Source organism: Metallosphaera sedula DSM 5348 (assembly GCF_000016605.1).
Lineage (GTDB): Archaea > Thermoproteota > Thermoprotei_A > Sulfolobales > Sulfolobaceae > Metallosphaera > Metallosphaera sedula.
In genome coordinates, this window is the sequence record NC_009440.1 from 1,586,003 (window position 1) to 1,642,423 (window position 56,421).

59 protein-coding genes, 3 tRNA genes and 1 pseudogene (2 of these 63 only partly in view) are annotated in these 56,421 nt (G+C 46.9%); 27 read left to right on the forward strand and 36 right to left on the reverse strand.

All coding sequences use genetic code 11. From position 1 onward, the window contains the following. From MSED_RS08355 to glyA, 8 genes and pseudogenes are all read left to right on the forward strand, one after another. A protein-coding gene (locus MSED_RS08355) for a hypothetical protein (RefSeq protein ID WP_012021585.1) crosses the window boundary here: on the forward strand, positions 1-653 show its 3' end. 853 nt of this gene lie to the left of the window's left edge; only the last 653 of its 1,506 coding nucleotides appear in the window; its start codon lies beyond the left edge, outside the window; its stop codon occupies positions 651-653. A 10-nt stretch (positions 654-663) separates the two neighbouring features. Further along, positions 664-1,091, forward strand: a pseudogene (locus tag MSED_RS08360) (hypothetical protein). Positions 1,092-1,191: 100 nt separating this feature from the next. Then, positions 1,192-1,578 carry an adenosylmethionine decarboxylase gene (speD, locus tag MSED_RS08365; RefSeq protein WP_012021587.1) on the forward strand — a complete coding sequence of 129 codons (387 nt, stop codon included), beginning with the start codon at positions 1,192-1,194 and terminating at the stop codon, positions 1,576-1,578. 77 nt (positions 1,579-1,655) lie between these two features. After that, positions 1,656-2,702: a hydroxymethylglutaryl-CoA synthase gene (locus MSED_RS08370; RefSeq protein ID WP_012021588.1), complete on the forward strand. Its 1,047-nt coding sequence runs from the start codon at positions 1,656-1,658 to the stop codon at positions 2,700-2,702. Positions 2,703-2,712: 10 nt separating this feature from the next. Next, a complete protein-coding gene (locus MSED_RS08375) occupies positions 2,713-3,795 on the forward strand; it encodes a thiolase family protein (RefSeq protein ID WP_012021589.1) in 1,083 nt (360 codons plus the stop codon). 4 nt (positions 3,796-3,799) lie between these two features. Further along, on the forward strand, positions 3,800-4,207 hold the full coding sequence (locus MSED_RS08380) for a Zn-ribbon domain-containing OB-fold protein (RefSeq protein WP_012021590.1): 408 nt from the start codon (positions 3,800-3,802) through the stop codon (positions 4,205-4,207). After that, positions 4,194-5,426, forward strand: a complete 1,233-nt coding sequence (gene hmgA / locus MSED_RS08385) for a hydroxymethylglutaryl-CoA reductase (NADPH) (RefSeq protein ID WP_012021591.1) — start codon at positions 4,194-4,196, stop codon at positions 5,424-5,426. The genes MSED_RS08380 and hmgA overlap by 14 nt, the downstream gene beginning before the upstream one ends. 24 nt (positions 5,427-5,450) lie before the next feature. Further along, complete coding sequence (gene glyA / locus MSED_RS08390) at positions 5,451-6,746, forward strand: serine hydroxymethyltransferase (protein ID WP_012021592.1); 1,296 nt, start codon at positions 5,451-5,453, stop codon at positions 6,744-6,746. Between the two features lie 481 nt (positions 6,747-7,227). On the opposite strand, the gene MSED_RS08395 is transcribed toward glyA, so the two are convergent. From MSED_RS08395 to MSED_RS08410, 4 genes are read right to left on the reverse strand one after another with little or no spacing between them, the layout of a single operon-like run. Continuing rightward, complete coding sequence (locus MSED_RS08395; protein WP_012021593.1) at positions 7,228-7,635, reverse strand: universal stress protein; 408 nt, start codon at positions 7,633-7,635, stop codon at positions 7,228-7,230. A 4-nt stretch (positions 7,636-7,639) separates the two neighbouring features. Further along, complete coding sequence (locus MSED_RS08400; RefSeq protein ID WP_012021594.1) at positions 7,640-8,662, reverse strand: phosphorylating glyceraldehyde-3-phosphate dehydrogenase; 1,023 nt, start codon at positions 8,660-8,662, stop codon at positions 7,640-7,642. Continuing rightward, positions 8,659-9,900 carry a phosphoglycerate kinase gene (locus tag MSED_RS08405; protein ID WP_187146797.1) on the reverse strand — a complete coding sequence of 414 codons (1,242 nt, stop codon included), beginning with the start codon at positions 9,898-9,900 and terminating at the stop codon, positions 8,659-8,661. The genes MSED_RS08400 and MSED_RS08405 overlap by 4 nt, the downstream gene beginning before the upstream one ends. 41 nt (positions 9,901-9,941) lie before the next feature. After that, positions 9,942-10,685, reverse strand: a complete 744-nt coding sequence (locus MSED_RS08410; RefSeq protein WP_012021596.1) for a hypothetical protein — start codon at positions 10,683-10,685, stop codon at positions 9,942-9,944. A gap of 140 nt (positions 10,686-10,825) precedes the next feature. On the opposite strand from MSED_RS08410, the gene MSED_RS08415 reads away from it, so the two are divergent. The 4 genes from MSED_RS08415 (at position 10,826) to MSED_RS08430 (ending at position 12,711) form a co-directional block, all read left to right on the forward strand. Next, positions 10,826-10,898, forward strand: a tRNA-Gln gene (locus tag MSED_RS08415). Between the two features lie 271 nt (positions 10,899-11,169). Beyond that, entirely contained in the window at positions 11,170-12,033 is an 864-nt protein-coding gene (locus MSED_RS08420) for a metal-dependent hydrolase (protein WP_012021597.1), read from the forward strand. Positions 12,034-12,315: 282 nt separating this feature from the next. Next, positions 12,316-12,406 (forward strand) — tRNA-Met (locus tag MSED_RS08425). Positions 12,407-12,622: 216 nt separating this feature from the next. Further along, positions 12,623-12,711 (forward strand) — tRNA-Thr (locus MSED_RS08430). Here MSED_RS08430 and MSED_RS08435 read toward each other — a convergent pair. The 9 genes from MSED_RS08435 to gcvT all read right to left on the reverse strand — a co-directional run bounded on the left by MSED_RS08435 (position 12,693) and on the right by gcvT (position 20,114). Then, positions 12,693-12,830 (reverse strand): ribbon-helix-helix protein, CopG family, encoded by a 138-nt coding sequence (locus MSED_RS08435; RefSeq protein ID WP_048060339.1) that lies wholly within the window; start codon positions 12,828-12,830, stop codon positions 12,693-12,695. The two genes, MSED_RS08430 and MSED_RS08435, sit on opposite strands and share 19 nt — an antisense overlap. Positions 12,831-12,912: 82 nt before the next feature. Continuing rightward, positions 12,913-14,049: a SufB/SufD family protein gene (locus tag MSED_RS08440; RefSeq protein WP_012021598.1), complete on the reverse strand. Its 1,137-nt coding sequence runs from the start codon at positions 14,047-14,049 to the stop codon at positions 12,913-12,915. Beyond that, positions 14,050-15,489 (reverse strand): Fe-S cluster assembly protein SufB, encoded by a 1,440-nt coding sequence (sufB, locus tag MSED_RS08445; protein WP_048060340.1) that lies wholly within the window; start codon positions 15,487-15,489, stop codon positions 14,050-14,052. Positions 15,490-15,587: 98 nt separating this feature from the next. Continuing rightward, positions 15,588-16,334, reverse strand: coding sequence for a Fe-S cluster assembly ATPase SufC (sufC, locus tag MSED_RS08450; protein WP_012021600.1), 747 nt, complete (start codon positions 16,332-16,334; stop codon positions 15,588-15,590). 31 nt (positions 16,335-16,365) lie between these two features. Then, positions 16,366-17,346 (reverse strand): AbrB/MazE/SpoVT family DNA-binding domain-containing protein, encoded by a 981-nt coding sequence (locus MSED_RS08455; RefSeq protein ID WP_012021601.1) that lies wholly within the window; start codon positions 17,344-17,346, stop codon positions 16,366-16,368. A 169-nt stretch (positions 17,347-17,515) separates the two neighbouring features. Then, positions 17,516-17,893, reverse strand: a complete 378-nt coding sequence (locus MSED_RS08460) for a CS domain-containing protein (protein ID WP_012021602.1) — start codon at positions 17,891-17,893, stop codon at positions 17,516-17,518. Between the two features lie 5 nt (positions 17,894-17,898). After that, positions 17,899-18,660, reverse strand: a complete 762-nt coding sequence (locus tag MSED_RS08465) for a proteasome assembly chaperone family protein (protein ID WP_012021603.1) — start codon at positions 18,658-18,660, stop codon at positions 17,899-17,901. Beyond that, positions 18,653-19,060: a glycine cleavage system protein GcvH gene (gene gcvH, locus MSED_RS08470; protein WP_012021604.1), complete on the reverse strand. Its 408-nt coding sequence runs from the start codon at positions 19,058-19,060 to the stop codon at positions 18,653-18,655. The genes MSED_RS08465 and gcvH overlap by 8 nt, the downstream gene beginning before the upstream one ends. Positions 19,061-19,070: 10 nt before the next feature. Then, on the reverse strand, positions 19,071-20,114 hold the full coding sequence (gene gcvT, locus MSED_RS08475) for a glycine cleavage system aminomethyltransferase GcvT (protein ID WP_012021605.1): 1,044 nt from the start codon (positions 20,112-20,114) through the stop codon (positions 19,071-19,073). A gap of 44 nt (positions 20,115-20,158) precedes the next feature. Between gcvT and gcvPA the strand changes: the two genes are divergently transcribed. Together gcvPA and gcvPB are read left to right on the forward strand one after the other, a co-directional pair. Continuing rightward, the gene (gcvPA, locus tag MSED_RS08480) at positions 20,159-21,502 is read left to right on the forward strand and encodes an aminomethyl-transferring glycine dehydrogenase subunit GcvPA (RefSeq protein WP_012021606.1); all 1,344 of its coding nucleotides are present in this window, start codon (positions 20,159-20,161) and stop codon (positions 21,500-21,502) included. Next, a complete protein-coding gene (gene gcvPB / locus MSED_RS08485) occupies positions 21,503-22,993 on the forward strand; it encodes an aminomethyl-transferring glycine dehydrogenase subunit GcvPB (RefSeq protein WP_012021607.1) in 1,491 nt (496 codons plus the stop codon). It abuts the gene before it with no gap. On the opposite strand, the gene MSED_RS08490 is transcribed toward gcvPB, so the two are convergent. Both MSED_RS08490 and MSED_RS08495 read right to left on the reverse strand, forming a co-directional pair. Further along, the gene (locus MSED_RS08490; RefSeq protein WP_048060124.1) at positions 22,970-23,398 is read right to left on the reverse strand and encodes a signal peptidase I; all 429 of its coding nucleotides are present in this window, start codon (positions 23,396-23,398) and stop codon (positions 22,970-22,972) included. The genes gcvPB and MSED_RS08490 overlap by 24 nt on opposite strands. After that, positions 23,379-23,702, reverse strand: a complete 324-nt coding sequence (locus tag MSED_RS08495; protein ID WP_012021609.1) for a hypothetical protein — start codon at positions 23,700-23,702, stop codon at positions 23,379-23,381. Before MSED_RS08495 ends, MSED_RS08490 begins: the two co-directional genes overlap by 20 nt. Positions 23,703-24,049: 347 nt before the next feature. Between MSED_RS08495 and eno the strand changes: the two genes are divergently transcribed. After that, the gene (eno, locus tag MSED_RS08505; RefSeq protein ID WP_012021610.1) at positions 24,050-25,300 is read left to right on the forward strand and encodes a phosphopyruvate hydratase; all 1,251 of its coding nucleotides are present in this window, start codon (positions 24,050-24,052) and stop codon (positions 25,298-25,300) included. Here eno and MSED_RS12520 read toward each other — a convergent pair whose 3' ends face one another. Next, entirely contained in the window at positions 25,301-25,459 is a 159-nt protein-coding gene (locus MSED_RS12520) for a hypothetical protein (RefSeq protein ID WP_225938841.1), read from the reverse strand. 261 nt (positions 25,460-25,720) lie between these two features. Here MSED_RS12520 and cdvA point away from each other — a divergent pair, with 261 nt between their 5' ends. From cdvA to cdvC, 3 genes are read left to right on the forward strand one after another with little or no spacing between them, the layout of a single operon-like run. Continuing rightward, positions 25,721-26,440, forward strand: a complete 720-nt coding sequence (gene cdvA, locus MSED_RS08515; protein ID WP_012021612.1) for a cell division protein CdvA — start codon at positions 25,721-25,723, stop codon at positions 26,438-26,440. Positions 26,441-26,458: 18 nt separating this feature from the next. Continuing rightward, complete coding sequence (gene cdvB, locus MSED_RS08520; RefSeq protein ID WP_012021613.1) at positions 26,459-27,271, forward strand: cell division protein CdvB; 813 nt, start codon at positions 26,459-26,461, stop codon at positions 27,269-27,271. A 5-nt stretch (positions 27,272-27,276) separates the two neighbouring features. After that, entirely contained in the window at positions 27,277-28,386 is a 1,110-nt protein-coding gene (gene cdvC, locus MSED_RS08525) for a cell division protein CdvC (RefSeq protein WP_012021614.1), read from the forward strand. Between the two features lie 81 nt (positions 28,387-28,467). Here cdvC and MSED_RS08530 read toward each other — a convergent pair whose 3' ends face one another. The 5 genes from MSED_RS08530 to MSED_RS08550 all read right to left on the reverse strand — a co-directional run bounded on the left by MSED_RS08530 (position 28,468) and on the right by MSED_RS08550 (position 32,198). Beyond that, entirely contained in the window at positions 28,468-28,800 is a 333-nt protein-coding gene (locus MSED_RS08530; protein ID WP_012021615.1) for a DNA-directed RNA polymerase subunit K, read from the reverse strand. Positions 28,801-28,830: 30 nt separating this feature from the next. Continuing rightward, positions 28,831-29,952: a pyridoxal-phosphate-dependent aminotransferase family protein gene (locus tag MSED_RS08535; RefSeq protein WP_048060126.1), complete on the reverse strand. Its 1,122-nt coding sequence runs from the start codon at positions 29,950-29,952 to the stop codon at positions 28,831-28,833. Continuing rightward, positions 29,949-30,920 (reverse strand): NAD(P)-dependent oxidoreductase, encoded by a 972-nt coding sequence (locus MSED_RS08540; RefSeq protein WP_012021617.1) that lies wholly within the window; start codon positions 30,918-30,920, stop codon positions 29,949-29,951. The genes MSED_RS08535 and MSED_RS08540 overlap by 4 nt, the downstream gene beginning before the upstream one ends. 212 nt (positions 30,921-31,132) lie before the next feature. Continuing rightward, the gene (locus MSED_RS08545; protein WP_012021618.1) at positions 31,133-31,738 is read right to left on the reverse strand and encodes an N-glycosylase/DNA lyase; all 606 of its coding nucleotides are present in this window, start codon (positions 31,736-31,738) and stop codon (positions 31,133-31,135) included. Beyond that, positions 31,671-32,198: a hypothetical protein gene (locus tag MSED_RS08550; protein ID WP_012021619.1), complete on the reverse strand. Its 528-nt coding sequence runs from the start codon at positions 32,196-32,198 to the stop codon at positions 31,671-31,673. Before MSED_RS08550 ends, MSED_RS08545 begins: the two co-directional genes overlap by 68 nt. Before the next feature lie 255 nt (positions 32,199-32,453). Here MSED_RS08550 and MSED_RS08555 point away from each other — a divergent pair, with 255 nt between their 5' ends. After that, on the forward strand, positions 32,454-32,672 hold the full coding sequence (locus MSED_RS08555; RefSeq protein ID WP_012021620.1) for a hypothetical protein: 219 nt from the start codon (positions 32,454-32,456) through the stop codon (positions 32,670-32,672). A gap of 244 nt (positions 32,673-32,916) precedes the next feature. Here MSED_RS08555 and MSED_RS08565 read toward each other — a convergent pair whose 3' ends face one another. Genes MSED_RS08565 through MSED_RS08575 form a run of 3 tightly spaced genes read right to left on the reverse strand, consistent with a single transcriptional unit; the run spans position 32,917 to position 34,574 of the window. Continuing rightward, positions 32,917-33,228: a hypothetical protein gene (locus tag MSED_RS08565; RefSeq protein ID WP_012021622.1), complete on the reverse strand. Its 312-nt coding sequence runs from the start codon at positions 33,226-33,228 to the stop codon at positions 32,917-32,919. A gap of 10 nt (positions 33,229-33,238) precedes the next feature. After that, a complete protein-coding gene (locus MSED_RS08570) occupies positions 33,239-33,616 on the reverse strand; it encodes a hypothetical protein (protein WP_012021623.1) in 378 nt (125 codons plus the stop codon). Next, a complete protein-coding gene (locus tag MSED_RS08575) occupies positions 33,597-34,574 on the reverse strand; it encodes a geranylgeranyl reductase family protein (RefSeq protein WP_012021624.1) in 978 nt (325 codons plus the stop codon). The genes MSED_RS08570 and MSED_RS08575 overlap by 20 nt, the downstream gene beginning before the upstream one ends. A 106-nt stretch (positions 34,575-34,680) precedes the next feature. On the opposite strand from MSED_RS08575, the gene MSED_RS08580 reads away from it, so the two are divergent. Further along, on the forward strand, positions 34,681-37,077 hold the full coding sequence (locus MSED_RS08580; RefSeq protein WP_080512795.1) for a valine--tRNA ligase: 2,397 nt from the start codon (positions 34,681-34,683) through the stop codon (positions 37,075-37,077). Positions 37,078-37,123: 46 nt separating this feature from the next. On the opposite strand, the gene MSED_RS08585 is transcribed toward MSED_RS08580, so the two are convergent. The 9 genes from MSED_RS08585 to MSED_RS08625 all read right to left on the reverse strand — a co-directional run bounded on the left by MSED_RS08585 (position 37,124) and on the right by MSED_RS08625 (position 44,866). After that, positions 37,124-38,314, reverse strand: a complete 1,191-nt coding sequence (locus MSED_RS08585) for a pyridoxal phosphate-dependent aminotransferase (protein ID WP_012021626.1) — start codon at positions 38,312-38,314, stop codon at positions 37,124-37,126. Between the two features lie 13 nt (positions 38,315-38,327). Beyond that, positions 38,328-39,080 (reverse strand): indole-3-glycerol phosphate synthase TrpC, encoded by a 753-nt coding sequence (gene trpC / locus MSED_RS08590; RefSeq protein WP_012021627.1) that lies wholly within the window; start codon positions 39,078-39,080, stop codon positions 38,328-38,330. Between the two features lie 2 nt (positions 39,081-39,082). Further along, on the reverse strand, positions 39,083-39,664 hold the full coding sequence (locus tag MSED_RS08595; RefSeq protein ID WP_012021628.1) for an aminodeoxychorismate/anthranilate synthase component II: 582 nt from the start codon (positions 39,662-39,664) through the stop codon (positions 39,083-39,085). Beyond that, positions 39,664-40,926 (reverse strand): anthranilate synthase component I, encoded by a 1,263-nt coding sequence (locus MSED_RS08600; protein WP_012021629.1) that lies wholly within the window; start codon positions 40,924-40,926, stop codon positions 39,664-39,666. The genes MSED_RS08595 and MSED_RS08600 overlap by 1 nt, the downstream gene beginning before the upstream one ends. Next, positions 40,923-41,507 (reverse strand): phosphoribosylanthranilate isomerase, encoded by a 585-nt coding sequence (locus MSED_RS08605; protein WP_012021630.1) that lies wholly within the window; start codon positions 41,505-41,507, stop codon positions 40,923-40,925. The genes MSED_RS08600 and MSED_RS08605 overlap by 4 nt, the downstream gene beginning before the upstream one ends. Further along, complete coding sequence (gene trpD, locus MSED_RS08610; protein WP_012021631.1) at positions 41,504-42,535, reverse strand: anthranilate phosphoribosyltransferase; 1,032 nt, start codon at positions 42,533-42,535, stop codon at positions 41,504-41,506. The genes MSED_RS08605 and trpD overlap by 4 nt, the downstream gene beginning before the upstream one ends. Further along, positions 42,525-43,250: a tryptophan synthase subunit alpha gene (gene trpA / locus MSED_RS08615; RefSeq protein ID WP_048060342.1), complete on the reverse strand. Its 726-nt coding sequence runs from the start codon at positions 43,248-43,250 to the stop codon at positions 42,525-42,527. The genes trpD and trpA overlap by 11 nt, the downstream gene beginning before the upstream one ends. Before the next feature lie 2 nt (positions 43,251-43,252). Beyond that, positions 43,253-44,527 (reverse strand): TrpB-like pyridoxal phosphate-dependent enzyme, encoded by a 1,275-nt coding sequence (locus MSED_RS08620; protein WP_012021633.1) that lies wholly within the window; start codon positions 44,525-44,527, stop codon positions 43,253-43,255. Between the two features lie 63 nt (positions 44,528-44,590). Next, on the reverse strand, positions 44,591-44,866 hold the full coding sequence (locus tag MSED_RS08625) for an acylphosphatase (RefSeq protein WP_012021634.1): 276 nt from the start codon (positions 44,864-44,866) through the stop codon (positions 44,591-44,593). A 92-nt stretch (positions 44,867-44,958) separates the two neighbouring features. Here MSED_RS08625 and MSED_RS08630 point away from each other — a divergent pair, with 92 nt between their 5' ends. Further along, positions 44,959-46,038, forward strand: a complete 1,080-nt coding sequence (locus MSED_RS08630) for an inositol-3-phosphate synthase (protein ID WP_012021635.1) — start codon at positions 44,959-44,961, stop codon at positions 46,036-46,038. Positions 46,039-46,264: 226 nt separating this feature from the next. Here MSED_RS08630 and ppsA read toward each other — a convergent pair whose 3' ends face one another. Together ppsA and cdvB1/B2 are read right to left on the reverse strand one after the other, a co-directional pair. Beyond that, positions 46,265-48,604, reverse strand: coding sequence for a pyruvate, water dikinase (gene ppsA, locus MSED_RS08635; protein ID WP_012021636.1), 2,340 nt, complete (start codon positions 48,602-48,604; stop codon positions 46,265-46,267). Positions 48,605-48,714: 110 nt separating this feature from the next. After that, positions 48,715-49,380: a cell division protein CdvB1/B2 gene (gene cdvB1/B2 / locus MSED_RS08640; RefSeq protein ID WP_012021637.1), complete on the reverse strand. Its 666-nt coding sequence runs from the start codon at positions 49,378-49,380 to the stop codon at positions 48,715-48,717. A gap of 81 nt (positions 49,381-49,461) precedes the next feature. Here cdvB1/B2 and MSED_RS08645 point away from each other — a divergent pair, with 81 nt between their 5' ends. After that, a complete protein-coding gene (locus MSED_RS08645; protein ID WP_012021638.1) occupies positions 49,462-49,734 on the forward strand; it encodes a hypothetical protein in 273 nt (90 codons plus the stop codon). Here the strand turns inward: MSED_RS08645 and MSED_RS08650 are convergent. After that, positions 49,706-51,160, reverse strand: a complete 1,455-nt coding sequence (locus MSED_RS08650) for a UbiD family decarboxylase (protein WP_012021639.1) — start codon at positions 51,158-51,160, stop codon at positions 49,706-49,708. The genes MSED_RS08645 and MSED_RS08650 overlap by 29 nt on opposite strands. Before the next feature lie 90 nt (positions 51,161-51,250). Between MSED_RS08650 and thrC the strand changes: the two genes are divergently transcribed. The 5 genes in view from thrC to MSED_RS08675 are tightly spaced (each overlapping or abutting the next) and all read left to right on the forward strand, a layout consistent with a single transcriptional unit that may run on beyond the window. Next, positions 51,251-52,435 (forward strand): threonine synthase, encoded by a 1,185-nt coding sequence (gene thrC, locus MSED_RS08655; protein ID WP_012021640.1) that lies wholly within the window; start codon positions 51,251-51,253, stop codon positions 52,433-52,435. Then, positions 52,422-53,753 (forward strand): aspartate kinase, encoded by a 1,332-nt coding sequence (locus MSED_RS08660; RefSeq protein ID WP_012021641.1) that lies wholly within the window; start codon positions 52,422-52,424, stop codon positions 53,751-53,753. Before thrC ends, MSED_RS08660 begins: the two co-directional genes overlap by 14 nt. After that, positions 53,741-54,787, forward strand: coding sequence for an aspartate-semialdehyde dehydrogenase (gene asd, locus MSED_RS08665; protein WP_012021642.1), 1,047 nt, complete (start codon positions 53,741-53,743; stop codon positions 54,785-54,787). Before MSED_RS08660 ends, asd begins: the two co-directional genes overlap by 13 nt. Continuing rightward, the gene (locus tag MSED_RS08670; RefSeq protein ID WP_012021643.1) at positions 54,784-55,446 is read left to right on the forward strand and encodes a PHP-associated domain-containing protein; all 663 of its coding nucleotides are present in this window, start codon (positions 54,784-54,786) and stop codon (positions 55,444-55,446) included. The genes asd and MSED_RS08670 overlap by 4 nt, the downstream gene beginning before the upstream one ends. After that, positions 55,400-56,421 carry the 5' portion of an Nre family DNA repair protein gene (locus tag MSED_RS08675; protein WP_048060129.1) on the forward strand. The gene runs 205 nt beyond the window's last position, so only the first 1,022 of its 1,227 coding nucleotides appear in the window; it begins with the start codon at positions 55,400-55,402; its stop codon lies beyond the right edge, outside the window. Before MSED_RS08670 ends, MSED_RS08675 begins: the two co-directional genes overlap by 47 nt.

The window sequence follows — 56,421 nt, forward strand, 5'->3', positions numbered from 1 at the left end:
ACACAGTAACTGGTACCCAAAATATCAATGTATTAGCCGGTTACGTAAATATCACTATTTTGACCAATCAGTTCTATATTAATTCTACTAACATACATAAACACTATATGCTGGTTAAAAGCGTATATAATGGTAAATCATACACAGCAGATAGCTACATTATCTTTGTTAACCCATTTAGTTCTTCTTCAAATATCTTAGATTTGGTATTCGAAAATGATTATTCTCTTTATAAAGTAAATATATACTATGGTGTATATACCAATAAATATGGAGTAGCAGCTCCGCCAAATGTGACTAAAATTACTCCTTACCTTGGTAACCCTGGCTCAAATAGCGGCTTATTCGAATTGAATTCTACAGAATATACCTATAATAATCCTTATTGGATAAGAAACGGTACCTATGTGATTGGCTATGTAGGAACTGTCTATACAAACGGCACCTATGTGATTGACAATTTCCCGATTGTTATCAATTGTTTCTATGTTAGTTTTAATGATAGCCCCCCTCAAAGCTATAGTGCCTTAGATTGGTTGCAATATGTTACCTATGTTAATGGAACCCCATATACTCAGCCAAATATAACGATAGACAGTCCGCTCACTATTGAGGTTTACTATGCCTGGACGACTGGTTACACATCACTCTAGGGGTATTAAAATGAAAGCTCAATCCGAATTCATTGCATTCATCATCGCAATAATCCTAATCGTCGTCATCCTAGTACCTCTGGCCTTCCTAGTTCTCGACTTCTCGAAACCCTCAGCTCAACAGGTAGACGAAATCTCCGTCCTTAGAAGACAAATAGATGGAGGATCTATCCTCCTCTTCTTCAACTCCACGCCCTCTAAATCGACCTTGCTCACGATAAGAGGAGGGAGCAACTACACTCTAGAAGGCGTATTCTATGACTATCACGGTCAATGGATAAACATCTCCAACAAGATCACACCTTCTGTCCCAGCCCCCTCATCTACAACTTCACCCTCCCCTCTTACGTATGGAACAGAACTCTTCTCCTCGAGATCTCAGGTTACAACGTCTCAGTTTTCGCCACTGTTCTCCCCAACGAGACTGCCTTCGCATAGTAATTCCCTTTCTCCTCATCCCTTCTTTCTACCTCAAAACCTCTAGTTACATTTATTAATCCTAGATCCCTCTTCATCACGGAGGGTACAAGAACAGGAGATGTCTGAACAGGTCACGTTCCAATCCCACGAAGACAGAATAGTAGGGAAACATGTTTTCGGAAACCTATACGACATTGACCCGGAAGACCTGAACAACGAGCAACTCCTCAAGGATCTAGTTCTGAAGGCAGTTGAGATCGCTCACATGAACCTGGTCGAGGCTAAGTCCTGGAGCTTCGGTGGAAAGAAGGGCGGAGTCTCGGTCATAGCCCTAATTGAGGAGAGCCACATCGCACTTCATACATGGAACGAATATAACTACGCTACCCTAGACGTTTACACCTGCGGAGAGGACAGCGACCCCCAGGCTGCTTTCAAGTTCATCGTTGAGGCCCTAAAGCCTAGGCGGTACCAAGTCTTCTTCGCAGATAGAAGCTCCAGTTAATCTTTTTTCGACTCTTGTCTATAACCCTATAGACAATTACCGAAAACCTTTATAATCATGATGAATTAAGGGACAGGATGCATACAGGTATCATTGGATGGGGCTCTTACGTTCCGAAGTATAGAATTAAGGTAAGCGATATTGCCTCTGTTTGGGGCAAGGAGGAGGGAGTTGTTAAGGCACTAGGTCTCACGGAGAAGTCAGTTCCAGCAGCTGATGAGGACTCAACGACGATGGCAATTGAGGCCTCTAGGGATGCCCTAACGAGGGCAATGATTGACCCTAGGGAAGTTGAGATGGCACTCTTTGGTTCTGAGTCAAAGGTTTACGCAGTGAAGTCAACCTCAGCGATCCTGATAGACGCGCTTGGTCTGTCCAAGTTCTCCTTAACGGCAGACCTAGAGTTCGCCTGCAGGGCTGCTTCGGCAGGACTCAGGATGGCTTTCTCCATGGTCGAGAGCGGTCAGGTTTCCTACTCCCTAGTGGTTGGATCTGATACGGCCCAATCCAACCCAGGTGACGTCCTCGAGTTAAGCTCTGCCGCAGCTGCAGTTGCCTTCGTTGTCGGAAGAGCGGAGGAGGCCTCAGCTGTGGTCGAGGCGAGTACATCCTACGTTACCGATACCCCGGATTTCTGGAGGAGGGATGGAATGCCTTACCCGCTTCACGGGGAGGCCTTCACAGGAGAACCAGCTTACTTTGCCCACATTTATGAGGCCGTGAATAGGTTGCTTCAGGACACCGGGCTCAAGGTTTCTGACTTTGACTACTTTGTGTTTCACCAACCCAACGGAAAGTTCCCGTTCCAGATGGCCAAGAAACTTGGGGTACCACTTGAAAAGGTGAAACAGGGGATGGTCTCAACCCTGATTGGGAATCCCTACAATGCCTCGGCTCTCCTCGGGTTCGCGAGGGTACTAGATGTGGCCAAGCCTGGCCAGAGGGTTCTCGTTGCTCCCTTCGGGAGCGGTGCTGGAAGTGACGCATACAGCTTCGTGATAACTGATAAGATCCTTGAAAGACAGAAGTTAGCCCACACCACGGACTACTACATCCAAAGAAAGAAGCTCGTGGATTACGCGAGTTACGCAAAGACAACCCACAAGTTCAAGGTTTACGACTAGGTGAAACCCCATGAACGTTTTCGTTGCCACAGGATCTACCCTGAGGGTTGATAGGTATTATGAGAATAGCCTCCTGGACCTCGCCATAGCTGCGGTCTCGGAGCTCGAGGAGGAGCTTAGCGAGCACAAACCCGACGTTCTCCTACTGGCCAACGCCTATGGTGAAAGTACCGAGGAGCAGGTTCAGCTCGCGGGGAAACTTGCAAGAGCCCTAGGTTACAGAATCCCAGCTATCCGTGTCGAGAACGGAGACGCAAGCGGAGGATCTGCAATCTACTCCGCTTACTCCCTAGTGAAGTCGGGCACGGCTAAGTCAGTGTTGGTGGTTGGAGCCGAGAAACTCGGCGATTTCCCCGCATCTCACCTGAACGACATACTGGCTGAGAACCTAGATGAGGAGTTCTCCTACAGGGCCGGGGTAATCCCTCAGGCCTTCGCTGCAATCCAGATGAAGCTCTACATGAGGAGGTACAACGTTCCCAGGGAGTACTTCGCTGAGTGGCCCTATCTCATGCACAAGTATGCCTCTGAGAATCATTACGCTTACCTGAAATTCCCCGTGGATAAGGAGACGATCCTTTCCTCACAGGTTGTGTCTGACCCGCTCAGGCTCTTCGACACGGCTGCGAGGGCAGACGGAGCCTCAGCAGTCCTGATCACGAACGAAGAGGTCGCGAGGAAGGTTAGCGAGGCACCTGTGAAGATAGAAGGGGTTAGCTTCTCAACTGCTGGGGTTAACCTGAGGGAATTGCTCTCCGTTAGGGATGCCGTATCCCCATGGAGGGAGTTTAAGCCTGACTTCTACGAAATCCACGATTCCTACAGTGTTACCGCGGCCATGATCCTAGACGAGCTAGGTCTTGAGAGGGGAAAATCCCTTCTTCACCTTGATCAAGTTCAGGTTAACTACTCCGGAGGCCTAAAGGCAAGAGGTTACCCGGGAGGCGCCACGGGAGTTTACCAGGTTGCTGAGGGATATGCCCAGCTCACGGGGACATTCAAGGGGAGAAGGGTTAAGGACGCAAGGAGGGGGCTCGTTGTATCCATGGACGACCTGGGTTCAGTTGCGGTTACCGTAGCTCTTTCGAGGTGAGAATATGAGGATTCTACCACCTAAGATCTGGAGAAACAAGGATACCCACTACTCTCTCGTGGCCTCAGTCTGCGAGAAGTGCGGTCATGTGAACTTTCCAGCCAGGACTGTATGCAGTAACTGCGGTTCCTTCAGGGTAACCACCAAGAGACTCTCAGGGAAGGGGGTACTTGTGTCCTACACGGTTTCCCACCAGGTCAGGACTGGCCACGAGAAGGAATCCCCAGTCTATTACGGTCTCATAAGGCTCGACGAGGGGGTTGAGCTAGTAGCTCCCCTGGTAGACGTAGACGAGGAACCTAGGGAGGGACAGAGGGTAGAGGCCACAATAAGGAGGTTAAGGGTTGACTCTAGCAATGGGCTTATAGAGTACGGCACGAAATTTAGGTTGGTAAGTGATGGACAAAATTGATGAAGTTGTGGAGAAGGTAGTTAAGGGAGAGATAGAGCTTCACAAGGTTGATGAGCACCTCGATGGAAACGCTGCCGTAGTAGCCAGGAGGATGGCAATAGAGAAGCTCACGGGAAAGAGTTTTCCTTCGATTGGGGCAACGATCATAGACTACCTCGATGTTAAGGGAAGGAACGCCGAGAACGTGATAGGGGCTGCCCAGGTACCTCTAGGGGTCGCCGGTCCCATCATGGTTGAGGGAGATTATGCTAAGGGCTCATTTTTCGTTCCCCTTGCCACGACGGAAGGGGCGTTGATTGCCAGCGTTAATAGGGGAATGAAGGTCCTGAGACATGCTGGCCCCGTTAGGACAAAGGTCCTGAGAGATGGGATGACAAGGGCTCCAGTGTTTACCTTTGAGTCAGCGCTGGACGCCTTCAAGTTCACGGAATGGGTCAAGAGCAACTTTCAGGAGATAAAGAGGGTTGCCGAGTCTACCTCGTCTCACGCTAGACTTATCAAGATAGATCCACTACAGCTCGGAAATAACGTCTGGCTGAGGTTTGAGTATGAGACCGGTGATGCCATGGGAATGAACATGGTTACCGTGGCAACCGAGGCCGCATGCTCCTACCTAGAGGAGAAGTTCCCCAGGGCGAGGTGCGTTGCAGTTAGCGGAAATGCCTGCAGTGACAAGAAACAGTCGATGACCAACGAACTCCTGGGAAGGGGTAAGAGCGTGGTCGCTGAGGCATTGATACCCTCAAGGATTCTCGAGACTCACCTGAGAACTACTGCAGACAGGATTCAGGAGGTCAACCTGAGAAAGAACTGGTTGGGTGGAGCTAGGGCTGGCACAATCTTCCAGTTCAATGCCCACTTTGCAAACATCATTGCTGCTATCTTCATCGCCACAGGACAGGACGTTGCGCAGGTGGTTGAGAGCAGTACGGGTTATACCTGGGTAGAGAACAGGAACGGTGATCTATACATCTCCGTCACCCTTCCCTCCCTCGAGGTAGGTACTGTTGGAGGAGGGACGAGGTTACCCACGCAAAGGGAGGCCCTCTCTATGATGGGAGTAGACGGAGGTGGCAATCCACCTGGGAGTAATGCCAGAAAACTTGCAGAGATAATCTCCGCCGCCGTCTTGGCTGGCGAGCTGAACCTTCTGTCTGCTCTCTCCACAAGGGAGCTAGGGAAAGCACACCTGCGCTTAGGTAGGGGCATGAAGACTTAATTTTTTGGAATTAATCTAAGACTCATGGACGTTCAAAAGGAACTCGAAAAAGTGATTGAGCTCACCAGAAGTCAGAACAGGTGGAGAAGGACTGAGACCATCAATCTGATTGCCTCCGAGAACGTTATGAGTCCCTTGGCTGAAGCCCTCTACATGAGCGATTTCATGTCAAGATACGCTGAGGGAAAACCCTTCAAGAGGTTCTATCAGGGAACGAAGTACGTGGATGAGGTCGAGACTCTGGCCATGGACTACATGAACCAGGTCACGGGGAGCAAGTTCTGCGACCTAAGACCCACAAGTGGTACGTTGGCCAACGCCGCAGTGTTCAGGGTTCTGGCCAATCCTGGAGACAAGGCTTTAATCGCACCGGTTCAGGCTGGGGCTCACGTTAGTCACACAAAGTTTGGAACCCTTGGGGCCCTTGGAATAGAGCACATAGAGATGCCATACGATGAGGAAAACATGAACGTTGACGTGGATAGGGCAGTGAAAATGATAGAGCAGATTAAGCCCAAGTTCGTTGTTCTGGGAGGTAGCCTTTACCTTTTCCCGCATCCCACTAAGGACCTCGCGCCTCACGTTCACTCGGTGGGGGCAAAGCTGGTGTATGATGCAGCCCACGTTTATGGGCTCATGACTGGTAAGGTCTGGAGTAATCCTCTTGATGAGGGAGCTGACTTCCTTAATGTTTCTACCCACAAAACTTTTCCAGGACCTCAAGGCGGAGCCATATTCTCGAACGAGGAGGAGGAGTTCAAGAAGGTGTCTAGGACAATCTTCCCCTGGTTCGTGAGTAACCACCATCTACATAGGTTACCCTCCACGGCTGTAACTGCGCTCGAGATGAAGGTTTACGGGGAGGATTACGCTAAGCAGATAACCAGGAACTCGAAAGCCTTGGCGGAGGCCCTAGCCTCTTTCGGCTTCAAGGTGATAGGAGAACACCTGGGATACACCAAGAGTCACCAGGTTGCTGTCGACGTGAAGAACCTTGGAGGAGGAGCCTACGTTGCGAAGACTCTCGAGAGTGCTAACATCATAGTGAACAAGAACCTCTTACCTCACGATCCACCGGAGGCAGTTAATGATCCAAGCGGAATAAGAATTGGGGTTCAGGAAATGACGAGATTCGGGATGAAGGAGGGTGAGATGGAAGAGATAGCAGAATTGATGAAGCAGATCCTCGTGGATAAGAGGGACATTAACGAGATGAGAAGGAAGGTAACCGAGATGAGATCCAGATTCCTTGAGGTTAAGTACGCGCTAACGTATGATCTGTCCAAGTATAACTCAAAGCTGATCCCGATGATACTCTAGACAGGTCTGGTTTCAAATTCACTTCAGGAGAAATCTCCATAGCGGAGCAAAGCTAATTCCATCAATCTCGTCCTCGTAGTCCCAAGTGATGACTTTCCTTTTCCCCTTCACCTACATAAGGTTCTCTATTTCTCTTCTAGGTACCTCGTCTTTCCTGCTCGCATAGTTCACCCGGAGGAATCCATTTGGAGTCACGAAGTCTTATCAGTATACTGATAAAGCAAGATAAGAATCTTTCTCACTTTACTTAGAAAGTATAGGAAGATGTGCCGGATGGCTTCAACTTGAACAAATCTCAACTCTAGATTCAGAAAAGTGTTAGACTCGTAAGAACTTTCAGCGATATACTCTTCTACGTTACACTAAACCGAATTCCTTGGCAGAATGTCTTACTACTCAGCTAAAAAGAGCTAACTTTAGACCAGGTCCTCTATTACGCGTTCTAAGGCATTTGAACGTTAACGTAATAGAGTCCCAAAACTTACCTTACAACTATAACCGTTACAGGGGCATTAACGACAACAGAGAGGGCATTTGAACCTGTGTTGATGTCACTGTTCGTCGTGTTCCCCCTGGCTCCCATTATCACGGCGTCAAACACGCCTTCCGATAGAACCTTGATGATCTCGTTGGACGTGCTACTATCCCTTGGCACGTCTGCCACACGAAAGTCGTAGTCTATTCTATCCTCAATTTTCTCCCTTACCAGCTTCTGTATAGTCTCCTTATCTGAGCACCTATCACATGCGTAGAACACTGTAACCCTGGACCCGTATCTCAGGCTGAAGTCAACAGCTAGTTCCAGCGCCCTCATGCTGTTCTCCGAGCCGTCCACCGGAACCAAGATCTTCCTAAACCACATACTTACGGTGTAAGTTGGAGATCCCATGTCATCACACCAGGTATCCCTTTCCAATTCCCATGGAGGCGTTGGTCATCTCAATTGACTTCCTTCCGTCTGCGAAACCTGAGACCGCCCTGATTGCGTCCACGTTCTCAGGGACAACGATAGATTCCTGGTGAACTGCGTACATTAAGAAGACCTCGTTTCCCCTGACTGAGACGGAGTCCTCGAAGACCACCAGCTCATATAGGTCATTTCTGGGTCTCCCCATGTCCCTGGCAACTTCAACTATCTCAGCGGTAGAGGACACCTTAGATTTCCCAGATGCCAGAAGTATCCTGGGGGTTGAGCTGAGCACCGAGAGGACGTCCTCCTTAGTAACTGGGCTACTTACCGTGACGTCTAGAAGGTGAACGTGCATCAGTGTCGTGGGAGCCACCACTGCCATGGTTACAATGTCCAGGTCCTTGAGCACTGTATTAACGTCCTTCGCATGATGGCTTGGGATCGAGGCTGGATCAGGTACAAGGGAATTGATGGGTCCCTTCTTCACTTCCTTTGGGTCAGCAGCTCTCCTCACTATGGTTCCCCTGACTTTCGCAATCTTGCTTACCCTGTTCAGGGTGCACAGCGTCCTCAATAGCCCAGTGGTATTACAGGACACGACTCTTACGTACCGCTTATCCACTGCCTCGTCATAGTTGCAAAGAGCTGAGAAGGAAACGTCAGCCACATTGGCCTTCTCTCCTCCCTGAAATAGTGCCCTCTTACCCATGGACGAGTAAACCTGCTTATATTGGGCACCAACGCCGTTTGGAGTGGCGTCCACCACAACGTCAGCTTCCTTGATCATGTCCTCCAGGACTCCCTTTACCTTGATCCCTGCCTCCTCAAACTCCTTCAGCGACTCCTTAGTTACGTAGAGGTTTATCCCCATCTTCTGGGCCTGATATGCTTCGTAGTTGGGCGAGGTCTTAGATACCCCTACCAAGGTCATGTCAGGTTGTGCAAGGATCGCACTCGCGACCCTCTTACCAATGGTTCCGTAACCGTTAACTGCTACCTTGATCATTTCTTGAGCACCTCCCTGGCTGAAATGTCTAGGGCCTCAAGGGCCGGTAACCTTTCGCCTGCAAGGAAAAGGAGGAGAGCTCCACCTCCTGTGGATACGTGAACCTTGGAACTATCTAGGGGTCCTATTCCCCCAAGGAGGCTGATCATGTGACCACCCCCGACAATGAGGTAACCGGGACTCTCCAGTGAGTTCTTGAGAAGCGTTCTACTAGATTCCCTGAACCTTTCGTCCTCTATTACCCCCATTGGTCCCCTCATGACAATGATCTTCGCGTCCCTTATAAATGACGAATATATCCCAACTGTAGTTGAGCCTACGTCCTTGATTACTGCTGTGACCTTGTTTGCAGGTTCTTCGTATACCTGACCTCCCTTCTCCACCTTGAAGTCTACGGGAATCTCCACGGGAGCTCCAGACAAGAGAAGTTTTCTCGCCCTTGGAACTAAGCTAAGAACTCCGGCCTTCTCAAGAACCTGAAGATTGTCTTTCCCCAGGTCTAGTCCCTTGGCAACCGCGAAGAGCTCAGCAATGAGCCCGCCGGTCAATATCCTATCAGCTAGTCTCCTTTTCACGAGATTCTCAATTATCCTGAGGCTATCCAGAACCTTCCCGCCACCCATGATGAAGACCTTGGGCTCCTCTCCCTCGTTGAAGACCTTGGCTAGAGCTGATACCTCCTTCTCCATTACCCTTCCTGCACTGGATCTTAGGACAAGTGGGAAACCCACGAGGCTAGCCTGACTTCTGTGGGCTGTAGCAAAGGCGTCGTTCACGTAACCCTGGAAGAGTGGTTGAAGTCTGCGAACCAGAAAGCTCCTCGAGTGTTGAAGGGGAGAGGCCTCTATTAACTCCTCCGATACGAACCTGACATTATCTAGAAGAAGGACGGACCCTAATTTCATGTTCCTTATCCTCTCCCTGGCATAGGGCCCCATGACGTCCCCCACAAACTCAACTTCCATATCGAGATGTTTCTGTAGTAGTCTCGAGTGTTCCTCGAGATCCGTAAAGTCATTGTCGCCTGGTCTTCCCTGATGCGAGACCAGGACCACCCCATTCCCTCGGCTCACAAGTTCACGAATAGTCTCAACGTGAGCCTTAATCCTGGAATCGTCTAGAAGTTTGCCCGTCTTTGAATCAACGGGCGAGTTTATGTCAATCCTCACAAGAACCTTGCTGTTGCTGAAGTTGAGATCATCCAGTGTGGGAATATTCATGTCATTTACCTTAATCAGAATTGATCCCCGCGATCATTTTAAACAAGGGGATTAAAATTTTAGCACGATGGATAGATCGAGAGAAAGTTATCCCAGAGCAGGGGGATCAGGGACTCCCTCCTAAGGTTGAGGAGAACTATCTCCACCTCAGTTGTCTGAGGATTTGGAGTCCTAGTCTTTAGCCTTAAACCTAGAGAGCTATCAAGAAAGTAGGAAAAGGATTCCCTTATCCTGAAGTAGTCCAGGTGAACTTTTCTGCAGTTAAAGGTTACCTTGGCTATCCTGGAATCCATGAAGTCTGTCTCGACGGTGCATTGGTCTCCTTCGCTCCCCATCATGGCGTTGAAGAGATGTTCGACAGTGTAGGGAATTTGAGAACTGGAGACGCCCAGTGGAGGGATGAGAAGCCTAACGTCTCCTGTTGAGTTCTTAATCTTCTTCGCAATAAAGTTGAAGTTGAAGAAAAGGAAGACGTCATTACACAATCTGAGCTTCACGGTCCTTATCTCGCCCACGTTCCCAATGTCGTCAAAGACCTTCCTCAACGAGTCTTGAAAGGTCATCTCGGACACATTATAGCTAGTCTCTACCATTCCCTTCAACGAGAAGAGATTTGGAATAACTGGATCCTTGAGGTATTGGAGAATATATATCTCGTTCTTCCTGGAGCCTGCCTTCGAAATGGCCTTGGAGACTGTATTGGCAAGAAAGGAGAGCTCCCTATTTGATCCAACTATGGCCCATTCGCCAAACTTATCCCTTTCAAATCGTCGCTTATCTTTCCTGAAGATATTCCAGGGCATTCATTAATGTTTAGATGGCTACAATAAAAACCTTGAGAAATAACCAGCACAAAACTTCTTGTGCACAGTTAATCACGACGCAGAACGACTTAACGGGATATTAAGGAAGCTTTATAACGTGGAATTCAATTACTTTAATTAGCCGGGTAGTCTAGCGGCCAAGGATCCAGGGCTCTGGCCCCTGGGACCCCGGTTCGAATCCGGGCCCGGCTACCTTCTTTGAGACTATCTCCTAAACTTGGGGTTTACGTTATGTTCTACCTTAGGGGTCTCTTACCCATCTGAACATATCCACGAGGGTCTATCCTCGCATTCAGCTATGATTACTCAAAAGGCAACCCATAAGTAAACTTCCAATTCTGTTAACCCTCAGGAGATAAAGGGATACCTATGCCCTGGGTCACGATCCTTTCAGAGGATCTTTCATCTAGTTCTCGGGCTTTTACTGTGAGAAAACTAAAAAGCGGAGGCAATTTCTCATCTCATGAATCTAAATTCACACATAGCCTTTGCACTGGCGGTAGGTCTAGCCCTATTCCACAACATCCCCCTGGCAGTTCTCGTTGGAATCGGTGCAGCTTTGCCTGACCTAGACAGGGAATACATCTTCACCAGACGAAAGATATTTGCAAAGTATCAACTGCATAGGGCCCTCTTTCATAATGTTTTTATTGGACTAGCTGTGATGTACTTCAACTTCTATCTGGGACTAGGGATGTTTCTCCACTTTGGACTAGACTTGTTAACCTCCCCCACGGATAGAGGCATCGAACTTTTCTTCCCACTTGGAAGACTAGTTAAGACGTTTAAGCTTCACTATGACGGGAAGGTATCCAGAGAAAAGGGGATAATGTGGTACCTAGAAGATCCTTCTACCCTCGTCAATAGGACTGCGGATCCTGGACTTAGGGAGATAGAAAGTATGCCATGGATCAGGGTCTATGGCCCATTTAAGAACAGCAGGTTGGTGGATTGGACAATCTTCTACGGTAGCTTCATCTTCATTCAACTCTACGAGATTAACAATCTGTTAAGTTGGTGGGAAAATTTCCTGTACACCGCGTTTATGAAATACCTTCTCATAGATGTCGGGATAGTGATCTTTTACGCCTTGGGTGAACTGTGGAGGAGAAGACTCCAATTTAGACAGGTAAGCAGGAGGACCAAGTCAGCCATCTTGGGCGGAATGATACTTGGGCTAGTCCTAATATTGATCCAGGGAGCCACACTCTATTCTCCTATGACCCTTAACTCCAGGTTTTTGGAGTTGGGATTGCTCTCATTGATTCTAGGTTTAGTGCTTGCGACACTACACGTGAGGTTAAGGTTCAAGGAGATTGTCATGTAAGTCCTGAAATAACGGCTTTCTAAACATAGATCTTGCTAACCTGGGCTCTCTTCGATTATAGCGTGGAATTAGTATCCAATATCTAATTACTTGACGCCTATCCTTACAGATAGTTCTGATTGAGTGAAGCGCATTAATTTTCAGATACCTACACACTAGCGTGGATTGACGAATTTCGCTGCGCGAGCATCAACTAATCTCAATAGGCTTGAGAGAATGCAACGCTCTGGTCGCATACTCAATGAGTTAGATTTTAATGGGTTCAAAAAATAGTTATAACGTGCCGCCGTAGCTCAGCCTGGCCAGAGCGCCGGACTCATACGGATGCTGGGTCATCCGGTCGTCCGGGGTTCAAATCCCCGCGGCGGCACCATCTCCATGTGGTAATTTTAGAACATTACCTGGAGTTAGATAACTACCTCGCAGAAATCGTGACAAGCAGGTTCTTCACGATTACACGTACGGAGAGTATACTTAAAGCGCAAGGACCCGTTCATCTCTACTGATGTATGTAACTAAAGACTCCTTAGAAAACTAGTTAACGGGCCATGAGTTAGATTTTAATGGGTTCAAAAAATAGTTATAACGTGCCGCTGTAGCTCAGCCTGGCCAGAGCGCCGGCCTTGTAAGGTTTCCCAAGCCAGCCGGCGGTCGCGGGTTCAAATCCCGCCAGCGGCTTCTAGATACTTCCTGAGTGCGTCCCTGATAATCTCGCTCCTTGGAGTTCTCTTGTTCATAGCGTAGAGATCCAGCTTCAGCAGGAGATCCTCTTCCGCTTTAAACGTGATTACTCTCATTTTCTCGGTATTACTACCTTGAAAAGCTACAATATATTTAGGATTTTCCCACGGGAAAGAAACAGGGAGATAACTGAAAGTGTTAATATCCCATCTTGCTAATCACGTCCTCAACAAGCTTCCTGATTATGTCGTTATCATTATCGTCGGTTAGGAAGCCCCTGATTATGAGTCCCTCGGCACACTTCTTGTCTAGCCCCCTGTTCTCCAAATAGAAAATGAGATCCTCATTCACCTTTGAGGCTGAGGCCGAGTGCTTCGCTGTGATAATTTTCCCAGTCTTTACCTCGAGCATAGGCGCAACCACGGCCTTAGCATCGTCGCCTATGATGAGCGCCCTTCCCAGTATTGTTGTGGAGGAGTCAATGGCGTTCTCTCCTATGACCGCGTCTCCCCTAATCACCGTGTAGGAGCTACCGGAGGCAACTGCTTTCAGTACCCCGTTACTAACGCTCTTTCTTCCCACGTGATTCACGTTGGCGAGAACATTGACCCTATTATTTCCTATTCCGAGGCTCTTAGCGTTAAAGTTGGCAACTGCCTCATCTGACAGTTCCACGTGATACTCCGTGTGCCCTAGGGATTGGCCCACGGAGAAAATCGAGGAATTGATCTCTCCCTTGATCGATCCCTTGGTGTAGGTATAGGCATAGGAATCTCGGCTTGAGTTGACTATGGAGAAAGACATGGAGGAGCCCTTTGGAACGTCCAGGGAGATCACAGCGGAAGGCATGGCTCCCTCCGAACCGTCGGAATAGTAGATCAAGTCCACGTTGTCCCCATCTGGAACACTGACCTCTACTAGAACTGGACAAAAGACTTTTCCCTGACATCTGTTATAAACGAGGTATTTCCCTCCCTTGTTAATCAATATCTTCCTGGAACCCGCCAGGGTTAAAGCCACGAGCTTGTGGTCCTCTGGCTTAACCAGGCCTGAGCTTACGGAGTCAAGTGGTGAGAAATTCAGGGGTATGTTATTCCCAATAACAAATGAATTATAGCCCTCAAGCGGGACAGAGAGGTCCTTGATGGGAGTGCCCTCTATACCTAAATTGAGGGCATCAAAAACAGACCACTCAGTGTAGTGCTTTATGGTGGGGGAGTCGCTGATTACCTGATAGGGTAAGGTTAGATATTTCTGAAAAATCTCTTCTCGTTCTGCTTTGGAGCCCAAGGACGAAATATACTTGAGGAAGCTATCTTGATCCACGACAGGCATTCATGCCACTGCTCCCAGCTTATCCAGCTCCAGCTTAATAACCTTGTTAAGCATCGTGGCATACTCGAAGGGTAGCTCCTTCATGATTTCGTCAATGAAGCCTAGTACTAGCATTGATGTGGCCTCCTTCTCTCCTATTCCCCTGTTCATCAAGTAGAATAGCTGATCTTCACTCATTCTGAAGGTATGAGCCTCGTGGGCCACGTCAGCGTCATCCTCAAGGACCTGGTTATGCGGGAAGGTGTAGGCCTTGGTCCTCTCGTCTAGCATGAGTGAGTCACACTTTACAAATGCCTTAGCTCCCTTGGCTCCCTTGTTGACCTTAATTAGTCCACGGTATATGTTAACGCCTCCGCCGAAACCTATGTTCTTGTTGACGATCTTGCTCTTTGTGTTGGGCGCCGCGTGTATCATCTTGGAACCGCTATCCTTCCACTCACCTTCACCCGAGGCCAGAGTGACCACAAGGCTGGTGGAACTTGCGTTTTGGCCTCTCAGGATCGTGGTTGGATATACGAAACTGTACTTGGAACCTAGAGATCCCTCAACCCACTCAATGTTGGCACTCTCGTCTGCCCATGCTCTCTTGTTATTGAAGTTAATCACGTTCTTGCTCCAGTTCTGGATCGTGGTGAACTTTATCTTAGCGTTCCTCTTGGCATAAAGCTCAACCATCCCGTCGTGGAAGGAGAACTTCCTGAGCTGTGGGGCACTACAACCCTCAATGAAGTGCAGATAAGACCCCTCATCGGCAACTATCAACGTGTGCTCAAACTGTCCCTCCATCTCCCTTCCAATGATGAAGAAGCCTTCCACCGGAGTCGTTATCTTAACTCCCTTGGGCACGTAAACGAAGACTCCCCCGCTCCAGAGGGCACCGTGTAGTGCAGCGAACTTATGATCCGATGCTGGAAAGATCTTCATGAAGTAATCCTTCATGAAGTCTGGATACTTTCTCAGGGCATCCTCTGGTGGCATCATTATTACACCTTTCTTGGTCAGCTCTTCCTTCACGTTGGAGTAAATGGGTTCGGACTCAAAGACTGCCACTAACCCGCCGAGGTACTTCTTCTCGGACTCTGGTATCCCAAGGACATCGTAGTAATCCCTGATCTCCTTTGGAATCTGATCCCAATTGTTGGTCTGATCAACGTCAGGTTTCACATAGAGCTCAAGGCTTGAGACGTTAAGTGAGCCTAGCACATCAGGTAACCAGTTTGGAGTTGGAATCTTCTCAAAGAGCTCAAGGGACTTTAGCCTAAGCCTCAACATCCACTCTGGTTCCTTCTTTATCTTGGAGATCTCCTCAATTGTGCTCTTGGTTAGCCCTGACTCAACTATCCTCCTGTGAAACTCATGTTGGTCCAATTTCTCATACTTCGCCTCTATGGACGCGTTGAGAATTTCGTTCATGTCTAGCGATAGTTTCTCTTCTGTCATCTTTCTTACCATCTTTAACTGTGTTAAAGATAAGCTATAAGCCTTTCTATTATATCTTCTCAACTAAATTAAGCTAAATGAAAATTAAAGTTTAAAAATCAGTTGCGAGATTTAATTACTCCCTCATAGCCCTTCTCGTCAATGAGCTTTGCCAGTTCCATTCCACCGCTGGCTATTATTGTTCCCCTATATAGAACATGGACCTTATCGGCATTGACGTAATCTAGGATCCTCCTGTAATGCGTGATTATCACGTAGCCTGTGTTGTTTTCGGCCCTGAGTTTCTTTATGCCTTCTGAAATTATCCTCAATCCGTCAACATCAACTCCGGAGTCGGGCTCGTCCAAGATAGCAAACTTGGGTTTCATGAGCAACATCTGAAGAATCTCGGTCCTTTTCTTCTCACCACCGCTAAAGCCGTCAAAGACTCCCCTGTTCAGAAGGGTCTCGTTAAGTCCAACAGACTTGGCAATGTTCCTAACATCACCAACTATCTCTGACACGGACTTATTGGAGCCTGATATCCTGTTATACTCGGCCACGAGAAGGGTGGACAACTTGACCCCGCTTATCTCTATGGGGTTCTGAAAGGCTAGAAATAGCCCCCTCTTGACCTTCTCGTCTGTCTCTAGGTTTGTTATGTCCTCACCGTCGAGTATGATTGAACCCTTGGTTATCTTATACTTGGGGTGTCCCATGAGAGCCAAGGAAAGGGTGGTTTTACCGCTTCCGTTAGGACCCATCAAAGCATGTATCTCTCCGCTCTTGACCTCGAACGTAACTCCCTTAAGGACTTCCTTACCCTCAACCTCAACGTGAAGGTTTTCAACTTTAAGTGTTGACATTGTCAATTCACCACACACCATTTATTGCATCTTAAGTTAAGTTTCTTTCTATCCAAGGCATATCCTCCAAGAACAGGGTGCAGGAGGAATTCTCTAGGGCGCTTTCCAAAAGCCCCACTATCTGCTTGATATACTCCACAATTGGCGTGTTGTTAAGTTGAGATAAGTTAGACCTGGATTCCTTGACTAGGTTGAGACCATTTAGAACCCTCTTGGTGCTGGGGAAGAGAACGGTCATGATGACCTCATCCAGGAGATCGTTAACCTTCTTCAAGGTCTCGACTAGAATCTTAGACTCCTCTTTGTCCGGATTAGAGGACCTCACAGCTTCCATCAACTTATCTATTACAGTATCCACGTTGAGAAGCGTAGTCGTATTTATCACTATAAGCGAGTTCTTGGTCATGTTCTTGGCGGTCTCATATTTGCTTCCCATAACTCTCCTCATTAGCATGTAATAGAGCCTTCGTAGATCCTCGTGGTTACCCGCGTTCTCCTTTGGCGTTTCCCCTGATATGAGTGCAATAACCTCGTCTACCCTCTTGGCCACGGTATTTAACATCCTCCTGAGGAGAGACTCTATCCCCACCTTTTCGGTGTCCAAAAGGCATTCCACCTTAATTCTTGTCTCCGAGGTTTCAGTTACCTCGACTCCAACTATCTGCTTTGTTACCTGAATTAGGTCCTCAACGTCCTTTTGCTGGATAGATTTCCTGGATTCCAGGATAATTTCGTCATATCCAAGAGTATAAAGGCACGGGATTATACTGGGGATGGGTTGCTTCAGTGAGTCAACGTCGATCTTAATGGACCTATGGTTGTTCTCCATCTTTATCTTCTCTGCAATCAGCTTAAGTGAACCGTCGCTTGAGACCTCGATCAAGATTTTATCGCCTGGTTTCACGTTCCACTTGTTAATCCACTTTTTGGGCAGAGTAATGAACAGGGAAGATGAACCAAGCTTCTGTACCTTCCTGGTCTCTATGTCCTTGGCATTGTTAAGCTCCTCCAAAATGATCCCTTAACTAGTTATCTTAAACGCCGTTTATAAACATGTTGCAACGTCTTCATAAGACTTTGAAAAAGGGGCTTTTATTATTACTCGTAAAGTTTTGATACTTTATATGATCGCAAATAAAGTTAGAAAGTAAATTTAAAGTAACCTTGAAACTTTGAAATTGTCATTTAGTTTCTGTCTTGACTAACCTTAGGGTTATACGTCCCTTTACCCTGGAGACCTTAACCTCTGATCCTTCGAGTTCCTTGGGAATTTTTACCTTCAATCTATACTTTACTCCCCTCGAGTTAGTGCAGGAAAGTTCAAGGTTCTGTCCGTCCAATTTGACGTAAACGGTTTCCTCCTTCAGGTGGGGCACATCCACAATGTAGATCAGCTCGTTTTCCCTTCTCTGCTCACTGTAGAGTGGGACAAGGCAACTCTCCCTCTCCACAGACTCCCTTATTTCGTTTGACATTAACTCTACCAAGTTTTCCATTTCTCTCATTTCAGACTCTATCGCCTTCTTTACCATGTCGTATAGATCCTTATATGCTGGCATGTCTTTCACGCGTAGGTCATTGGTTTTCCTGAGGAGTAAGTGGGAAGCTCCCTCTTGGTTTGCTCCATTAGACCCTTGATCCTGGACCTTATCTCTTCTGCCTCCTGCAAGAGAGCGCTCGTATCAATGGTGAAACCCAGGTATTTTCCGACTATTTCTAGGGCTACAGCTGAGGCCTCCGGATCCGGTATGTCCAGAAAAGACTCCACCACAATGGCGAAGTTGCCAATGTTTTTCTTGGCAGTCTCATAGAGAATGGGAGCATATGGACCGGAGATATAACCCTGACCAAATTTCTGAACATTGTCGAGCCCGCTCAAACTAGAAGCTAAATCCTTCGAGTTAGCTATCCAGTAAGCTGATGGTTTATCTATATCGAGTCTGTTGGGTATGGGAAGTCCCGTAATGGAAATTATTGAGCTGATGCCATACCTTATTGCATAATCTGTTATGAACCTAGCTAGGGGATAGGCTGAATTCACCGGGAGGGCGGTCCACGAGTGAAGGACTATGACGTTGATATCCTTTCCGTAATAGAGCCTTAGGGGAGACTTAGCAACACCATCATCAACGTGAAGTATTGGTGGAAGATACTTTCTGGAAAACACCTGGCCGTATTCTTGAACTAGACCCTTACCGATCATATACTCTGTGGCTATCTCCCCAACTAGACCAGCATCAGGTATACCTACGATCATGTACGCGGGTTTCCTTATATCAGGGACATAATTTTCCTCTATCTCAAATCCTTCCTCCACATTAATCACCCTTAATCTTCTCCGCATATAATTCTGGAGAGAGAAGCTTTTTACTTTCCTCTGGGTTACTGATCCTTAACTTGAATAGCCAACCAGAGCCGTAAGGATCCTTGTTTATTAGCTCTGGGCTCGAAGTTAGCTCCTCGTTAACGTCAGTTACTTCCCCTGAAAGCGGTGAGTATATGTCGGCTGCAGCCTTAACAGACTCCACGACCGCTACCACCTCCCCAAGGGTTACCTTCTGCCCTCTCTTAGGTAAATCCACTCCCACGATATCCCTAAGCTTCTTTTGAGCATAATCCGTTATCCCAACTACTGCTTCCATACCGTTTAGCTTAACCCACTCATCACTTTCAGTGTAAAGCAGATCAGTTTTGAGAACGTATTTACCAACCCTTATTTCGCTCAAATTAAGCGCCTCACTTAAATAGTGGGAAATCCGACAATTTAACGCTATAATCCTTCCCTCTTACCTCAACTTCTGCGTTTCCACCCATGAGGAAATGCCTGGAACTTAGGTAGCCCATGCCTATAACCCTTGATAGATAGGGAGAAAAGGTCGAACTGGTCACGTAACCTACTTCTTTCCCTGCTATCTTGATCTTGGAGGAGTTCCTAGGAATCACCCTCTGGTTCTTGGGTAGTTTTATACCAATTCTTAATCTGTCCACACCCGTCCTCAGGATATCCAAAAGGGCACCTTTCCCTATGAAGTCCTTATCCAGCGAGTAAACCCAGTACCTAGCTTCCACGGGGTTAACGTCTTCTCCTATGTCCTCTCCATAGAGGACGAAACCCATCTCCTGCCTTAAGCTATCTCTAGCTACTAGGCCAGCCCCCTTCACTCCTCGAGCTATGAGCCTCTCCAGGATGGATTGAGCCACCTCGGGTTTCGCCCAGAACTCTAATCCATCCTCTCCAGTCCAACCCGACCTACTCAAAAGGAAAACCTCGTGCCCCTCAAACTTAGCGTTCAGCTTAAACTGCAGAGGAGACAGATCAGGTTTCTCCGCCACTTCCCAGATCCCACGTCCTTGAAGAGCTATCATGACTAGGTCAAAGGTTAAGTCCTCAACCTCGAGGGAAGAGTTCTTCCTGATCCAGTTTATCACCTTCTCCCTGTTTATTGCGTTGGTCACCACAAGAAACTCGGATTCTGATACCTTGTAGGTCATCACGTCATCCACGAAGCCTGCCTTATCGTTAAGAAAGGCCGTAGGACCAACCATGGTGCCAGGTGAGGAATCTGAAACCTTTTTTGCAACAAGATTTTCAAACTCTTGGAGTTTTCCAGTTATCCTTAGCCTACCCATGTGGGACAAATCGAAAAAGGCAGATTTTGTCCTGACTGCCATGTGCTCCTCTTGGTAGGAGGTGTAGGTCATGGGCATTTTCCAGCCTGCAAACTCACCTAGATTTGCTCCTAACTTTTCCTCAAAGTTAATCAAGGGAGTCCAAAACATTCATAACCGCCTTCTATTGTTTGATATTTGCTGATGGAGTTTAAATGGACAACCATCCCTGGCTTCCAAATATATCTAGGATTAAAGACATGTTGAGGGAGATTGGGGTAGACGACGTAGAACAGCTCTTTCAAGACGTTCCAAGGGATTTGATACTGCGGAGGGAACTGAAGGTAGGCTACGACTCTCCCTTGCCGGAGGAGGATATAAGATGGAGATTAAACCAAGTGGCCGAAAGGAACCTAAAGTTAAGATATCCCCCTTTTCTTGGGGCTGGAGCCTATCCCCACTCGATTCCTTCGGTGATAAGGTTCATCCTATCCAGGTCTGAGTTTTACACTGCCTACACTCCCTATCAACCTGAGGTCAATCAAGGTCTTCTGCAGGGCCTATTTGAGTACCAGAGCCTCATGGCTGAGCTCCTCGAGATGGACGTGGTAAACTCGTCGCATTATGATTGGGGAGGTAGTCTGGCTGAAGCAGTCCTGATGGGGTACAGAATAAACGGTAAAAGAAAAGTAGTAATTCCAGAATCCATCAACCCGCTTCACGAAGAAGTTCTGAGGACTTGGGTATCAGGGAGAGAGCTAGAAGTGGTCAAGATCCCTGTTGGGAAGGACGGTAAAATAGACCTGGACTTCCTGTCATCGCTCAACTCGGACGAGATATCCTCAATTTACATTCAACAACCCAACTTCTTTGGAGTAGTTGAGACAGAGCTGGAGTACGTTACCGACTGGGCCAGGAAAAATAATGTGGTGAGCATCATGGGGGTTAGTCCACTCTCTCTGGGATTAATAAAGACGCCAGGTGAACTTGGGTTCGATATAGCTGTTGGAGATGGACAGGAACTAGGAATACCGCTCAACTTTGGAGGCCCATATAGCGGTATTCTCGCCACTAGGATGGACATGAAACTTGTGAGACAGATGCCCGGAAGGATCGTGGGTATGACACAAGACTCTCAAGGAAGAAGAGGTTTCACCCTAATTCTCCAGACCAGGGAACAGTTCGCGAGAAGAGAGAAGGCAACATCCAACATTACCACAAATGAGGCCCTGATTGCTCTGGCCAACGCCGTCTACCTATCCCTCCTTGGGAAAGAGGGCATCAGGGAGTTAGCTACGGAGATTTATAAGAGGTCTCATTACGCCCTAAAGAGGATGGAGGATGAGGAACTGGGCAAGAGGAAGTGGGAGTCGGATTTCTTTGAGGAGTTCACATTTGTGTTTAGGTCAGATTATGATAGGATTCACTCCGAGTTACTCAGGAGGGGTATCCACGGAGGGTTGAGACTAGGTCCTAGGGAAGCTCTGTTCTGCGTGACTGAAGTTCATACCAAGCGGGCAATAGATGATCTAGTTAATGCCATGAAGGAGGTGGCCTAAATGTGGAGGCAGGCGTATTGGGATGAACCTCTAATCACGGAGTATAAGGGGAAGGGAAGACAAGGCTTCCTCGTACCTAAGGAAGACCTAGACGTGGAAATTAAGTTACCTGAAAAGATCAAGAGGGGAAAGGAGCCTGAACTTCCCGAGGTTTCGGAGCTTGAGGTCGTTAGGCACTTCGTGAGACTATCCCAGATGAGCTTTGGCGTTGACACTGGAATGATGCCTTTGGGATCATGCACCATGAAGTACAATCCAAAGATAGAGGAAGAGACAGGGGTTGCAGATAGGACTCACCCATTACAGGATCAGGACACTGTTCAGGGGAACCTAGAGGTAATGTACGAAATGCAAAGGTGGCTTGCTGAGGCAACGGGAATGGACGAATGTAGCTTACAGGTTCCGGCGGGATCAGCTGGCGAACTGGCTGGCGTGCTCATGATCAGGAAATACCACAGGGATCAGAATAGGAGGAGGGAGGAGATGCTTGTTGCTGACTCAGCCCACGGAACAAATCCGGCAAGCGCAGCAATGGCTGGCTTCTCAGTGATCTACATCAAGTCTAACCAGGAGGGCTTGGTTGACCTCAACGTGCTCAAAGGGACAATATCAGATAACGTTGCAGGGTTCATGTTAACTAATCCTAATACCTTGGGACTCTTTGAGGAAAACATCAAGGAGATAGCTGAGCTGGTTCACTCGGTAGACGGAGTCCTCTACTATGATGGCGCTAACCTAAACGGAATCCTGGGAATAGTGAGACCAGGGGACATGGGATTTGATATAGTTCATCTCAATCTTCACAAGACCTTCGGAGTCCCCCATGGGGGTGGAGGTCCAGGGGCTGGAGCCGTGTGTGCCAAGGGTAAGATGACTAAGTATCTCCCGTACCCCATAGTGTCCAAGGGAGAGAGGTACTATCTTGTTAAGCCTGAGAGGTCCATAGGGAAGATCTCGGTGTTTAACGGAAACTTTGGTAACCTGATGAGGTCCTATGCCTACATTCTTGGCCTTGGCGGAAAGGGAGTGTCCATGATTGGAAGAATGAGTACATTGGCCACAAACTACCTGATAGCGAAACTTAGAGGAGTGAGGGGACTGGAGTTGATGGCTCCTCACCGGTTCAGAAAACATGAGGTAGTATTCAGCGCAAAGAAACTGGCAGAGGAAACTGGGGTGACTGCGTTTGATATAGCCAAGGCTTTACTCGACAGGGGCTTCTATGCGCCCACCATATACTTCCCGCCCAATGTGGAGGAGGCTCTGATGATCGAGCCCACAGAAACTGAGCCCATAGAAGTCCTGGATCAGTACGCCAACGCAATCAAGGATATTGTGGAGAAAGCATATTCCAACCCTTCCTCCATTACTTCGGCTCCCCAAAACACGTCAGTGGGTAGACTTGATCAGGTTAAGGCAAATCATCCGAGCACTATGACCCCAACCTATAGGGTTCTCAAGTCTAGGTTAGCGAGCCAAGGAAGAAAGTAGAATGGATAGGTAACCCAAGTAAGGAATGGAAATCACATACCCATCTATCTCAGTAACTTTTCCTATTACATCACTCGAGGGAACGCCAGGGGCCGGTTCTAACCCTATTTGATTATCAGGTTGCGGGTTTGATATCTTATCTACCCCCTGGGTTACGTAATACGTTCCGTCTACTCTAATGACCCTATGGATCACATAGGTGTGTAGTTGAGGTGACCTGTATATTATGATTGAGTGATACGTAATGTGTGTGGGAGACTGATAGAAAGTGAGTGCGCCATTCTGAAAAATGGGATACATTGATACTCCCTCTACGCTCGCGGAGCTTACAATATTAGAGTAGAACACGATATAAACTAGGGCGATAAGAATGATGATCGCTATATCACTCTTCTTCATCCAGATCGCCTAGATCCAGCTCTATTATTTCCCCTTCATCTGTCCTCTGTTCCTTCTTCTCCCCACCGAACTTCTTCACGCCTTTCTTACCCTCAACCTCTACCTCCGATCCGCCTGCCCTTATTTTGGAAACCACTGCCCTCCATCTATGACCACAATTGGGGCACTCATATGAACCCATCACTGTTATAGTTATTCTACCGTAGGCATCAGGAAGGGGTGACACTAGGTTCCACGTCTTTATTGGCTTCTCAACCTTAGTCCCACAGTTAGGACAAACGTCCGGTTCACTTTGTTTCTTCTTGGGCATACGGGGTTATATGTAAGGTAACAGTTTAAAAAATAGTATCGTTATAACGGATGCAGTAAGGAAAAGTAATCCATTATAAATATATTTGTAGCTCTTTTTTATTATTAGGATATAACCTATTATATTTAATGCTAGAATAATTGGAAGAATGTACAGATAAGATGAAAGATAAGGATAAGAGGCTAAAAAAGGAGCTGTAACCCATGTTACCGCAAACGCGGTCTGATTGCTCATCTTGTCCTTCAACAGATGATAGTAAATGGGTGACATAATGCCGTAAAACAGGAAGAGAGCTATTGGTACCATTAACATTTTAGCCTATGTATGGTGAGTTGAGATGAATTAAAATGATGAACGGTTTCTCGATAGCTAATGTCCAGGGATATGAAATTATTGATTCTAGAGGAAATTTAACTGTTAGAGCCAGGGTTACCTTGGAGTCCGGGATAAGGGCTACTGGAGACGCGCCCTCAGGAGCGTCAAAGGGGACTCGGGAGGCCGTGGAACTTAGGGACAAGGACGGCTCGGTTAAGGGAGCCGTGGATTCCATAAACTACTACATTTCACCTGCCCTCATGGGTCTAGATGTGAGGGAACAGGGAAAAATAGACAGGATAATGATAGAGTTGGACGGGACCGAGAATAAGTCCAGGCTGGGAGCCAATGCAACCATAGCTACGTCTATCGCAGTCGCCAAAACTGCGTCAATTTCCATGGGATTGGAACCTTTCATGTATATTGGCGGAGCCAGGACGCATACCTTGCCTGTACCCCTCCTCAACATCTTGAATGGGGGTCTGCACGCTGGTAACATGTTAAAGATCCAGGAGTTCATGGTTATTCCGGTGAAATTTGACACTCTAAAGGAGGCCTTAATTGCTTCTACCAAGATTTATAAGACCCTCAAGTCGCTCGTTACGGAGAGATACGGAAAGATATACACGGCTTTAGGAGACGAAGGGGGTATCTCCCCACCGCTCAGCGTTACTGAGGACGCCCTAAAGCTGGTGCATGAGGCGATCAAGAGGTCAGGAATGGAGGGGAGGGTCTTCATGGGGATGGACGCTGCAGCCTCGGATTTTTACAACCCTGAGAAAGGGGTGTATGAAATAGATAACACGAGTAAGTCCCCGGACGAAATGATAGAGTTTTATGTTGATATAGCTAGCCGTTACCCCTTACTATATCTGGAAGATCCTTTCGAGGAGAACGATTTCAGCAGATATTCAGAGTTGCAGAGCAGAATTAAGAACGTGATAGTCACTGGAGATGACCTGTTCACCACTAACGTGAGATACCTTAGAAAGGGAATCGAGATGAAATCCGCTAGAGGAGTTATTGTTAAGGCTAACCAGATTGGAACGCTGACTGAAACCATTCAATTCTTCGATCTAGCTAAGGACAACTCCATTAAGACCGTAGTTAGTCATAGGAGCGGTGAAACCGAAGACAGCTTCATTGCCGACCTCGCCGTAGGCCTAAACAGTGACTTCATAAAAACAGGAGCCCCTTCCAGAGGAGAAAGGACATCAAAATATAATAGATTACTTGAAATTGAAAATGAGTTCGGACTTGAATATCTCGGTAGAAGGCTCTAGTTATGGCAATAGTATTCCGATGACTACCAAGCCAGCGGCCAATAGTAGGAGGAAGAGGATGAATTGTTTAGTGGTAAGATTGGGTACTGCCTTAACTGCCTTGAAGAGACCGTAGACCATTCCTCCTATGGCCACGAGGAACAGTACTATTAATCCCATTGCTATCAGCGTTATTGATAACGGTTCAGTGTTGAAGCTTAAGGGATGGAATAACTGGTTTGTTACGTTTACAAGCGTCTGTAACGTCATGATCAAACCATAGATTGTTCATGGAAAGTTTATTTAAATTGCCCCCCGGAATTACGTCTACCAGTGATGAAGGTTAAAAGCGCGTATTGGATGAAGAAAAACCTACTCTGAGGGGCACTAAGCCTTTTAAACTATTCTTGGAGTAACCAGTATTTTTGAGGAGTAATACCTATGGCTATATCGTATGATAATTTAATGAAATTTATAGGTCAAAAGGTGAAGGATGTCTATGGAAGAGAAGTTGGGTACATAGTCCACGTGTACACCGAGGTTGATGGAACTGTCACTGGGATAGAGGTGGCTTATGGAAATACCTTCTCCACGTTGGACCCTTCTAGAATATCCTTAGTTAATGATGTACTGGCCATCTTACCTGACTGGAAGGCCGACTCTATGAAATCCATCATGCAAATGGAAAAAATAAGGAAGAGGCAAAGGGCCCTAGAAGAATTATACGCTAAGCAAGAAATTCCAAAATCTTCCTATGATGATATGAAAAGAAAACTTGATTCTGAAATGGTGAAAATTAGGGAGGATTACGCCAAAATTAAGAGCAAGCTGAAGAGCAGACTAAACGAAGTAGAGGACCAGATCACGCATATAGATAGGGCAATGATTGCCGTTAAGATGAGCTACATAGCTGCTGAGCTGACTGAAAGTGCCTATAAAGGCTCCATTGAGATACTGAGGCAGGCTAAGGAGAGTTATATCATAGAGAAGGACGATATAAGAAAGACCATGGAGAAACTAGACTTAAGTGATAGGGATACTGGATTAGATATAAAAGGAGCAGGGTCCCTAACTAATGGAGCAGAGTCGTCAGCAAAACCCGATCTTAGCAGGACGGAATTACCAACACCAATACCTGTTAAAGTCTTAAGCACACAGTGATCAACCTATTTCTTTAGGATGAAGTTAAGCTCACTTTTCAACATTACAAGAAAGAAGGATGAACAGGGATTGTTAGCTTCTAAAATAACTGAAATTTCTATTAAATTGAAAGATCAACAGGACAAGCTTGATGAGACCATGAGGAAGCTGGAGGAAAGGGACAGAGATCTTTTCGATAAGGTGGTGCGATCACAAGAGAATGGAGAGATGACCAGGGCCACAATCTACGCCCAGGAAATCTCCGAGATAAGAAAAATCATGAAAATAGTTTACACTGCCAGACTGGCCATAGAGAAGGTCAGGATTAGATTGGAAACCATCCATGATATCCAAGGGGTATCTTTGGTTATTGGACCTGTGGGAAGGACTTTGGAGAGTCTAAAGGAGCAGGTAAGGGGAGTGGCTCCAGAAGTGGCCATATCTTTGGACTCAATTATTAGTAGCGTAAACAGCATTGCGGTGGAAACAGGAACTGCGGTGAGCGATAGAACTCTAGTCCCCACAGTGGACGATGAGGCAAGGAGAATCCTTGATGAGGCAAGGAAGACTGCAGAGACTAAGATCAGCGAAAAAATGCCCAAACTAGATTTGCCTCATCCACCAAGGGATGTTTCTGCGCCCAGCGCAATAGGGCTTCCCTATCCTCCCTCATCTGAACCCAAGATAGTCAAAAGAAAGATAGGAGAGCAGGAACTGCTGGACCTTATCAGGAACAGTGGAGGTATACTGGACGTGTCCCTAGTGGCAGCCGAGTACGGCGTAGATAAGGAGGAGGTACTCGGAATACTGAACAATTTGGCCAGAAAGGGTCTGATTGCACTGGAGGCGTAGTCCAGATGAGTGCCCAAGTAATGCTCGAGGAAATGGCTAGAAAATATGCTATCGCTGCAGTCAGGGCAGATAAGGAGGGCAGAAGGGAGGACGCCATTAACAATTACAAGAAGGCCATAGAAGTTCTGACCCAAATTGTAACCCTGTACCCTGACATGGTTGCGAGGAACGCGTATGAGCAGATGATTAACGAATACAAGAAGAGACTAGAGACCCTAAACCAGATGGTTCCTGAGGGGGGAGAAGAGACTGAAAAAGCCGAAGAAGACATAGTAATGAAGGAGAAGCCCAAGGTAACGCTAAACGAGATTGTGGGACTTGAGGATGTAAAGGAGGCGCTGAAGGAAGCGGTGGTCTATCCCAGTAAGAGACCAGACCTATTCCCGTTAGGTTGGCCAAGGGGAATACTGCTATACGGACCTCCGGGATGCGGGAAAACCATGATAGCTGCCGCAGTGGCCAACGAGCTGGACTCTGAGTTCATCCATGTGGATGCTGCGTCAATCATGTCAAAATGGCTTGGAGAGGCAGAGAAGAACGTAGCGAAGATATTTAAGACTGCCAGGGAGCTCTCCAAGAAGGAGAACAAACCAGCTATCATCTTCATTGACGAACTTGACGCATTATTGGCCTCTTACACATCAGAGGTAGGAGGAGAAGCTAGGGTGAGAAACCAATTCCTCAAGGAGATGGACGGACTAGCTGATAAGAACGAGATCTCTAAGGTGTATGTGATAGGAGCTACTAACAAACCATGGAGATTGGATGAACCCTTCTTGAGGAGATTCCAGAAGAGGATATACATTACCCTTCCAGATAAGGCTCATAGGCTAGAACTATTGAAGCACTACTCTTCCAAGGTGAAGCTAGATCCAAATGTGAATCTTGAGGAACTAGCCGAGCTAACTGATGGATATACTGCAAGCGACATCAGGGACATAGTGCAGTCAGCTCATATGAGGGTTGTAAAGGAAATGTTTGAGAAGAACCTTCAGGAGCCTAGAGCAATAAACATGGACGACTTTAGAGAAGTGCTAAAGGTGAGAAAACCAAGCGTAAATCAAGATATGCTGAAGGCATACGCAGCGTGGCACGAAAAGTTTAAGGCATTATAACTTTCTTTTAAGATACTTTCGAGTCTTCTTGACCTTACTGGGGTTAGTTAAAATCAGATACCCCAGGTTTGTCTTCACCGATCATTCGGCATGACTCACATCATCAGCTAAAGGCCTAGGACTTTTTGAGATAATCTTCATTACAGATATAAGCTCAACTTTCCCATTGGGGAACCTCCTCCTTACACTTATGGGTAGGAGGTTAGATCTAAACTCTTCCTCGGCTATTCTAATGGAACTTGCCCCCTCTAGTCCTGTCGAGGAAACATCAATAAGAGGTGAAGCGCCCATGGCCAACTGAAGTGCCCTAGCGCTTATTATTCTAGCCCTCTCGTAAGAAGTGAGCCTATTTCTCCAGCTCTCCACATAAACCTCTGTCAAAGGATTAATTCCTTTGCCTTCGTCTTGACTCATACGGAACACCTGTTTTAAATAAATAAAAAATTAGTTATCCCAATCGATTTCCTGGGCTATAACCTCTGGAAGCTTACAATCCGATGTGGGAACCTCGTTCAAATCCAGCTTAAGTATATCAGACAATGCATATCTTAGCCTAAGCACAGCCCTGTCGTCTATCATTCCTAAAGTCCCTATCCTTACAATCTTATCCTTTAGCTCACCCATACCCCCAGAGATCTCTATTCCCCTTTTCGCGAGTTCGTCTATCATGGATTTGGGAGAAATTGGGGGACTTCCAGCTACTACAGTGTTGGAAAAGTTACTCTCATTTCCAAGCAACGAAAAACCTGCCTTGCTTGTTATACTCCTTACGAACCTAGCGCAGGCCTCATGTCTCTTCCATCTCCTTTCAACACCTTCTTGATGTAGAAGCTCCGTAGCTCTTAGCGTAGAAAAGAACACGCCTACTGCTGGGGTGAATGGTGTCTCTCTCCTGTCCTGAAACTTAAGGTGAAGCTTTAGATTGAGATAATTCGGCGCATCATCCTGCAAGTTACGGATACCCTCCTCTGATAAACCCACTAAACCCATCCCTGGTACAGAGGCTAGTGCCTTCTGGCTACCCGTTGCAACTGCGTCTATGTTCCAGTCGTTCACCCTTATCTCGTATGCGCCGAAACCAGAAACGGAGTCCACGAGAACCTTTAGCCCCCTATCCTTAGCTAATCCCACAACTCTCCTTAAGTTCCTGAAGGCCATTCCAGTGCTAGTCTCATTATGAACAAAGGCAATGGCCGTGGCGTCCTTATTGATGTCAAGGATCTCCTTGATCTCATCTTCCGAAAATATTTCCCCAAAGGGTTTCCTATACACAACTGGGGAGGCTCCCCTTTTCACCACTGAGTCCAATAACCTCTCGCTGAACTCTCCATAGGTTAACACAATAACCTTCTCTCCCCTCTTTAGAAGGGAGAACACCATCGACTCCACAGCGAGAGTTCCCGATCCCGAAAGTAGGGCAACCCTAGAGGAGAAAAATGCACCCTTCAACAATTGCTCAAGCTGGGCTACCACTCCCCTGAACTTCTCAGATCTATGATTAACTATAACCGTGGAGTTCTGGGCTACACTTCTAGGAACGTTTACTGGACCTGGAATTAACATCAAAGTTTAACACCGAGCTCCTGAAGGGTCTTCAGTAGGTTTTCCGTGGTCATAACAGCTACCCTGTATTGGGCCTCCTTGGTCTGGGCTCCTATGTGGGTGGTTACGGTGACCCTCTCATGCTTAAGTAACTCCAACTCCCACTCTTCCTTCGGGGGTTCGTGCCAGAATACATCTGTAGCGTAGGACATTATCTTCCCCTCCTTTATGTAGTGGAGGAGGGCCTTTCCGTCAACAGCGACTGCCCTGCTCGTGTTAACTATTATAACACCCTTTTTCATCATTTCGAACTCTCTGGAGGTTAGTATTGGTTTAGCGTCCTTCCCCACAGTCACATGAATACTAATCACGTCGGATTGGGTAACCAATTCGTCAAGGGAAACTGCTCTTGCCCCTATCTCCATAGCTCTCTTGGAAACATCAACTACGTCGTATGCCAAAACATTCATTCCCATTGCCCTTGCGATCAGCCCAACCTTATACCCTATTCTTCCGAATCCAATTATTCCAATTGTTTTTCCGCTCAACTCCACGCCTTCAGTCTTCTTGTAGATTCCAGATTTCGCTAAGGTCATAGACGTAAACATGTTGCGAGCTCCAGCTAGCATGAGACCTATGGTTAACTCTGCTGCAGAATCGGTGGAAGCCCCTGGAGCGTATACTACCCTAATTTTTCTCTTTTCCGCCTCCTCCGTGTCTATGTTATCCACTCCGATTCCTGCCCTCGCTATAACCTTTAGCCTCTTTCCCCTCTCTATGACCTCCTTGTCAACCTTAGTTCTGCTCCTTACCACAAGTACGTCGTAGTTCTCGACTACCTTAAGTAGCTCCTCCCTCTCTATGTCAGGTTGATAGTTAATCTTTAGCCCTTTAGTCTTCAGCGTCCTGATCATATACTCGTCTATAGGATCTGTTATTAATATGGCTAGATTTTCTTTATTTAGAGAAACATCCATAAAGTTGTCTGCCATTCTGGTTCACCTTGTAAAGAATTTATTTAACAGGATGAGAGTGATGATGAAATAGATGAAAGAGAAATAGAGAAATAGAAGCATCCAGAAACATAAACTTGGTTAAAATCACGTTGACCTCTCGCAGTAACTAATTCACCATTCATGTTTAGTCACTTTAATCGATATTCACTAGTTTATATACTTTTTTCTAACTAGAGTAAATGAGCAGTCTACTTAGCTAGCTTACCCGTTTTGAGATACCAGACGTATAGGTCCAGGACGCCCACTGGAAGGTCCAGGGCAGACGCGATACTCCTGAACACAGATTCCAGTTCAAAGTACTTGGATTTCGAGGAGATCTTCTGATCCTCTAGGTAGTCAGAGAAAAAGCGCAGGATGTGCCTGTCAATTATCGCCAAGTCCAGATAACCCATGTTCCTGAGAAAGTGACTCGCTTCCTTCATTCCAAGTCCTTTAATTTCAAGTAAAATTTCCCTTGCCTCAATCTGATCTCTGTCAGCTACTCGCCCAATCTCCCTAAGTTTACCGTAGTAAGATCTGCTCTCGATGATATACCTCGCCTTAAGGTTTGGAAACCTATAGCCCGCATTTTTCAGAGCACTGGAGATCTCCTCTATAGACCCATATAGTATGAGATCCCCCAAGTACTGAAGCGCTGTGAAAGCGCCGATGAAACTAGAATTGGCGGTGAGTATACAGAGCACCAGTTCCCTAAACCAAACCCTTTCGCTTGCCCTTTTATTTAGTCTAAACTCCTCTACTCTTTCTAGAACCCTTGCTCTTAACCTTGCGTCTCTTACGACTTTTCTTAGCACGTTTCTTTCTCTTCTTCTCTGGGGTTTTAGATTCTCTCGGTACTTCGGGTTTGGTGTCCTGTATAGAGGAGAGCGAGATTATTCTGCCACCTTGCTCCGTTTCCACAATTATAAACGGAAGTGATGGTGAGAAATTGATGTTCACGCCTACATATCCATAGGGTTCAAGGACCTCCTTATACTCTACCTTTACTCCATCATTGGTAAACTCGCGCGGAACACCAACCCGTTTCACATTTACTATCTCATTGAAAGGGTAAGTAACCTTAAGACCTATGTTAAGGGCTATTGTACCCTTTGCTCTCACCAATACTACTTTTCCCTCTACAGCTAGTTGCTCCATTTCTTCAACAGAATTAACTGACCTCTTCTCCTCTCGCTCATACTTAATCCCTACAAGGGAGACATCAGGAAAGACTGGCACAGTCACTGGATCATAGTAAATTATAGTAGCATCCAAACTGACTCAAAATAACAACAGCAAATGTGTGTAATTAAACTTCTCATGTAACTAGTTGGTAAGACCTTCGGGACATCTCAATAAAGTAAAATCTGAACGTAATAAGGCTCTTGACGTGTGAAAGCCAGTAGATGTTAAGGCTTGAAGATCTCGAGCCCACGTGAATGTGAAGACTCCATTTCTCCTTCATGAGTCTTTGTATACCGCACCCGGAAACTTTTATACCAGGAGAGATTTCATACATTTACGATAAAAATGAGCTTGAGGTTAAAGGGAACTAACGCTTATGGTCATCTTGGATGGTTTGAGGTTTACTGTTCCATATGCGACAGAACTTTGAGGCTTGGTATAGACGTGGTATACAAATGCCCTAAGTGCGAGAAAAAATATAGGGCATATTTCTGTGAAGCCGATAAGAGAGGGTTAAAGGGAAGATGCCCATACTGCAACACTGAACTGGTACCTGCAGTATGATAGAGAATTTTTACGTGAATCATTTTAAGGTTTCATTCATTACGGATGAGGACAAAAGGCTGGTTTTTCTAGACCTCTCCATACCTTGCAATAGAAGAATAAAGGAACTTGAATATTTAGATACTTCTATCGAAACCAAGTATGGCACAGTTAGAAAGGTAGTGATTTGTCCCGTGAACGGGGTAGCGTTTATATGTAACGCAGTTGTTGAGTTGAACTCCTCGAGTCCTTCAGCGGAGGAGATTCATAGGGAAGTGGAATCAGAATTAATGAGAGTTGGATGTACCCCGTAATCCTTGAGTTTGAGGTTAATCTTCTCTGAGAAATTGACGATATCCTGCGAATCCTTGGATTTTATTCTAAATGCCAAATACATGGGTCTCATTTCCTGCTCAGCAAGATAAACCGTGATCAAGGATGAAGGTGAAGGGGAACACAGGAAAGACGCTCCAATCCTCACAGGAGAGCAAATGCCCTCGAGAACATTAACCATATCCTTGAAGATGTCCCTTATACGCTGAGGGTCAGTCTGAACTCCTAAAAGAACTTCGAACAAATCTTTCCCCTCACTTTAGGTTCGATCTCTTTATGGGTATTTTGAGTGAATCCATCACTGCCTTAACATAGGGGTAAAGATTTGCGTCACCTGATACTCTCTTTAGCTTAAGTTTTCTATAATTCATCTCCAGGGACACCGCACCATCCTTGATCACCACTAACTTGCCCTTGACTCTTCCCCTGAGGTTCCTGACGAACCTTGCATAGATGAATATTCCCTTCTCCTTGAGGTTAACTAACACTGCCTCGCCGTCCCTGTAAAGTGGGGATATCTTAGTTCCCTTAGGATTAACCTGTTTTGGCTCATTATCCCATTTGAATAACAAGGACCTTACAGCATGTTTTCCTGACTTACTCTTAGATTGCTCAAGTACTAATTCCACCACTTTTAATCAACTCCATAGATTCCTTGATCCCCTGAAAATCTAGTTTATCCTCGAGGAATGCATCTATTAAGATTTCACTCTTGAGGAAGTGCCTCAACATGGTTCTCCTCATGGAGATATTGGAGCTTCTGTACCAGTTAAGCAATAGGGATTGAATGGATATTCTGGACTCGATTGTGGACAGTCCCTTCCTCAATTCCTGCTCCAAAGGCTTTCCCTTATTCAGTGCGCCGAAGGCTATCTCAGCAGAGATAGCCGAGGGCCTTATCCCTTCCCCGCTTAGGGGAAAGACCAGCCCCCTAGCCTCCCCAATTCTGCCCTCTTTCTTGGCAACCTTACCTATGGAGATGGGGGCGCCTCTAATATCGAGGATCTCATACTTGGTGAACCTTTCCCTTAAGTACTCCAAGAGGAGTTTCCTTGAATTCTTGTCCTCAAGGAAGCCAGCTCCAACGTTCAGTAAACCCTCTCCAGCCGGAAATATCCAATAGAACCCCGTCAGTCTTGTGTTAAACTCTAGGATGGCCTCAGGGTTGAAATTTTCTACCTTCATTATTACCCTGGTTGTGTAGACCACTTCCCTATCCATGGGATAGGGGCCTCTGGAATCCAGGACTACGTCGTAGTTATCAAGCTTGGGTTTTTCATTCCCCACCATCTGTCTTAACTTAGCTCTCATGGAGTTAATCCATTCGCTCTTGTTAATCGTCAACCACTTGGGACTCCTATAACTCACGTCATAAACCCTTTCCCCATCGAGGTAGAACGCAAAGTCCTTAATCTCATATTCAACCCTCCAAGGGAACGGAGGTCTGTAAACATTGGGAACTATATCACCGCAAGGTTTGAAGTACTTGTCCTTAATGTCGAAAAGGGTAACGTCGTGACCGGCATCATGAAGGAGGGAACCTATCAGAGACCCACCAACTCCTCCACCTATTACGGCAACCCTTAACATCAACTATACATTGTCGAAAAGTATAAAAGGTTCTTTGTAAGCTCGTTTTTATATTCTAGTTAGCGGTGATCCGTTATTGTTGTCCCAGGATGAGATTTTAAAGAGAATGGAGGAATGGCCCAAGCATTATAATCCCAAGGATATTGAACCAAAGTGGCAGAAGCTCTGGTTGACCCAGGAGTACTGGGAAAAGATCTTCAAGTTCGATGAGAACTCTGAAAAACCAGTCTTCTTCATTGATACCCCTCCGCCATTTACCAGCGGAGAACTGCACATGGGCCACGCCTATTGGGTTACCATAGCTGATGCAATGGCGAGGTTCAAGAAGCTTCAGGGTTATAACGTTCTATTCCCTCAGGGGTGGGATACCCAAGGATTACCAACCGAGCTCAAGGTTCAGTACAAGCTCGGGATACCCAAGGAGAACAGGGACCTCTTCCTAAAGAAGTGCGTGGAATGGACCGAGGACATGATAGGAAAAATGAAGTCTGCCATGATTAGACTGGGATATAGGCCCAACTGGGAGCAGTTTGAGTATAGAACATATCACCCCAATTACAGGAGGGTCATACAGAGAAGCCTCATCGAGATGCATCAAAAGGGCATGATAAGGATGAAACAGGGACCAGTGTATTGGTGTCCAAAGTGTGAGACCGCTGTGGCGCAGAGCGAGGTTGGATACCTAGAGAAGCAGGGCATCCTTGTTTACATTGGCTTCCCTCTGAAAGAAGGTGGGGAGATAGTTATTGCCACTACACGTCCAGAACTTCTAGGGGCCACTCAGGCTGTTGCAGTAAATCCTCAGGATGAACGTTACAAGCACCTCGTGGGAAAGAAGGTAATTCTTCCGATCTTTGGAAAGGAAGTTCAGATAATAGCTGATCCAGACGTGGAAAAGGACTTCGGAACCGGGGCAGTGATGATAAGCACCTACGGTGACCCCCAGGACATAAGGTGGCAACTAAAGTATAACCTTCCCGTCACGGAACTCGTGGATGAGAGAGGTAGAATAAAGGGGACTGGTTTCCTAGACGGATTGAAAGTAGAAGAGGCTAAGAAGAAGATTGTCGAACTATTAAAGGAGAGGGGATACGTTAGGAAAATTGAAAGCATAAAACACAACGTGCTCTCTCACACCGAGAGAAGCGACTGCCTCTCGCCAATAGAGTTCCTGGTGAAGGAACAGGTATACATAGATGTTGTTCCCTACAAAGGAAAACTCCTTGAGGAGTATAAGAAAATGAACTTTAAGCCACAGAGAATGGCAAGCAAACTTGAGGAGTGGATAAATAACATTGAGTGGGACTGGAACATAAGCAGACAAAGGCTTTACGGGACCCCCTTACCCTTCTGGTATTGCGATAACCTTCACCTAGTTCCGGCCGACATATCGTCTTTACCTGTGGATCCCACCAAGAGTAACCCGCCTGTGGAAAAGTGCCCGCATTGCGGACTTCCCCTAAAACCACTTACTCATGTGGCTGATGTGTGGGTAGACTCAAGTGTGACTGTACTATACCTCTCTGGGTTCTATGAGAATAAGTTGAGGTTTAGCAAGACCTTTCCGGCCGATGTGAGACTTCAGGGTACTGATATAATTAGAACCTGGCTATTCTATACCTTCTTTAGAACCCTGATGCTGGCAGGGAATGTACCATTCAAGAGAGTAATAGTTCACGGACAAGTTCTAGGTCCAGATGGGACGAGGATGAGCAAGAGTAAGGGTAACAACGTATCTCCAATGGACAGAATAGATGAGTTTGGAGCTGATGCCATTAGGATGACCCTGCTGGACGCCTCAATAGGCGACGATTTCCCCTTCAAGTGGGATACGGTAAAGGGGAAGAAACTACTCCTTCAGAAGTTATGGAACGCGAGCAGGCTAGCATATCCGTTCATACACGGTAGGAAATTGGAGAAGCCTGAGGTGTTGCATCCAATTGACCAATGGATACTGGCTAAACACAAGGAATTTGTGGAGAAGGCTATCCAAGCCTATGAGAACCAGGACTTCTTCGTGATCCTTTCCATGCTTTATGAGTACTTCTGGGAGACCATAGCAGATGAATACCTTGAGCTTATCAAGCATAGATTGTTCAGCGATGATAGATCTGCCACCTATACCTTGGGGAGAATACTCAAGGATCTAATTATCTTACTACACCCAATTGCCCCCCACATAACAGAGGAAATCTATTCCCTTATCTTCGGTGAGAAGCAGAGCGTCCTTCTGGAGACCTTACCGTCAACTGAAGATATCAAGATAGCGGAGGAAGTTGTGAGAATGGGGGACTCTGTCAAGAAATTCAACTCGCTGGTGAGAACCAACAAGGTAAAAATGAGAATGTCCATGAACTCCCAAATTAGGGTGGAACTACAGGGACCTAAGCAGTTCGTAGAGGATGTAATGAAGGTCGAAGACGACCTGAAGAAAACGCTGAAAATAACTGAGATCGCCTACCGTGAGGCGGACCAACTCGACGTGAAGATATCTCCCACCTAATTCAGACCATGGGAGTTTTGATCATCGATCACCCGTAACTTTTTCATCAACCTGTGAGTTTCTCCAGTGCCATTTTCATCCTTGACACGCCCTCTTTAATTTTCTCCTCATCTAGGGCAAAGCTCAATCTCAGGAAGTTTCTCCCAACCTTTTCTGGAAACACCTCACCTGGGATAGTTACCACACCCCCCTCCTCAATTATTTTCACCGCTAAGGCCTTTGAATCCATTCCAGTCGTCTTCAGGATTTCGCTAACGTCTGGAAACATGTAGAATGCCCCAGACGACTTGTAAACCCTAATTCCCTTGAGGGACTTAAGCTCCGAGAACATAACGTCTCTCCTTCTCTTAAACAGGTCTATCATGCGTCTCACCTCGTCGAAGGTATCAAAGGAGGCTAATGCACCCCTTTGGGCAAAGCTAGTGGGACATGTGTATATATTGGACGCTAATATGCCAACCTTGTTAATGACCTCCCTTTTGGCAACAATATATCCCAGTCTCCAACCTGTCATGCTGAAGGTCTTGCTGAACCCGTTTATGTAAATCACGTTATCTCTCCACGCTTCCTGAAGCACGCTCCTGAAACCGCCGTCATAGACGAAGTAGTCGTAAATTTCGTCTGAAAGAAGGATTAACCTCTTCTCCCTAGCTATCTCAACTAGTTCCCTCGCAAGTTTATCGTTGAAGTTCATTCCAGTCGGGTTATGAGGGTTATTATAAACTATCATCTTGGTTCTGGGAGTGATCTTGGAAACTAACTCATCCATGTCGACACTGAAACCCGAGTTCTCGTCAAAGCTGAGAGGGACATAAACTGGTTTTCCCCCTAGGAGGTTAACCACTTCTGCATAGGAGTAGAAGGAAGGATCGAATAGGATTACCTCATCGCCAGGGTTAACATACATGAGAAATGCCAGGAAGAGTGCAGTCTTAGCCCCAGGCGTAACAGCTACCTCTTCCTTCCTTATTTGATCCCCGTATCTCTGGGTAAGAAATTCCGCTATCTTGGATCTTAACTCGTCTAACCCCAGTGCTGGGGTGTATGCGGTGAAACCCTTATCCAGTGCCAGTTTAGCCTCTTCCCTTATTCTCTGAGGAGTTGGTAGATCAGGTTGGCCTATGCCGAAGTTGATGGTCTTTATTCCCTTGGTCCTCTCCACGTTTCTGGCTATTTCCTGATAAAGGAGGGTTGACTCTCCAGTTAATCTTGAAAGCGAACCAGCGAAATTTTCCATTTTTCCCCTTTTATTACCCTTGAACAAACTCTTTAATCTTATCTGGATTGCGCATTAGACTGGATCCTATGAGAAAGGCGTCCGCTCCCTTCTCCCTCAAGAGCCTGATCTCTTCGGCGGACTCTATCCCGCTCTCGGCCACCTTGGTAACTGTGGAAGGTATCTGTTCCAGTAGCTTCATGGCCATCTCCTTCTGAATTGTGAGAGAGAAGAGATCCCTTGAGTTAACACCTATGAGGCTTGCGCCAGACCTTAAAGCTATATCGAGGTCCTCCCTATCATGAACCTCGACTAAGGCCTCCATCCCGTAAGATCTCACGTATTCTAGAAGGCCCGAGAGTTCCCTTTCCGTGAGAATTCTGACAATTAGTAGAACAAAATCGGCTCCAAGGTCATATGCAGTATCCACTTGGTTCTCACTGACTACGAAATCCTTCATGAGTAACGGAATCTTGACGTTCCTCGCTATCCTCTCCAGGTACTCGTAAGAGCCTCCGAACACGGTGTTCTCGGTAATCACGCTGATCGCAACGGCACCTCCTTGCTCCATTGACTTCGCATAGGATATTGGATCCCTGTCCTCGGAAAATCCTGAGGGCGATTTCCTCTTATACTCAGCAATGACAGGATTTAGCCCCGCGCCCTTTACTGCCCTTATTCTTGGAATTATCTGTAGAACCGGTTTCTCTCTGCTCCTGGAAACGTAAGGCCTCCTCTTAGCATTTTCAACCACATCCTTGATCCATCCTTCAAGATATCTCGGCATTATCAGATTCTGTTGAGGAAGTTGTAAAATATTTTTTGTCCGAGCGTAGTTCCCACGCTCTCAGGATGAAACTGAACCCCGTAAATCCTGTACTCTGCGTGATGTAGACCCATTATCTCTCCGTCCTCCTTGGAAACGGAGTCCACCATAAGAGGAGAGCTCACATTGTCCACAACTAGGCTGTGATACCTGGTTGCCTTGAACTCTGTCGGTAAGCCGGTGTATAGGGGACTATCGCCAGTCCTAATCACTGTACTCAGTTTCCCGTGATATATTACCCTTGCCCTCCTGATCCTAGCACCGAACGTATAGCCTATGGCCTGATGCCCTAAGCAGACACCCAGGATTGGGATTCTCTTTCCCAGGATCCTTATAACCTCAGGAACTATCCCTACATCTTCAGCTTTCTCTGGGGATCCTGGCCCTGGCGATATCACTATTCTATCAGGCCTTAATCTCTCCACGCCTTTCACAGATATCTCGTCGTTTCTAACCACTAGGGGATAGCTTCCAAGTTCGCCTATGCTCTGCGCAATGTTGTAAACGAAACTGTCGTAATTGTCTATTATCAGGGTTATGTCCATTAGCTCACCCCAAGTGCCACCTTAAGGGCTCTCATTTTATGCTCAGTTTCATAGTACTCCTGCTCAGGAACTGAATCGTAGACTATCCCAGCTCCAGCTTGTATGCGAAGAATATCCCTGTTAATCATTGCGGTTCTGATGGTGATTGCAAACTCCGCTGAATTCCTTGAGATGAAACCCACTGCACCAGCATAGGGACCCCTCTTGTAAGGCTCTAGCAACTCTATTATGTTCATTGCCATGGGCTTTGGAGCACCGCTGACTGTACCGGCAGGGAACATGGACTTTAGAACATCCAAGGAATTTGCATCCTTCCTCAGGGTTCCCACCACTCTACTAACAATGTGTTGTACGTGGCTGTACTTCTCAACGTAGGCAAATTCTGGGACCTTCACAGTTCCTGGTACACAGGACTTTCCTATGTCGTTTCTGGCCAAATCCACAAGCATTAGGTGCTCGGCCATCTCCTTCTCAGAGGATAGAAGTTCCTGTTCCAGTTCAAAATCCTCTTCACTGGTCTTTCCCCTAGGTCTAGTGCCCGCGATCGGGAAAGTTTCAGCGATCCCCCTTTGAACTGAGAATAGAAGCTCCGGACTGGATCCAATGAGTTTCCTCTCCCCAAATTTAATGTAAAACATGTAGGGAGATGGATTAATCTTTCGCAAGTTTCTGTAAAGTCTCATTGGGTCACCCTGGACAGCGTATCTATAGAACCTGGAGAGGACAACCTGAAATGCGTATCCTGACTTGATGTATTCTAGTATCGAGTTAACCCCTGACTCATACTCTTGTTTAGTCATCGACTCGTCATGGGGAGTCACCTTGAATTCCCCCTGTTCAAAACATCCAGCTATTGATGGTATATCTCCCTCCACAAACACCTTTCCCAGTGCATGATCGAAGACCAAAACGTTCTCTGGAAGGAAGAACTCGGCGTCTGGCCAATCCTCTATTGCAGGCTTCAAGTCCCTAACTGTTTCCCATCTTCTCACCGCGTCGTACGATATGTAACCTAGAAGACCACCTGAAAACCTAAGCTCGCCCTCCTCTACACCTCTTAGAGCGTTCAGTATCGATTCCTCCAGGTCATCTCCCCTATTCACCTGTACCTTCCTCTTAACCCCCCAGGCAATTACGCTATATCTGGCGGTGTTTTGAGAGCCCTCTACACTCTCCATGAGAGCAGCAATCTCCTGATCTCTCTCAATGCACTGATAAACCTCATAGGGCTGAGCAAATGCCGTGATAGGGTAGGTCTTCATCTAATCGCCTCCAAAATCTTTCTTACCTTACCCAGATTCTTCTTCCCCGGATAGTCCTCAACTCCCCGGGATACGTCCAACCAACCAGGCTCAAGTTTCAGGAAATCGTGAACGTTATCAGGGGAGATACCTCCTCCAACGCCTAGTCCTGGGTAGTCCCTTAGAACCTTTGTCAAGAAACCAAAGTTAGGTTTATCTCCCTTCCTCTCCAAGTCTAGCAGAACCATGTTGGTGATGTCTAGGACCCTCCTTAGGTAATCCAAGTATCTCTCCGACGAAGGTACATAGAGAATGAACTTCCTAGAGTACGATCTAAGTAGTTCCAGTTCTTCCTCCTTCAAGACGCTATGTATCTGAACTATATCGGCGAATGGGTTCTTAAGGGCAACGAGAAGCGGACGTAAAACATTCACCGAAACAAGGGGGGCAGAAACATTATCTCTCACAATCCTCAAGAAATCGGGCTTAACGTACCTAGGGCTCACTGGGTCCTCAAGGAAACCTAGCATATCAACTCCTAGCCTAGATATGTCCACAGCATCATCCAGTGTAGCTATTCCGCAAATCTTCACCTTGGTCATAGGGATCCCTTTATGGCCTTGATCTTACTAGGATCTCCATTGTCCCTTACCAAAGTCTCAATTCGATCTGGCAACTTTCTTACAAGTTCCTCTGATAATTCAAATCCATCCTTAAAATCAGAAACAAGTCCCGCAGTGTAAAGTGCGACGCTCACGTTTATTCTAATGAACTTCTCTACGGCCTCATCCCTCCCCATGGACGCCATCAGAACTCTTCTCACGGAGTCGAGAGGATCTGTGGTCGTCAATCTGGAAACAGGAACTGGTTGACCTATAATTTCAGAGAAATCATAGGTATATTCCTCAACCTTACTCCCCGTTACCTCTGTGATATATGTCTTCCCTTGAGGGCTGACCTCATCCAGTCCAGGCTCCCCGTGAACAAGTACAAGCTTGACGTAACCTAGCTTAAGTGCTGCTTCAGCTAGCTTTCTCATGAAAGGCAGAGAGTATACTCCCATGACCTGCCTCTCGGATCCTGCTGGGTTGGTGAGAGGGCCCAGGAGATTGAAGATAGTTCTAACTCCTAGGACCTTCCTTACAGGTGCAACGTTCTTCATGGAAGGATGATATAGCTGTGCAAAGAGAAACACGAAATTGTTCCGCGAAAGTAGATCCTTGGCCTTCTCTGGAGGAACTTGGATATTGTACCCAAGGGATTCAAGGAAGTCCGCGCTTCCGCTTCTACTACTTGCAGCCCTATTACCATGTTTCGCCACAGGAAAGACAGAGCTAACGGCCAGAGCAGTAGCCGTGCTAACGTTAATTGTTCCTATACCGTCTCCTCCCGTGCCAGCCGTGTCGAGGGTGTTCCTCAAGTCCAGTTTTAGCGCATGTTGCCTCATGGAATTGACAAATCCTATTATTTCGTCTGGGGTCTCTCCTTTCATCTTTAGTGCAACTAAGATACCAGCAACCAAAGGTTCTGGTATTGATCCCTCCATGATTAAATCGGCTAATTCCTTTGCCTCCTCTTGAGACAAGGATACGCCTTCGGTTAATCTCTTGAGGACCTCCTTAGGATCCATCCAATATCCCCCTGAACTTCCTCGCTAATGAAATCGCGGATTCCACTCCATTCCTCTCTATCTCCTCAATGTAAACCGTGCCTATGGCCACTCCATCTGCCCCAGCTCTAAGGGCCTTCTTCATATCCTCTATATCAGAAAGGCCGAATCCCACCACCAACTTGTTGTTAACCAGGGTCCTCACCCTAGTTATGAGGGAATCTACACTGACGGGTAGGGGAACTCCAGTGGTGGGTCTAACGCCGTAGTAGAGGAACATATCTGAGATCTTGGATACCTTGTGTATCAGGGGATCGGGAACTGAGGGAGAGGTAAAAATTACTGCATTCAGCCCATGGCTCTTTATCTCATTAACGTATTTTTCGTACTCGTCAATGAAGTCTATGAGAAGATCCGGAAATAGCACGCCGTTAATTCCCACATCTTTCATTCTGGCGAGAGTATCGGGAAGAGATGTCACCCAGTCCTCTAGGTAGGTTAGAATCACTAGAGGAACATCCACTGCTCTCCTGGTCTCCTCAAGAAGTGACCAGAAATCAGTCAACCACGTAGAAACCTGTTTGTAACTCCTCCTTATTACAGGTCCGTCATATTTAGCGTATTTGGGAAGGAGACCAATTTCAAGGATATCCGATCCCGCTTCCACTAGTCCCTTCACTAGCCTCAGATAATCCTCCTTGTTGGGGTAACCTAACGTTGCATAGGATACCAACATCTTCAATCTTGACCAATCCTCTTCATCATAGACTCGTAGTTAGGTAGATCCAGTAATCCATGACCACTCAGGTTGAATACGATCACCTTTTTCTCGTTCTTGATCTTGGCCTCGCGTGCCTCCTCTATCACTGCCCTAATTGCATGAGAGGATTCTGGTGCTGGAACTATTCCTTGGGTTTGAAGGAATATTTGAGCTGCTTCGAATATCTCCTTCTCATTGTACTCCCTCCAATCCACTATCCCTTCCTTGATCAACATACTTAGGGAGGGCGCGGCCCCGTGATATCTGAGCCCACCCGAATATATTGGTGGAGGTACGTAATCCCTTCCTAGGGTAATCATCTTGACAAGGGGTAACAGCCCAGCACTGTCTGGGAAATCGTAGTTATAGGCCCCCTTACTGAACTTTGGTATCTCGTAAGATCCAACTGCAATGTACTTCGATCCCTTCTTGGACCCGATGAACGGGAAGGTAAAGCCTCCAAAGTTACTCCCTCCTCCCACACAGCCCACTAACACGTCTGGTTCCTCGTCTAGTTCCTGCAACTGCTTCATAGCCTCAAGCCCTATTACGCTTTGATGTAACACCACAACATCTAACACGCTCCCGACGAGATACTTATAGCCGTTGGAGAGAGCGTACTCTATTGCCTCGCTCATGGCTATTCCGAGGGAACCTGGATGATTCGGGTTCTCGTTTAGAACCTTCTTGCCGTACTCGGTATGCGAGGTAGGGCTGGCGAAAACTCGTGCGCCATACAATTGCATGATGGTTCTCCTTTGCGGTTTCTGTTCGTAACTCACCTTTACCATGAAAATGGTGGAATTTAGTCCATACATTCTCGCAGATAGAGCTACAGCTGTTCCCCATTGGCCAGCCCCAGTCTCAGTGACCAGGTGGTCCACTCCCTCCTTCATGGAAAAGTAAGCCTGCGGTAGGGCTGTGTTTATCTTATGGGAACCAGTGGGAGTTGCCCCTTCATACTTGAAATATATTTTAGCCGGAGTGTTCAGGAATTCCTCAAGCCTTCTAGCTCTGACTAAAGGCGTAGGTCTGCCTATATTGATGTAAGCCTCCCTTACTTCTTTAGGAATTGGAACAAACCTCTCCACTGTAAACTGCTGTCTTAGAACCTCACTGGGCATTATTTTTCTCAAAAGGTCAATCCTAGAGAACTCCGCGTCTGGGGGATCCCTAGGAGGAGGTAAAGGTTTGGGTAAATCGGGTATTATGTTATACCAATAGCTTGGTATTATTTCCTCACTATTTGCCATTGGTGCAACAAGAACACCGCGTATTAAATAATTTTGTCCTTTTTAAATGTATAGGATTTCCGGCTAATACGTGTCGAAGGAAGTAAACTCACCCTTATAGCTCTCGAGTTTATGCGTCACCTTAGTTACAAGAGCCAGAGGTGGTCCTTTCCACAAATAGTTTAGAAATTGCTGAATGGATTCCTCATAACCCTCGGCCACAACCTCAACTGTTCCGTCTGGCAGGTTCTTCGCATAGCCCTTTAGCCCAAGCCTAACTGCGTGAATTTGCACATACCTCCTGAAGCCTACCCCTTGCACTTCTCCCTCTACTATTGCGTGAAGCCTTGCTAAGCCCACTATATCACCTCAGAGTCGCTCCACTTCCTCACTACTCGGCTAAATCCCTTTCATCACTATATTTTTAACTGCCTAACAAACCTAAAAAGCCAATGATCAAGATAGCAATCGCTGGCCTTGGAAATTGTGCATCCATGCTTGTGCAAGGAATAGAATACTACAGGAAAATGGGCGAGAATTACTTTGATGGATTGATTACACCCATCATAGGCGGTTACAAGGTAACTGACATCAAGGTAGTAGCTGCCTTTGATGTCTCAGTCAACAAGATAGGAAAAGATGTGGCTGAGGCGATATTTGAGAAGCCTAACATAACTCCTAGAATAGTTGAGATGGACAAGTTGGGAGTTGAGGTCTCTCCAGGTCCTGTATTGGATGGCGTTGCCCCACACATGATGAACGTGTTTAATCCCTCAAGCGAGGGGAAGATTGAGTCCGTTGTGGATGAACTGAAAAGTAGTGGAGCAGATCTGCTCGTCAACATGTTGCCAGTGGGTAGCGAGATGGCCTCGAGGGCATATGCGAGGGCATCACTTGAGGCCAGAATAGGGTTTGTTAACGCTATCCCCGTCTTCATAGCGAGTGACCCCACAGGTGAATTCCCAAGGAGGTTCAGAGAGCTTGGATTACCCATTGCTGGTGACGACGTGAAGGGACAAGTTGGCGCAACCATATTTCATAGGGCCATCACCTCGCTATTCAGATTAAGGGGGGTTAAGGTAGAGGAGACATATCAGCTAAACGTAGGAGGAAACACGGATTTCCTCAACATGAAGACTGAGGAGAGGCTCCACTCCAAGAGGATCAGCAAGACCAAGGCCGTAACGAGTACCCTTGATAATGAGCAGGAAATAGAGACCCAAGGAAGGATAAGGATAGGGCCCAGCGATTACGTTCCATTCCTGGGAAACACTAAGGTGGCATACATCTACGTTAACGGGTCTGGGTTTGCTGGAAGGCCAGTGAAGGTGGAGGCAACCCTAGAGGTTGACGATAAGGCTAACTGTGCCTCAGTACTGGTAGATGTAATAAGGGCAGTGAAGTTAGCCAAGGACAGGGGAATAGGAGGCCCCCTGAACGAGGTTTCTGCGTTCTACTTCAAACATCCACCTAAGCAGGCTAAGGATGATGAGGAGGCCTATCTTTGGTTTAAGAAATTCATTGAAATGTGAAATCTGTGAGGAAAGAGAAGCTAGAAACACGTGCAGTATCTGCGGGAGGTCAGTGTGCGATCTTCATTTCAAGGAAGGGATATGCTCCATCTGCGAAATGTCCATGTGTGAACTCTGCAAGAAAAACCTCTCCATAGGTTACTGCGAGTCCTGCGGGAGCCTGATCTGCGAGGAGTGTGTTGCCTATTCTAACGGTTCCAGAAGGATATGCAAAAAATGTGCAGGTTTACCTCCTTCTTAGAAGGAGCTTCTGCTCTATGCTGGCCACCAGCCTCCTTGTGTATATAACGGTGTCTGGGTTTATACTTACACTATCTATTCCCTCCTTCACCAGGAACTCGGTTACCTCTGGGTATACGCTAGGAGCCTGCCCGCATATGGAAACTGTCCTTCCATACTTGTGGGCTATTCTGATCAATCTTTTCATCGATCTCAATACTGCTGGATCCCTTTCGTCATAGTAACCCATTCTTCCTAGGATTTCTGAGTCCCTGTCCACACCTAGAGTCAGCTGAGCTAAGTCGTTACTACCTATGCTGAACCCATCTATCATCTTGGAGAACTCATCGGCCATGGTTATAACTGAGGGAACCTCTGCCATTATCCAGACCTTGAAGTCGGCAGTCCTCCTGAGACCCTCGTCCTCCATTATCCCTATTGCCTTGTTCAACTCCCACGTGGTTCTGACAAAGGGGAACATAACCCAGACGTTCTTAAGACCCATCTCCTCCCTAGCCTTTCTAATTGCCCTAACCTCTAGTCTAAAGGCTGGTTCGTACTGCTGACTCACATATCGCGAGACTCCCCTCCATCCTATCATTGGGTTTCTCTCCTCGGGTTCAAACTCCTCTCCTCCTATCAGTCCCCTATACTCGTTGGTCTTGAAATCGGAGAATCTCACCACCACCGGTCTAGGATATATTGCGGAAGCGACCCTAGCAATTCCATCAGCGAGCTTATTCACAAACTCCTCAGGTTTACCTATTTTGATGAGGTAGAGAGGATGATGCTTTATCCATTCGCTTACGATGAACTCTATCCTCATGAGTCCAATTCCATCGAAGGGAAGGTCCAGATATTTCTCAATGACATCAGGTTGGCCCAAATTCATGTATATCTTAGTACCAGTGACTGGGAAGAGGCTTAGAAGTACATCCCTAGACAATCCGGAAATTGAGGTACCCTGATGCTCCTGTTTTGGCTCCTCTGCAATTATCCTGCCCTCATACACGACTCCCCTTGTAGCATCTACGGTGATCTCTTGACCAGTCTCTAGAACCTTGGTAGCGTCCTTGGCCCCTACAATGGCCGGTATCCCAAGCTCCCTAGAAACTATTGCTGCATGACTAGTGATCCCGCCTTCGTCCGTAACTATTGCGGAAGCAATCTTCATCACTGGAACCCAGTCAGGGTCAGTCATTCTCGTCACAAGGATCTCTCCCTTCTGGAAATCCTTGGATTCCTTTACATCCATAAGAACCCTGGCCTTTCCACTAGCTATGCCTGGACTGGCTGCCAGACCCTTAACGAGGATCTTTCTCTCGGTAGGTTGGGTTGCGCTTGTGGTCTTTACCTTCTCCTTTTCCTTAGAAGCCCAGAAGGTTTCAGGCCTAGCCTGCACTATGAAAACATTGTCGGGGAACTTCAGGTCAGCATCTATTGCCCATTCAATATCCATGGGCATCCCGTAATGACTCTCAATTTTTAGGGCCAGTTTAGCTAATTCCAAGGCCTCCTCATCGGAGATACTGGGGCTCTCACTCTCCTCACCATTAAGCGGAACCTCAACGTTATTGCCCTGGTTATATACAATTTTCATGTTCTTCTTGGCTACCCTCTTGTCCAGGATCTTTAGATCGTGTTTGGAGATAATAACCTCATCAGGCGTGACCTTACCTCCAACCACTGCCTCTCCTAGTCCCCAAGACGACTCTATTACAATGAAATTCCTATCACCGTTTGAAGGGTTAAGCGTAAACATGACCCCGGAGGACCTGGAGTTCACCATTTTCTGTACAACTACAGCCATCTCCACCTTGGAGGAATCAATACCCTTACTCTTCCTGTACTCTATGGCCCTCTCGTTATAGAGACTAGCCCAAACTGCCTTGACCATATTGATTAGGTTTGCCCTCCTAACATTAAGGTAGGTGTCCTGCTGGCCAGCGAAGCTTGCGCTCTCTATATCCTCTGCAGTGGCTGAGGACCTGACAGCTACAAGTATCTCCTTACCCACAGCCCTAGAAAGTTCGTCAAAGGAATCGTATATCATTTCCTCCAGGTCATGGGGAACTTGAGAGGTGAGAATCAGGTGTTTTATCCTCTCGCTCGCCTTTTCAGACGAGTCTTCTTCCTTCAAAATTGAAACAATCTTATCCCTTAAACCATTATAATCCAAGAAGTACGAGTAAGCTTTTGAAGTAATAACGAAGCCAGGGGGTACGCGGATCCCCTGGCTAAGGAGCTCCCCTAGATTAGCTCCCTTTCCTCCAGCCAATTCTACCATTTCTTTCCTTACTCTCGATAGCGGAAGGATACCCTCTTCTTTCAAAATTTGAGTAACCAATAAGATATCCCCACTATCATTTTCGCATCAAAACTTAAAAATCTGCTTAGAAGGTTAAAGCGAATAAAAAATAGATGATATAAAACACGAAAAGATTAAAAGAATGAGAGTTATTTAGAACCGTTCCCGTTCTCTGCCTTCTGAGTTGTGGTGACCAAGGCAGGAAGGTCAGGGAAGTTCTCCTTCATTCTCTGCTCAGCTATCATGCTAGCTTCCTGCAATATCTTCCTTGCCTCTGGACTCGTAGCGGCCTGCTCCACACTTGTTCCAGTGAAGTCTCCCGCCTCAATTATCACTTCCTGCAATCCTTCCTCTACTTCCGCCAGCTCCATGCTGATCTCAGGCATCACTCCCTTTATTGCGTTCTTGAGCTCCCTAACTACGCCAATCACTGGGATAAGGTTGTTAAACACATCGGCAACCTCAGTCACTGTCTCCAACCTGAGCTGAACCTGTTCAAGGGCGATCTGTACACCCATTATTTGCTTAGTCATCTTTCTAATCTCAGCTATCTCATTGGCATACATAGAGGCTCTAGCGTTGTCCTTAGCCATTTGCGCCGAGATAACTCTTTCAAACAGAACTCTGTCTCTCTCCTGCATCTTCGAGATATACACTTCTAGCCTGTTAATTGTGGTCCTTAGCTTGTAATTTGCAGTGACCAGCTTGTACTTCAGGGGTTGCTTGGGCTTGAAGGCATTCTTAACTCTCTCTCCGATACCAACTTCCTGTCTTCCATTCCAGTTCCTCACGAAATCCTCTACTTTACTGGTCATGTAAGCTCTACTACTTATCTTAAGGAAAAATAACGTTTAAGATAGAATATACATAATACAGGCTAGCTTGTGCGTGATAATATGACCGAGTTTAAGGCTAGGTTAGATGGGGAAAGGATTATATTGGAAACGGTTAGTGGGGCTCCCCTCCTTATCAGGGAGGTAATAGTAAAGTATAGCGTTACATCACTCTCTCCGTCGGACGAGAGGAGCAGGAGAACAATTACCGAGGAAACTCGGGTGGAGAAGGTGACTAATAAGCTCGAAATTCCCACAAGGGGTCTGGACGTAGTAGAGGTTACAGTGATCTATAAGAAGGGTGAGTCTACCTTGAGGGAGGACTTGGCCATTTAGAGGCTATCTTCTCCCAGACCTCGGATATCCTCTTAACCACGTCTGGATCACTTTCTACGGGCTCTGGCCAATCCTTCCCTAACTCCTCCTTGAACTTTCTAGTTGCGTCTATCCCCATTTTGCTCCCAAGAGGGGGATTAGGAACTGTATGATCTAAACTGTCATTTAGGGCATTGGTAACTATCATAACGTCGCGTTGAGGATCCACCGTACTGGCAATGGCATAAAGAACCTGGTTCATATCATGAATGTTAACGTCGCTATCAACAATGATCACCAGCTTCAGGAAGCTAAGTTGCCCAGTACCCCAAATTGACATCATGGCCCTCCTGGCCTGTCCTGGATACCTTTTCCGTATTGAAAATATTCCTATACTAGTGAAAAGACCATACTCTGGCAGGTTCATGTCAACTAGGTCTGGAATTATCATCTTCAGGAAAGGCAGGAATATCCTCTCAACACCCTTCCCTATCCAAGTGTCCTCGAGCGGTGGTTTTCCCACGGAAGTTACATGGTAGATGGGGTTCTCCCTCACGTAGGCTTTCTCGAGCTTAAACACTGGGTAGTAATCCTGAGGAGTGTAGTATCCTAGGTGATCCCCAAAGGGTCCTTCAGGCCTCATGTCGTTCAAATCTACGTAACCCTCAAGTACTGACTCGGCGTGGGCTGGAACCAGTATTCCGTTGTCCAACTCCACCACGTCCACGCCCTCATCCCTCAGTATCCCGGCAAACAGATACTTGTCCAGTCCAGGAGGCACAGGAGACGCAGCAGTGAAAGTTATGATAGGGTCCACTCCATTGACTATCGCCACCGGTACCTTAGACAAGCCCAGATCCCTGTACTTGGAGGCTGCCAGGGATCCTCTCTTGAACGCTTGCCAGTGCACTAACGCTTCCCTTTCATTCAATATTTGTACTCTATATATACTTAAGTTATTTGTGTTTTTTTCTGGATCCTTCGTTATTACAATAGAAAACGTCATGTATCGGCCTGCATCCTTTGGCCAAGTCTTTGTTGCAGGCAATGCCTCCAGGTTCAGGCTCTTGTCCTCTTTGAACAAGGCCTTCTTACCCTTCGGCATGTACTTTCCCAGCTTCAGAAGTGATGGGAGAGATTTCGCTTTATCGAGAATTGTGATTGGTACCTCCCCGAAACTCGCTAGAAAGTTGTCCGCTATCCCCTCAAGGTTCTTGGTCCCAAACAACTCATAGATTCCCTCCATTGAATAGTAAACGTTAGTGAGCACTTTCCAGCCAGGATAACCCTTAACCCTGGTGAAGAGTAGCGGTGGGAGATGAGAATATGTGGCCCTTCTCCCTAGCTCGGCTATTTCCAGGTTCACATCAACCTCGTGCTCCACTTCGATAAGTTTGCCCTTGGAACGCATATTCTCTAGATAGTCTCGAAGATCCTTGAAGCCCATTGGAGTCTAAGGTCCCATAAAGTTTAAATTTTTACATACAGCGATCATGCAGGCTGGTGACATGTCGTTGGAAACAAACTAGAGGGATCCATGCGTTGTATTGAATGTGGGTTCCAAAGCGAATTGGACCAAAAAATGATCACTTGCCCAAGATGTGGGGGAATACTCGAGATATCAGTAAAGTTACCCCCTACATTCTCGTTCTCCAAGTTAAGAGGTAGAGGGGTCTGGAGATACTCCCCTGCTATAGCTGGAAATTACAAGAAGATTGTGAGTATAAGTGAAGGCGGAACACCCCTAATCAGATCAAGGGAGAACAGTGAGGTGTATTATAAGTTTGAGGGCGCAAACCCTACTGGTAGCTTCAAGGATAGGGGAATGACAGTTGCCATCAGCTCTGCAGTAAGCGAGGGATACAAGATTGTGGTTGCAGCGTCCACGGGAAACACTGCAGCCTCAGCCGCAGCTTACTCGGCGAGGGCTGGACTCAAGATTTACCTAGTTCTACCTAAGGACAAAGTTGCCATAGGTAAGTTGGCCCAATCTATCCTATATGGTGCCACGATCCTAGAGGTCGAGGGGAGTTTCGACGTCGGTATGAAGGCTGTGATGAGACTGTATAAGGACGTGGGAATAGTTTATCCGCTGAACTCATTCAATCCCTGGAGACTTGAGGGCCAGAAGACTATTGCGTATGAGATTACGGAGGAGATAGGTGTTCCCGATTACGTGTTCGTACCAGTTGGGAATGCTGGGAATATTTATGCAATTTGGAAGGGCTTTACAGAATTAAGGGATGCCGGAGTAATTGACAGGGTACCAAGAATGGTTGGAGTACAAGCTGAAGGGGCTTCGCCAATTGCCAAGGCAATTCTAAACAACCAGGACACGCCCCAGTTTGTGGAGAACCCAGAAACCGTGGCAACAGCAATCAGGATAGGGAAACCAGTAAATTGGAAGAAGGCCATGAAGGCCATCAAGGAATCGCAGGGAACTGCAATCTACGTCAGCGATAACGAGATAATGGAGGCACAGAGGGAACTGGCCAGGAAGGAGGGAATAGGGGCTGAACCGGCGTCGGTGGCCTCCTTTGCTGGATATAAGAAGGCCTTGGAACACGGACTTGTGGATAGGACAAGCAAGACCGTCATGATACTAACTGGACATGCATTAAAGGACCCCGACTCCATGATAAAATCTTCAGCTCGACGTATAATTGTAAATCCTGATCATTTAGAAAATATAATTCTAGGTGATCTGAATGTTAGTGGTTAAGATTGGCGGATCAATTCAGAAGGATGAAAGGGACTTCGAACTCATAGCCAACAGGATAAGCCAATACTCATCGAGGGATAGGACCATTGTGGTAACCTCGGCCCTCAAGGGAGTGACCAACAGCTTGATTGAAGCCACGGAGAATAGGGATAAGGCGGTGGAAATAGTTAGCGAGATATATGATAGACACGTCAAGCTCTTGTCCAAGATTGTGGACGGACCTGAATTTGACAATGCGTTCAAGTCCATATCGAAGCTGGCGGACGAGCTATTCAGGATAGCTTGGTCCATCAAGGTGCTCGATGAGATATCGGCGAGAGTGAGGGATTACATCCTCTCCTTTGGTGAAAGGATGGCTAGCGTAACCTTAGGGGCCATGTTAAGAAGCAGGAAAATGGACGCTCAATCCTACCCAGAACCATTACTTGTAACGGATGACTCGTTCGGAGAGGCCAACGTTATAGAAGATCTCTCCGCCATGGAGGCAAGGAAGGTCCTAGATATTCCATCTAAGATTGTTGTGGTTCCAGGTTTCATAGGCAAGACCCCAACGGAGAGATACACTACTGTTGGGAGGGGAGGAAGCGACTATACTGCTACTCTTCTCGGTAAGTTACTAGGATTTCCAGAGGTTAGGCTAGTAACCGAGGTTCCAGGTATCATGACTGCAGATCCTAGGAAGTTCCCCGGGGCCAAGACCATATCTAGGCTCTCCCTAGAGGAGGCCATGGAGCTGGCGCAAATGGGTGCCAAGAGGCTCCATCCAAGAACTTTCGAGCCCATGTTCGATAGGGATATAAGGGTTTACATAGAGGGGCTCTACGACGAGGGTTATACCCTGGTCCAGGGAACGTGCGACTCGTCAGATAAATTGAAGGGAATAGCGGTTCTCGACGACTTAAAGCTAATCTCCGTGGAGAGCACTAACATTGTGGGGAAGATAGGTTCGGCAGCTAGGGTAATGGAAAAGGCTAGAGAGGCGGGAGTTAACATCATTTCGTTATCTCAGCCAGCCTCAGAGACCACCATTCACATCGTGGTTGACTCCAAGAACGCAGAAAGGCTATCCTCTCGGCTACAGGAGCTAAGGGATGTGGATAGCATTAACGTCCAAGACGCGAGTGCAGTAAGCGTTGTGGGATGTGGGCTAAGGAACAAGGAGCTATTCAGGGAAGTGTTGAGGGAGGCTTCGTCCTTTGAGGTGGCGTCCATATCCAGGGGACTTAGGAATGTGAGCGCTACATTTGTGGTGAAAAAAGATGAAGGTTTTAATCTTGCTAAAGACTTACATGAGGTTGTTGTAAAATGGATAAACTGAAGGTATCTCTTCTGGGAGCCACGGGGATGGTAGGGCAAAAGATGGTTAGGTTGCTCTCCTCTCATCCCTACATAGAACTCACCAAGGTTAGCGCTTCCCCGGGCAAGATAGGGAAAAGATACATTGAGGCAGTGAAGTGGGTTGAGGGTGGAGAGGTACCAGAGCAGGCTAGGGACCTCAAGATAGTGTCTACCGAGCCAGAGGATCACAAAGACGTAGACGTTGTCCTTTCGGCCTTACCCAATGAGCTAGCTGAGGGGATAGAGCTCAAACTTGTTAGGGAAGGGATAACCGTGGTGTCGAATGCAAGTCCATTCAGAATGGACCCAGAGGTTCCACTAATAAATCCCGAGGTAAACTGGGATCATCTGAAGCTTCTCGAAACCCAAAGACAGAAGAGGGGTTGGAAGGGCCTTCTTGTAAAGAACCCCAATTGTACTGCTGCCATAATGAGCATGCCGATCAAACCCCTTCTTAAGTACCGCTTAAATCACATGATCATAACCACCCTCCAGGCGGTAAGCGGTGCAGGATATAACGGTCTTTCCTTCATGTCAATCACAAACAACGTTATACCCTTCATAAAGGGGGAGGAGGAAAAGATCCCTAAGGAATCCGGGAAGATGCTTGGGACACTAGTAAACGACTCGATCCGCCACGTGGAGCTCAAAGCATTGGTAACCTCCACGAGGGTTCCGGTCAAGGTGGGACATATGGGGGTAATGTACCTGTTCTTTGACTCCCCGGTTAATGCTGAGGAGGTTAAGAGGGATCTTTCCTCTTTCAAATCCTTACCCCAAGAGAGGAACTTACCCACTGCTCCCAAGACCCCAATCAGGGTACTAGAGGGGGAGGATAGGCCTCAACCTGAGATAGACGTTAGTGCTGAGAGGGGAATGGCCATTAGCGTGGGGAGAGTAAAGAACGAAAATGGGGCTCTCAGGATGGTTGTACTAGGGGATAACTTGGTTAGGGGCGCAGCAGGGATAACCATTCTCACTTTGGAGGTTATGAAAGAGCTGGGCTACGTATGAGAGTGGATTTTCACGTTCACTCATTTTTTAGCGATGGAAAGCATGAGCCTGAAACCTTAGTTAAGTACGCTAAGAAACTGAACCTGGTTATTGCCCTAACAGATCACGATACCTCCAGGGGTATTGCCCGCGTTGAGGGAGAGGTTATACCTGGACAGGAAGTTACGACGCAATTTGGACATGTAGTGGTCCTTTGTAACTTCCCTCCAAATCCTCCGAAAGACCTCTCCCTTCTTGTGGACTATTCGCGCGATAACTCGTGCATAGTTTTCCCTTCGCATCCCTTCGATATTTTCAGGGATGGGATAGGGGAGCAGGTGTATAAATTCAAGTTTAATGCTATTGAGATATATAATTCGAAGGCCCCGCGAGGAGCAAATGCAAAGGCAGACAGTGTCGCTAGAACGCTCTCCTTACCTGGGCTTGCCAACAGTGACGCTCACGTGAAGGAGTCGTTGGGCTCCGCGTACAATGAGGTAGCTCTAGAGGAGTTTAACGTGGACGAAATACTTGAGAAGTTGAGAAAGGGGGAAATATCACCTGTGCCTGTGGGGCTCACAGTAACCGCTAAATTGAAGATAGCCCAATGGTATATAGAGAGGAAACTGGGACTTGAGAAAGATTCCCGCAGAACTATGCGTGAGGTGCAAGGGAACTAAGTTCTTGTGTGGCCTCTCCTCGTGCCCCATCACCGAGAGATTTAGGGCAGTAGTTAATGCCACGTCAAGGATATCCCTGGATAAGGGTGTTGTAGACGGATCCACGCCTCCAAGCGCAGTAGTTGGAGAGAAGGGTTATCCAAGGGTATCTCTCAGTTTCAACCTTGCCCCTGGTGTAGTGGGCGATCAGGCCAGGGTTTACGAAGATCCCGTGAACTGGTGGGGTAAGGCGACCATATATGATATTATAAATTACCGCTCTTCTCTCATTTCTAATTTCTCCTCTATTCAGGTAACGGATGTGTGGAAATTGTATGAAAGGGAGCTTTCCCTGGCCGTGGTGTCAGAGAGGCCTGTTCAATCCGAGAGCAAGATCTCTGGTAAGCTTGAGGCCAAGCTGAGATTTGACGGTTACGTGTTACCTCGAGGACCCTCGGTTAAGGCTGAGGAGATCAGGGTGGTGGAGAACCCTAAAGTCCCTAGGATGCTTGAGAAACTGATACAAGACGACGTGAAGGCTACAGAAGGAGTAGTTTCACTTTACGAAAGCGGGCAGGATATATACAGGATTATTGATGCCCTATCACTGGGATTGTTGGGCACCAGAAAGGGGAGGAAGCTAGTCCCCACTAGATGGGCAATTACGGCTGTGGATTCAATCGTGGGGAAGGAACTTTATGATCGTGTCGTGTCCCTCCCTGCAATAAACGAGGTGTTAGTGTTCTATCAAGGATACCTCGGAAATCACTTTCACGTGATCCTTTACCCATCCTCCTACTCAATCTCATGGGTAGAGATCTGGCATCAGATGGCCCTCTGGTCCAACGAGCTCGTGATAACTGACCTTCAAGAAGACTACTGGGGAAACTATGACACCCTCGACGGGGGATATATGGCAGCCAGAACATCGGTGCTCGAGTATCTTAACTCGATCTCAAGGTCTGCGGGAGTTGTCATTGTTAGGGAGATCACAAA

What these genes read in the sequence shown, in the direction of transcription:
- speD (WP_012021587.1), top strand. Translation starts at nt 1,192, where the DNA reads ATGTCTGAACAGGTCACGTTCCAATCCCACGAAGACAGAATAGTAGGG.
- trpA (WP_048060342.1), bottom strand. Translation starts at nt 43,250, where the DNA reads ATGTTGGTATCCTATGCAACGTTAGGTTACCCCAACAAGGAGGATTAT.
- MSED_RS08660 (WP_012021641.1), top strand. Translation starts at nt 52,422, where the DNA reads ATGTTAGTGGTTAAGATTGGCGGATCAATTCAGAAGGATGAAAGGGAC.
- MSED_RS08600 (WP_012021629.1), bottom strand. Translation starts at nt 40,926, where the DNA reads ATGAAGACCTACCCTATCACGGCATTTGCTCAGCCCTATGAGGTTTAT.
- cdvB (WP_012021613.1), top strand. Translation starts at nt 26,459, where the DNA reads ATGAAGTTAAGCTCACTTTTCAACATTACAAGAAAGAAGGATGAACAG.
- MSED_RS08630 (WP_012021635.1), top strand. Translation starts at nt 44,959, where the DNA reads ATGATCAAGATAGCAATCGCTGGCCTTGGAAATTGTGCATCCATGCTT.
- MSED_RS08530 (WP_012021615.1), bottom strand. Translation starts at nt 28,800, where the DNA reads ATGAGTCAAGACGAAGGCAAAGGAATTAATCCTTTGACAGAGGTTTAT.
- MSED_RS08375 (WP_012021589.1), top strand. Translation starts at nt 2,713, where the DNA reads ATGAACGTTTTCGTTGCCACAGGATCTACCCTGAGGGTTGATAGGTAT.
- MSED_RS08580 (WP_080512795.1), top strand. Translation starts at nt 34,681, where the DNA reads ATGGAGGAATGGCCCAAGCATTATAATCCCAAGGATATTGAACCAAAG.
- MSED_RS08670 (WP_012021643.1), top strand. Translation starts at nt 54,784, where the DNA reads ATGAGAGTGGATTTTCACGTTCACTCATTTTTTAGCGATGGAAAGCAT.
- MSED_RS08575 (WP_012021624.1), bottom strand. Translation starts at nt 34,574, where the DNA reads ATGTTAAGGGTTGCCGTAATAGGTGGAGGAGTTGGTGGGTCTCTGATA.
- cdvB1/B2 (WP_012021637.1), bottom strand. Translation starts at nt 49,380, where the DNA reads ATGACCAGTAAAGTAGAGGATTTCGTGAGGAACTGGAATGGAAGACAG.
- MSED_RS08370 (WP_012021588.1), top strand. Translation starts at nt 1,656, where the DNA reads ATGCATACAGGTATCATTGGATGGGGCTCTTACGTTCCGAAGTATAGA.
- MSED_RS08410 (WP_012021596.1), bottom strand. Translation starts at nt 10,685, where the DNA reads ATGCCCTGGAATATCTTCAGGAAAGATAAGCGACGATTTGAAAGGGAT.
- gcvPA (WP_012021606.1), top strand. Translation starts at nt 20,159, where the DNA reads ATGGACAACCATCCCTGGCTTCCAAATATATCTAGGATTAAAGACATG.
- MSED_RS12520 (WP_225938841.1), bottom strand. Translation starts at nt 25,459, where the DNA reads ATGGGATTAATAGTACTGTTCCTCGTGGCCATAGGAGGAATGGTCTAC.
- MSED_RS08395 (WP_012021593.1), bottom strand. Translation starts at nt 7,635, where the DNA reads ATGGGATCTCCAACTTACACCGTAAGTATGTGGTTTAGGAAGATCTTG.
- MSED_RS08595 (WP_012021628.1), bottom strand. Translation starts at nt 39,664, where the DNA reads ATGGACATAACCCTGATAATAGACAATTACGACAGTTTCGTTTACAAC.
- cdvC (WP_012021614.1), top strand. Translation starts at nt 27,277, where the DNA reads ATGAGTGCCCAAGTAATGCTCGAGGAAATGGCTAGAAAATATGCTATC.
- MSED_RS08400 (WP_012021594.1), bottom strand. Translation starts at nt 8,662, where the DNA reads ATGATCAAGGTAGCAGTTAACGGTTACGGAACCATTGGTAAGAGGGTC.
- gcvPB (WP_012021607.1), top strand. Translation starts at nt 21,503, where the DNA reads ATGTGGAGGCAGGCGTATTGGGATGAACCTCTAATCACGGAGTATAAG.
- MSED_RS08555 (WP_012021620.1), top strand. Translation starts at nt 32,454, where the DNA reads ATGAGCTTGAGGTTAAAGGGAACTAACGCTTATGGTCATCTTGGATGG.
- asd (WP_012021642.1), top strand. Translation starts at nt 53,741, where the DNA reads ATGGATAAACTGAAGGTATCTCTTCTGGGAGCCACGGGGATGGTAGGG.
- gcvT (WP_012021605.1), bottom strand. Translation starts at nt 20,114, where the DNA reads ATGTTTTGGACTCCCTTGATTAACTTTGAGGAAAAGTTAGGAGCAAAT.
- MSED_RS08650 (WP_012021639.1), bottom strand. Translation starts at nt 51,160, where the DNA reads ATGGGCTTCAAGGATCTTCGAGACTATCTAGAGAATATGCGTTCCAAG.
- eno (WP_012021610.1), top strand. Translation starts at nt 24,050, where the DNA reads ATGATGAACGGTTTCTCGATAGCTAATGTCCAGGGATATGAAATTATT.
- glyA (WP_012021592.1), top strand. Translation starts at nt 5,451, where the DNA reads ATGGACGTTCAAAAGGAACTCGAAAAAGTGATTGAGCTCACCAGAAGT.
- MSED_RS08605 (WP_012021630.1), bottom strand. Translation starts at nt 41,507, where the DNA reads ATGACCAAGGTGAAGATTTGCGGAATAGCTACACTGGATGATGCTGTG.
- trpD (WP_012021631.1), bottom strand. Translation starts at nt 42,535, where the DNA reads ATGGATCCTAAGGAGGTCCTCAAGAGATTAACCGAAGGCGTATCCTTG.
- MSED_RS08495 (WP_012021609.1), bottom strand. Translation starts at nt 23,702, where the DNA reads ATGCCCAAGAAGAAACAAAGTGAACCGGACGTTTGTCCTAACTGTGGG.
- cdvA (WP_012021612.1), top strand. Translation starts at nt 25,721, where the DNA reads ATGGCTATATCGTATGATAATTTAATGAAATTTATAGGTCAAAAGGTG.
- MSED_RS08435 (WP_048060339.1), bottom strand. Translation starts at nt 12,830, where the DNA reads ATGAGAGTAATCACGTTTAAAGCGGAAGAGGATCTCCTGCTGAAGCTG.
- sufC (WP_012021600.1), bottom strand. Translation starts at nt 16,334, where the DNA reads ATGTCAACACTTAAAGTTGAAAACCTTCACGTTGAGGTTGAGGGTAAG.
- MSED_RS08620 (WP_012021633.1), bottom strand. Translation starts at nt 44,527, where the DNA reads ATGGCAAATAGTGAGGAAATAATACCAAGCTATTGGTATAACATAATA.
- MSED_RS08645 (WP_012021638.1), top strand. Translation starts at nt 49,462, where the DNA reads ATGACCGAGTTTAAGGCTAGGTTAGATGGGGAAAGGATTATATTGGAA.
- thrC (WP_012021640.1), top strand. Translation starts at nt 51,251, where the DNA reads ATGCGTTGTATTGAATGTGGGTTCCAAAGCGAATTGGACCAAAAAATG.
- MSED_RS08380 (WP_012021590.1), top strand. Translation starts at nt 3,800, where the DNA reads ATGAGGATTCTACCACCTAAGATCTGGAGAAACAAGGATACCCACTAC.
- hmgA (WP_012021591.1), top strand. Translation starts at nt 4,194, where the DNA reads ATGGACAAAATTGATGAAGTTGTGGAGAAGGTAGTTAAGGGAGAGATA.
- sufB (WP_048060340.1), bottom strand. Translation starts at nt 15,489, where the DNA reads ATGACAGAAGAGAAACTATCGCTAGACATGAACGAAATTCTCAACGCG.
- MSED_RS08420 (WP_012021597.1), top strand. Translation starts at nt 11,170, where the DNA reads ATGAATCTAAATTCACACATAGCCTTTGCACTGGCGGTAGGTCTAGCC.
- MSED_RS08585 (WP_012021626.1), bottom strand. Translation starts at nt 38,314, where the DNA reads ATGGAAAATTTCGCTGGTTCGCTTTCAAGATTAACTGGAGAGTCAACC.
- trpC (WP_012021627.1), bottom strand. Translation starts at nt 39,080, where the DNA reads ATGCCGAGATATCTTGAAGGATGGATCAAGGATGTGGTTGAAAATGCT.
- MSED_RS08540 (WP_012021617.1), bottom strand. Translation starts at nt 30,920, where the DNA reads ATGGCAGACAACTTTATGGATGTTTCTCTAAATAAAGAAAATCTAGCC.
- MSED_RS08440 (WP_012021598.1), bottom strand. Translation starts at nt 14,049, where the DNA reads ATGCCTGTCGTGGATCAAGATAGCTTCCTCAAGTATATTTCGTCCTTG.
- MSED_RS08460 (WP_012021602.1), bottom strand. Translation starts at nt 17,893, where the DNA reads ATGCCAGCATATAAGGATCTATACGACATGGTAAAGAAGGCGATAGAG.